Here is a 57,671-nt window from a genome sequence, read left to right as displayed (position 1 = left end):
TACATGGATAAAAGAGCTGAAAAAAATCAAACTCTATTAGTATTAATGCAAGGCTCTGACTGTAACAGCATTAAAAATAATGTGTTTATCCAAGAAACCTTTGGTCACTGGCTACCAAATAGTGATGTTTTAATGGTGGAAAAATACGGTATTACCGCTCAATTACCTTATTCGCAATATGATGGTGAGCGTATTGATTGCCCTAAAAGCTATCAACGTCATGATAATCCTAAGCAACGAATCGAAGATTATGAGGCAGTGTTAGATAAATTATCTTCACAGTATCCAAATATTATTTTACTTGGTGGAAGTGAAGGCGCGACGATAGTGCATTTGATGGTAACTAAACGCAATGATATTAAAGCCGCTATCGCGCTAAATGGCGGAGGACGTTTTTTTCTTGATGATGTTCTTTATAATATCCGTCATACCACACCCAAAGAGCATGTTGAAGATGCTATAAATAGCTTCCAGCAATTTGCTGACGCAATAAAAAACAATCAAATAGATGATGAACAATTTATAAGCGAGCACAGTAAAATATGGTGGCAACAATTTTTTACTATCGATTTACTTAAAGTCATTAAAAGTAATCAGCACACCCCAGTATTAATTATTCAGACGCTTAATGACACTAATGTAAATGTTAATGCATTTTATCAACTAAGCCGAGATATTAACCAGCCTAATGTGAAGTTTATTAAATATGAGAAATTAGATCATGGGTTTTATAATGAACAAGGTGAGCGTTTAACGAATAAAATAATTAATGATATACAACAATGGTATACGCAATACACGAAATAAATTTATCTTTTATGTTGGCTTACATTCCCATTCTCCTATACTGAAAGAGTAATAGAACTGCTTACTAACTGATTTAAAGCAGGATCTTTATATCGTTAATTCTATATAATGATAATTATTTTCTTTTTTAAGTTTGGGATAAGAATGGAAAGTACGACTTCACTTTTACGTCTTGATAAAGTAAGTTATCGAATTGATAACAAAACTATCCTCGACAATATCAATTTTGAACTTCAACCTTCTGAATTTAAACTTATCACAGGCCCCTCAGGTTGTGGTAAAAGTACCTTACTCAAGATTGTCGCTTCACTACTATCACCCACAAGTGGTTCAATTTTCTTTGAAAATAAAGACTATTTAACGTTGTCCCCCGAAGAATATCGCCAACAGGTTTCTTATTGTACCCAAACCCCCATGTTATTTGGTGAGACTGTTTACGATAACCTTAAATTTCCTTATTTCTTACGAAAACTCCCAGTGGATGATAAGAAATTGGCACATGATTTGGATTATTTTTGTTTACCTGAATCGATTATGAAAAAAGGAATTAATGAACTTTCAGGGGGTGAAAAACAACGTATTTCACTGATAAGAAATCTACAATTTATGCCAAAAATCTTATTACTTGATGAGATCACAAGTGCATTAGATGAAAACAATAAAACAAAAGTGAATAATATTATTCACCACTACGTTAAAGATCAAAATCTCGCCGTGTTATGGGTCACGCACGATCAAAATGAAATAAAACATGCTGATGATGTGATCTCATTATCTTCTCACAATGATGCCTGATTTTTTATTTCTTTATCAGCCACCCTTTTGTTATGAGCGAACATAATATTATGAACGAACATACGATAAGCAATGAATCTCTGATTTTCTCGCTTTTATTAGTTCTCGTGGCTATTTTTATTAGTCGCAAAGAAAAACTAGCTTTAGAAAAAGACATTATTTGGAGTACAGCAAGAGCCATTATTCAACTCTTAATTGTTGGCTATGTCTTGACCTATATTTTCCATGTCGACCATTTTATACTCACCTTCTTAATGGTGTTATTTATCTGCTATAACGCAGCTTATAATGCCAAAAAGCGAAGTAAATACGTTAAAGATATTTTTCTGATCTCTTTTACTGCTATTACAACTGGGGCATTATTAACTTTAGCGATTTTATTACTCACCAGTTCAATTGCTTTTACGCCAATTCAAATTATTCCTATTACAGGGATGATTGCCGGTAATGCCATGATAGCAACAGGGCTCTGTTATAATAATTTGGGTCAACGTTTTCAAAATCAACAACAGCAATTGCAAGAAATGTTAAGCCTTGGTGCTACACCTAAACTAGCCTCAATGAGTATTATTCGAGATAGCATTAAATCTTCATTAATTCCGACCGTTGATGCGGCGAAAACTGTGGGTATTGTAAGTTTACCAGGCATGATGTCAGGACTTATTTTTGCTGGTGTTGATCCATTACAAGCCGTTAAATATCAAATTATGGTGACTTTTATGTTGATGGCAACAGCCAGTATTTCAACCATTATTGCTTGCTATTTAACCTATAAGAAGTTTTTTAATCAGCGCCACCAGCTTATTAACTTTGAGAGCCGCTCACTATAGTTATTAACTATATTGAAAAAGGTCACCCCATTGAGTGACCTTTTTCATAAAAATAAGAAATTAACCACGTCCTTTCGGGCGATTAAGAATATGATCTTCCCAATCTTCAACTTCGGTTTCTGGCACCGCAATATATCTTACTGAAATGTTGTCTTGGTGCATTCTTGCTTTATTACCAGCAATTAAAGGATGCCAACTTTGTAACGCTTTGCCCTCAGCTAACAGACGATACGCACAAGTCATTGGTAACCACTCAAATGTTGGTAAATTATACCGCGTAAGCTTTATACAATCTGGCTCATAACGGAAACGATCTTCGTAATTACTACATTGGCAAGTTTTAATATTTAGCTGATTACAAGCGACATTGGTAAAGTATATCTCGTCAGTATCATCATCCATTAACTTGTGTAAACAGCATTGTCCACACCCGTCACAGAGCGATTCCCACTCATCATCACTCATTTCATCTAATGTTTTAGTCTGCCAAAAAGCCTGTGTCATCTCTACGTTATTACCTTATTGCTCATCTAATACGAATTAAATAACCCGTGTTGTCAGCTGATGTTCATTAACGCTTAATACCAACATATCACCTGATTCAAGAGGACCCACACCTTCTGGTGTCCCCGTTAAAATCACATCACCAGGACGTAAGGTGAAAAAGCGCGACATATAGCTGATAAGGGGTAAAACCGGCGTTAGCATATCACGACTGTTACCCTGCTGACGAATCTCGCCATTAACACGTAACATTAAGTCTGCATTTTGCGGATCGCCAAATGAATTGACAGGGATAAAACCAGATAAAGGTGCTGAGCCATCAAACGCTTTACTTTTTTCCCACGGTTGCCCTGCTTTTTTCAATTTACCTTGTAAATCACGTAATGTCAGGTCAAGACCAATACCGAAACCCGCAATTGCACGATCAACTCTATCTTCATTAGCTTGCTTAAGTGGCTGACCAATAAGTACTGCTAATTCAATTTCGTGATGAACCGCTCCCATATCTCTTGGGATAGCAATAGGTTGGCGAATATCACACATAGCTGTTTCTGGTTTGATAAAAATCACAGGCTCTTCTGAACGAACCGAACCCATCTCTTTAATGTGATTTGCATAATTACTGCCAACGCAAATTACTTTATTAACAGGAAAATCAAGTAACGCACCTTCCCAATCACGATGTTGATACATATTGTGTTCCTTTTAGGTAAATTGCTGTGTTTTATTTCACGGCAAAACGCAATTAACTCGCGTGAGGCAATGAATTTATTTTATTAGCAACGCCATCAGCCATTGTGACAATGCTAAGGGCAAAAAAGTAAGAGCTATTCCAATGCATTATCGTACGAAAGTTCTGTGTCACTAAATAGCTTCTATGTAAATCATCATCAGGAATAATTAACCATACAGACATAGCATCGTTTAATTGGCTATTTACAGGTAATTGAACACCCAATGCTTTCCATTGTGCGACCGTTTTTTTCTGTTCAGTCTTAATGCCTTCAAGCTGTTGGTTGAAACCTACCGATAAAGTAACCTGTTCTCCCCAAGGGAGTCCACTTTCCCAACCTTCAGTCGCTAAATAATTAGCAGCCGAAGCAAATGCATCTTCTTGAGTATTCCATATATCGATTTTTCCATCACCATTGCCATCTGCAGCATAAGTTAGGAAGGATGATGGCATAAACTGAGTTTGTCCCATTGCTCCTGCCCATGAGCCTTTGAGACGTTGTCCTTGAGGGATATGTCCTTCTTCAATAATCTCTAATGCAGCCATCAATTGACGAGTAAACAGCGCTTCTCGACGGCCTTCAAATGCCAGCGTTGCAAGTGCAGAAACAACATCCTCTTTACCTTGCACTTTACCGAAACCACTCTCAAGCCCCCATAACGCAACAATATAGTTAGCAGGCACACCATATTTTTTACTGATTTGCTCTAAGGTATCTTGATGCTCTTGATAAAGCTTAGCCCCTTGGCTTAAACGTCCATTGGTGACAATACGTGGTAAATAAACATCGAGTGTAATTCTCTTTTCCGGTTGATTACGATCTGATTTAATCACTCGTTCAATAAAATGTGCTTCTGAAAAAGCAAAATCTATTGTTTCTGGTTTATATCCCAACTGAGCTGCTTTCAATTTTAACGCGTCAACATAAGCAGGAAATTGTGCAGAAGTACGAGTTTCTTTAGGAAACGCTTGTTCTAACGATGCAACATCCACTTGTTTCCATCGAGGTGTTTTTTTGTGCTTCAACTGCCGTTGCCTCTGGTGAGATAATTTGTCTTTCAGCCAACTTTTGTTGGCTATTTGTACACGCAGATAACATTAAACCGGAAACAATCACAGCGATGAATGAATATTTGAACATTTATGCTCCTTTTATCTCGATGATTTATTCAGTTTTTTCTGATTTTTTTAATTCATCTAAATAAGCATTTAACATACTTTCGACAGGTGGTGGAACTTGTAAGTAAAAACCCTGCTCAACTAATGCCTTTTTGACCTTTTCAATGTCAGCATGCGCTAAACGCTGTCTATCCGCGAGATTAAGCAACATTGAAAACTGCGGCTCGCCAAAACTTTGTAATAATTCGTCCGGAATTCGAGAGAAATCATCCTTTTTTTCGATGTATAAATAAGTTTGATCACGTTTGGTACTACGGTAAATTGCACAAATCATTTTCATTAAACTCTAATTATTAAAATAAGCGACTTGCCTGAATATTTTAGTAAATATAACATGCTTATATACTTTCGTAATATCGTCTCTGGTTTTTTGTGCCAGATTATAAAAAATTTACTGAGTCAGATAGATGTCAAACACGCCCATTGAGTTAAAAGGCAGTAATTTTACCCTTTCAGTACTCCATTTAAACGATGGAACACCGAAAGTTATTCGTCAGGCTATTTCAGAAAAAATTGCACAAGCGCCTCAATTTCTGAAAAACGCACCTGTAGTTATCAATGTTTCTGCTTTAGCAGATGAAAATATTGATTTTAAAAAACTGAGGCGAATTGTAGAAGATGCTGGCTTACGAGTCGTGGGAATTAGTGGTAGTTCAGACGCCCAACAGAAAGAAGCGATAATTGCCGCACAGTTACCTATCTTAAATGAAGGTAAAATAGTAAAGCCAAGCACTCAGGCAAATAACGATAAAACGAATGAAGCACCGACAGCTGTTCGTCAAAAAACAAAAATCATCCATACTCCTGTTCGTTCAGGTCAGCGTATTTATGCTCAAAATAGCGATTTAGTCGTTATTAGTAATGTGAGTGCAGGCGCTGAATTAATTGCTGATGGTAATGTTCATGTCTACGGCGTATTGCGTGGACGTGTCCTTGCAGGCGCATCGGGTGATAATGAGAGCCATATTTTTTGTACACATCTGTCTGCTGAACTTGTTTCTATTGCTGGTCAATATTGGCTAAGCGACCAAATTCCTACAGACTTTGTTGGTAAATCAGTACAACTGAGTCTGCAAGAGAATGAATTAACAATCGAGAACTTAATTTAGAGCATCGACAAGGAATCACTCCATGGCACGCATTATTGTTGTTACGTCAGGTAAAGGTGGGGTTGGTAAAACAACTTCCAGCGCGGCCATTTCTACCGGCCTCGCTCAAAAAGGTCATAAGACGGTTGTTATCGACTTTGATATTGGGTTACGTAATTTAGACCTTATCATGGGTTGTGAACGTAGAGTTGTTTATGATTTTGTTAATGTTATTCAGGGTGATGCATCTTTAAATCAAGCTTTGATTAAAGATAAGCGTACAGAAAATCTGTTTATTCTCCCTGCTTCACAAACAAGAGATAAAGACGCTCTCACCCGTGATGGTGTCGAACAAGTATTAGATGAACTCGATGAGATGGGTTTTGATTTTATTATTTGTGATTCTCCTGCGGGCATTGAAAGTGGTGCATTAATGGCCCTTTACTTCGCAGATGAAGCGATTATCACAACAAACCCAGAAGTATCATCTGTACGTGACTCCGACCGTATTTTAGGCATTCTTGCCTCTAAATCACGTCGTGCTGAACGAGGTGAAGATCCAATTAAAGAACATCTGCTATTAACTCGTTATAATCCTGGTCGTGTTAGCCGCGGTGATATGTTAAGTATGGAAGATGTCCTTGAAATTCTATGCATTCCACTATTGGGTGTTATTCCAGAAGATCAATCTGTTTTGCGTTCATCTAACCAAGGTGAACCTGTTATTTTAGATGGCGAATCTGACGCAGGTAAAGCCTATTCAGATACAGTAAATCGTTTGTTAGGGGAAGAACATCCATTCCGTTTTATTGAAGAAGAGAAAAAAGGCTTTCTGAAACGCCTTTTTGGGGGGTAAAAGATGGCTTTACTAGATTTTTTCCTGTCGCGTAAAAAGTCGACAGCTAATATTGCCAAGGAGCGTCTACAAATTATCGTAGCAGAACGTCGCCGTGGTGATAGCGAGCCAGCTTATTTACCTGATATGAAAAGAGATTTATTAGGTGTCATCTGTAAATATGTACAGATAGATCCAGATATGCTTTCAGTTCAATTTGAACAAAAAGGCGATGATATCTCTGTATTAGAGCTCAATGTGACTTTACCTGAGAGTGAAGAACCTACAAAGTAAATCATATTTTACGCTTTATATAAGTCATTATTCACAGAGCCAACCATGAACTATAATTAATTTGATTGGCTCTGTGTTTAATTATATACAATTTGAATTCACCCGAACGCGAAAATAGCGCTATATCTCGCTACTATTTTCATCATTGGTGATAAGTCAAAGGAGGCAAGTTATCTCGCAATAACATCTCTTCTATTTACGCATAATTTATTTAACCTGTTTAGTGCCTTCACTTTTTCTAGGTGTTTTTTCGTGTACAAAAAATAAGAGCCTCAAAAGAGACTCCTATTTATTATTGTTTATTTATTGAACTAGCAACCCTATATTATTTAGGATATTAGGGATTAGAAAATAAACAATGAGTGAGACTATGGATATTGCGCGAGAATTTCTGTCACTTTCTCTTCTAATAAGGCTTTACGCCAGCGTGAGATCAACTCAGGTTGCCCTTCTTTTATTTTCCAGTGAATGCTCAATAATTGGTTAATCTGTCTTCTTGACGCTAACAGCTCAGGGTTGTAACGTTTATCTTCACTAATTTCTTGAATAACTGCTTTAATCGCTTTAAACGCTTTTTTGTAGTTTGGTTGTTCGATTAAATTGCCAATAGGCTCTGGACAATCTTCATCTTTAATTTCTTTAGCTTTAACAACAAAATCTAATAAACGACGACCATGGCAACGGATCTCTTGACCTGAAAGCGACAATGCATCTAGCTCTGCTAATGATGAAGGAAGATAACGAGCAACAGACCATAAATGCTCTTCTCTTACAACGAAGTTTAATGCCATATCACGAGATTTAGCTTGATTTAAACGCCACTGGGCAAGCATTTGTAAACATGCTAGCTGTTGACCTTTTAATTGCCATGCATTGCTTATATCACGGTAGGCAAGTTCAGGTACTACAGTTTCTTGTCGACGTTCTGCAATCATTTCGCATTCATCTGCAATAGCATCCATATAGCCTGCTTCTTCAGCTTCTTTAATTAATTTTTCAGCTAAAGGTAGCAAATAGAAAACATCACCACTGGCATATTGACACTGTTTTTCAGTTAAAGGGCGCGCTAACCAATCTGTGCGGGATTCACTTTTATCTAGTGCAACATTTTCATATTTCTCAACTAATGTCGCAAAACCACAAGAAATGGGATGACCTAAAAATGCAGCAACCACTTGAGTGTCTATCATCGGTGTTGGAACACAGCCAAACTGGTGAGAAAAGACTTCAAGATCTTCACTTCCAGCATGGAGAAACTTCATAATACCCTGGTTTGTTAATAGCTCAACGAAAGGAGTCCAATCCTTAATTGCTAATGGATCAATAAGAGAGATCTGTTTACCGTCATACATCTGGATCAAACCAAGATGTGGGTAATAGGTACGTATGCGGACAAACTCTGTATCTAAAGCAATTTGTGAAGCCTCTGAAGCGGCTTTACAGGCGGTATCTAGTGCTGTGTCTGTCGTAATCAATTGATAATTCAAAACAGGTTTCTCTTATTTTTATGTCTAATGACTTTTTATTTAATCGCAAAAACGCCGGTATAAACCGGCGAAATTGAAAAAGGTTATTGAGTGTTGTATCAAGATTCAGTTGAGGTTTTCAACTCTTTTTCTTCATTTCTTAACTCTCTGCGTAAAATTTTACCAACATTTGATTTTGGTAATTCATCACGAAACTCAATAATTTTAGGTACTTTGTAACCTGTTAGGTAACGACGACAATGTGTTTTTATCTCATCTTCTGTTAATGATGGATCTTTTTTCACAATGAAAACTTTAACTGTTTCACCCGAGTTTTTACTTGGTACACCAATCGCAGCCGATTCTAAAACCTTAGGATGGGCAGAGACAACCTCTTCCACTTCATTAGGATATACATTAAAACCAGAAACTAAGATCATATCTTTTTTACGATCAATGATGCGGATAAAGCCTTCATCATCCATTGTAGCGATATCACCAGTCGCAACCCACCCATCATGTAAAACTTCATCAGTTGCATCAGGACGGTTCCAATAACCTTTCATGACCTGAGGACCACGAACCCACATTTCACCGCCTACGGTGCGGTCAACTTCGTTACCTTCATCATCAATAAACTTAACGTCTGTTGAAGGTACCGGTAATCCAATGCTACCACTATATTTTTTCAGATTATAAGGGTTACCAGTGACTAACGGAGAGCATTCAGTCAAACCATAACCTTCTAACAAATGTTTACCTGTTAACTCTTCCCACTCTTTGGCAACATTACTTTGTACAGGCATACCACCGCCAACAGAGAGGTTTAGTTTGGAGAAATCAAGCTGACGGAATTCTGGGTTGTGTAACCAAGCATTAAATAAAGTATTTACACCCGTAATTGCCGTGACAGGGTAACGCCCTAATTCTTTAACAGTACCTTTCACATCACGCGGATTGGTAATAAGTAAATTTTTACCACCAATTTCAATAAAGAGTAGGCAGTTTACGGTTAAAGCAAAAACGTGATACAGCGGTAACGCTGTAACCACCAGCTCTTTTCCTATATTTAGTGCTGGGACATAAGCCGCTTTTGCTTGCTCAAGGTTTGCCAACATATTGCGATGCGTTAACATCGCACCTTTAGCTATTCCCGTTGTTCCACCTGTGTATTGTAAGAAGGCTAAATCTTCTCCTGTAATTTCAGGTTTAATATATTGCATACGATAGCCAAAATGCATTGCTCTACGAAATGAAATGGCATCAGGCAAATTATATTTAGGTACTAATCGTTTGATGTACTTAACAACAAAATCAACGAGTGTTGCTTTCGGGCGAGATAATTGATCACCCATTCGGGTCAAAATAACGTGTTTAATATTGGTATTAAATACGATTTTTTCGAGCGTATGTGCAAAGTTAGAAACGATTACAATAGCACTTGCACCGCTGTCATTTAACTGATGTTCAAGTTCTCTTGGCGTGTAAAGTGGATTTACGTTTACGACAACCATGCCTGCACGAAGAATACCGAAAAGTGCGATAGGATATTGCAATAAATTAGGCATCATTAAGGCAACACGATCACCTTTTTTTAATCCTAAGCCGTTTTGCAGATATGCTGCAAATGCACGGCTACGCTCTTCAAGTTTGCGATAAGTCATGACCTCGCCCATATTGATAAAGGCGGGTTGATCTGCGTAATTTGCGACAGCGTTTTCAAGCATCTCAGCAAGGGATGCAAAACGGTCCGGGTCAATTTCAGCCGGAACATCTGCCGGATAACGTTTAAGCCAGACTTTTTCCAAAGTAGTACTCCTGATTAATCGCACTTCTTGGGTTAATATTATGTTTCTTTTTAACAAAGTATTAACTCATCCTACCAGCACAAACAATTTTCTGTTGTGAAGATGCGAAGTGTGTCACTAAATATTTTATTTTTAGATTAACAAAAAAAGAAGGCGGTCAAAACCGCCCTCTCTTTTATTTTTATTCAACTTTAATAACGCTATTAGATAGTTACCTAATATATTATAGATGTTGATTATACACCGTTTCACGCGAATAGAGATAAAATATTATATCGTCATATTACCTGATACCCTATTTTTATTCTAAAACGGGCACAACCTGACCAGCTCCATATGGATATCCACCATAACCGCCATATCCATTGTGATAACCCCACCAATATGGACCATCTCCATAATATCCCCATGTCATAACAGGTGCTGGCATAATGACTTGCTGTGTCAGTGTCCAACGTTTCATACCCGTCACATCTATACGTAAAAATGGATAAGTGGCCTCACCTACTTTGCCTGATTCAACACCTTTGATAGTACCAACAACTGTTACATACTGATTTTTATAATCGGTAGGATCTAAGAAATGCATAACATTAGCATAGAGGCGCCCAATAGAAGGCTGTCGCAATTCGGGTGCTGCATCATATTGAGAAAGAGGCATAACAGCAATCTCTAGCTGTGTTGATGATTGAAGATTTTTAACATCAATCACACGTCCGCCAAAACGCCCTTCTTGACCAATATAAAGCTCAGGTGCAACAAAAACTCTATTTAAATCAGTAACAGGCGTTGCTGATGTACCTTTTATTGATTCAGGTATAGAGACGCATCCCGCCAGAAACAAAGCACCAGATAGAAATAGCGCTTTGCTTACCAAACGGTAGTTTAATTGTCTGTTCATAAACCACCTCATTGCAAGTCAATATTAACGTTACTCTATAATAATATTATAGCTTAGCTTTACTTTTAGGCGTCTAATAGATACTCATAAATTTATTCACGGCCAGGCAGTTTTTTCCACGTCACTTCATTACGTAAATAAACAGGTTCAGCGTCTTCAACTTTCGTTGCTTTACCTTTATGCCAAGCGTTTACAGCAAGGGGTAACATATCTTGTGCAGCAGGAAGCGTAATTTCAGTTTCAACAACAGTAAAAGGCAGCGTCTCTTTTAAATCAGGGTAAGCTTGCCAGCCTGTACCTGCCATTGCCCATGTTCCCATCGTTGATTGTAATGTTTCAATAAACTGTTCAGGTTTCATCACCGCTTCAGTGTCTTCTCCCACCCAAACACCTGCATCATTACGCTGATATCGAGCGCAATAAATTTCACCCATACGCGCATCTATTGCTACGAGAACTTGTTTAATACCCGTTGCTCTAAAGACACCTTCAGCCATTGTGGCAAGTGATGAAATGCCAATCATTGGCAATTCAGCACCTAACGCAATACCTTGTGCAACCCCCACCCCAATACGAACGCCAGTAAAACTTCCTGGACCTCGACCAAAAGCAAGTGCATCTAATGATTGTAATGTGATGTTTGCTTCTTCTAAGGCGCTTTTCACCATAGGTAAAATCTTTTGTGTATGTTCACGAGGAGAAATCTCAAAACGTGAAGCAACAACGCCTTCATTCCAAACTGCAACTGAACAAGATTCTGTCGCAGTATCAATTGCTAAAATTCGCAGTGACACGCCATAACTCCGGCAAATTCGATAATTAAAAGAGAAAGAATAATATCATAATAGTGTTCAACAGAATAAACACACATTCTGTGCGATCGCTATTATGAATCCGATATTTCTTGTATTTCATTCTGCTGTGCGCGTTGGCTCAAAAATTTCATTGTTTTTTCGAGTGAGCGTGTGCGTGGTGATGAAGGCAAACTGCTTAAAAAAATCTCGCCATATGCACGAGAAACCAATCTATCATCACATACTATAATTGCGCCATAATCGTGCACATCACGAATTAATCGTCCAACACCTTGTTTTAAACTAATGACTGCATCAGGAATTTGGACATCTCTAAAAGCATCTCCGCCCCGCAACTCACAATCTTCAATACGAGCCCTTAATAAAGGATCATCAGGTGCAGTAAAGGGTAATTTATCAATAATCACACAAGACAGTGTATCGCCACGTACATCAACACCTTCCCAAAAACTTTGGGTCGCAACTAAAAGCGCATTTCCTGATGAGACAAATTTTTGCAGTAATTGTGTTTTGCTCATCTCACCTTGCATCAATACGGGTAATGGCAAACTGGCTTTAAACTCTTCAGCAAGTCCACGCATCATGACATGCGAAGTACAGAGAAAAAAACAGCGACCTTGGTTTTTTAAAATAACAGGCGTTAGCATAGTAGCTAAACGTTTCGCCGTATACGGTTGATTTAATGGTGGCAAATAACGTGGTACACAGAGTAATGTTTGATGTTGATAATCAAACGGGCTGTTTAAAATTAGTGTTGTCGCATTTTCTAAGCCCAATCTATCTGTGTAATAAGACATTTGCTCATTCACAGAGAGTGTTGCCGAGGTAAATACCCAACTGCTTTTATGTGATTTAATTAATTCACGAAATTTATCAGCGACAGAAAGTGGCGTAATAGCCAGTAAGAAATGGCGACCGTAACTTTCAAACCAGTAGCTATAACCCGGAATTGAGGTATCAATCAGACGTTTTAAGCGATTGCGATAAACGGTGGCGCGTTCAAAAGCACTATCGAGTAATTGGCTTCGCCCTAACGAAAGTTTCATTACGTCATAACTCAGTTCTAAAGCATCATCCAGTAACGTAAGAAAACGTTTTGTTTCACCACCTTGTAGCAGTTCACGTAAATTCCCTCGATAACCTGTTTCACCTAATACTAAACGAAAATCCATTACCATTTGAGTTAATCGATCGGCACTTTTTTGCAACTGAGCTTGATCACGGACTTCTGTACGGTAAGCCACGGTCATATCTCTGGCGAGATCAAGAAGCTGTCTACTGGTAAGCTGTTGTCCAAAATAGTGGCTAGCAATATCTGGAATTTGATGAGCTTCATCAAAAATCATAATTTCAGCTTCCGGAATTAGCTCACCAAAACCGGTATCTTTAACGACCGTATCCGCCATAAATAAATGGTGATTAACGACGACAATATCTGCATCCATTGCTTTTTTACGTGCGCTCAGAACATAGCACTCTTTATAGCGAGGACAATCACTTCCTAAACAGTTATCGTTAGTGCTCGTGACTAAGGGCCAAACTCGGCTATCTTCCGCAACACTATGACAACGGCTAACATCACCATCTTCGGTCTGTGTTGACCATTGTCGTACATACATGACATCAGACAAAACTTCGGCTTCAAGATCACCACCACTAAGCATTTGCTGATCAAGTCGTTCTAGACAGAGATAGTTAGAGCGCCCTTTTAATAACGCGGTGTTACCATCATAATTAATCGCTTCAATGATTGTGGGTAAATCTCGACTATATAATTGATCTTGTAAGGCTTTAGAACCTGTTGAGATAATGGTTTTTTTACCCGAACGCAACGCAGGCACAAGATAAGCATATGTTTTTCCTGTACCTGTACCCGCTTCAACGATAAGTACACCTTGCTTATCAATAACTTCCGTTATTGATTTCGCCATTTGTCGTTGAGCTTCACGGGGATGAAATCCAGGAATAGTTCGGGTTAAAATCCCGTTTTCTGCAAAATCGTCTGACACAGGCATACTCTTTTTATAAAATAAGACGTAAATTATGCCAGTGGATAGCCTAAAGTACCACCTACGCCGTTAATACAAAGGAGAAATCATAATGACAATTAAGCGTATCGACCCTGAAGATCGCTGGTCCGAAGCGGTAATTCATAACGACACAATTTATTACACTGCAGTGCCAGAAAATTTATCAGACGATATAATTGAACAAACAGCAGACACATTAGCGGCAATTGACGTTTTGTTACAGCGTGTAGGTTCTGATAAAACTAAAATTCTTGATGCGACAATCTTTTTAGCTGATAAAGCCGATTTTGAAGGTATGAATCAAGCATGGGATGCTTGGGTTGCTAAAGGTAGTGCGCCTGTACGTTGTACTGTGCAAGCACAATTAATGCACCCTGAGTATAAAGTCGAAATTAAAATTATTGCAGCACTATAACCACACTATACTTAGCACCCAATTTTATGGGTGCTTATTTTTTTGAATTAAACTTATTGGCTAAATCAAGATAGTAGTCTGATAAATGATCATCACCATACACTTCACCAATATGACTCGTACCCATAAATGTTAAGAAAAACTCAAAAGGCCCATAAAATTTTTGAGAAGTAACATGGCGCAATATAAAAATAGTCATCTTTCTTAATGCATCAGGCAAATGGATGATCTTTATTTTTTTATTTAATGCTACACCTGCCAGTTCAGCAATTTGATTTAATGATAAAATATCAGGTCCACCGACGGAAATTTCTTTTGTATTATGTCCAATCATTTTAATGATAAATTGTGCTAAATCTTTTCCAGAAATAGGATTAATTTGCTGTTCACCAGAGCCAAATAAATAAACTCGATTTGAAGTCGCCATATGTAAAAAGTCACCCATATCACTAAAATAGCCATTAGGTCGAATAACACAATAAGATAATGTAGATTGTTTTAATTTATCAACAAACCGTTCTTTAGCTTCAAAAATCTTTAACTGCCGATATTTATCACCATCGATCGCTGAAATATAAATAAACTGTTTAACTTGTGATTTTATTGCTTCATCTAACAGATTTACATTGGCTTGATAATCCACATCCATATAGGTTAACCCCTCTTTTTGTCGAGTGATCCCTACTGTTGAAATAACACAATCAATATCTTTTGTACTGTTTTTTAATTGTTCAGGCTTTGTTATCTCACCAATAAAAATATCATCAACATCAGTAAATAGCGTTGTTTGAGAGTGATTTCTGACTAGAATACGCACCCAATAACCTTGAGTTTTTAATGCTTGTACAAGAAATCGCCCTAAATAACCCGTTGCACCTGCAACTAATATCCGTTTCATCTCTATTTCTATCTTTTTAATTTTATCAGTAAAAAATAACACCAATAATAAAATAATAGCAATAGAGTTTTTCCATGAAAAATTTTCTGCTCATTTATTATTATTTAAGATAGAAAAACTATTTTATTTTAAAAATTCAATATTTATTATGGCTGAGAAATAACAAATATTTTAACTATCAGTTTTAATTATTTTAAAAAAGTGGAACAAAAAAAGCTGAATTCATAAGAACTCAGCTTTTTAATGTCACTTATTTTGCTGTGATAATTAGATTTTTTATTTTATCAATATCTCACTCATTAAGTTAGTTAGATTTAGGCAAATTTAATCATTACCATCCCAACCAGTAATAATATAATTCCACCCCATCCTTTATAATTGAGTCGTTGATTAAATAAAATCCAACCGGCAGCGATAGTTGCAATAATTCCGAATGCCCCCCAAAGTGCATAAGCAACTGAAAGCTCTATCCCTTTAACAGCCATTGCCAGCGCACTAAAGGCACCTAACACACAAACCAGTGATAATATTCCTAATCCCATTCGGCTAAAGCCGTTAGACATTTTTAAGAATATATTCGCAACAATCTCAAGCACTACGGCAAGTATTAGGAATGCACCATGCCACCATTCAAATTGAGCTAACATAATTAAGCCTCCTTGATATTAGCTGGAATTGGCTTATTTGCTCCTTTTACAGCACTGGCAACGTGCTTAGCTTTACCGGCGATACTTTTTACCGAATCAGTTGTTTTCTTAGCAACAGTCAATTTTTTAGTACCTGATTTGATAAGCGTGATCCCTGCAATTAACATCGCTAGACCACCTAATTTTAATGGTGACAGCGATTCACCAAACCACAGAACGCTGAATGTTGTAATAATGACAATTCCAATACCTTCCCATAGTGCATATGCTACACCTAATGCCACTTTCTTAACGGCTATGGCTAAAAAGATATAGGAAGTGGCAATCATTAACCACATCACTATCATACCGGTGTAACCACCGCTTACACTGGCGTACTTCATTGATAAAGTACCGATAACTTCACAAACGATAGCTAATGCTAAAAATATCCAATAAATCATTTTTCATCTCTCATACACATTTGAAATACGCCGAAACGTTTCTTGCGCAGGAAGATAGAGAATATGTAGATAGTCTTTCTGGCGGCATTAAAAGCCGAACGTTAAGGCAACGTCATTTCCTGATTGCGTCAGGAATTAAGATGAGAGATTTCTATAATGCGCCACACCAGTAGTGTTCGCTGGATAAAATAGCAGAAAGGAATAACTTATAGGTAGAACGTTTAACTTTGACGCTTTTGGCGCTAGTCATGATTATTTATTCTTTCATCGCACAGACCATCCGCACGATATACTCCGAACCCTCATATAAGATGGTTAAATGTTACATCATATTTCTATCATGCCGAATTATTTAAAGCAATGCCTTTTCGCAAAATATTTTTGTTAATTGATTGGTTTTATTTAAGTTTTAGTTTCTAGCCAAAATCAGATTGCATAGTTAATCAACAGTTTTACGCTCCTTCAGTAGTTTTATTCATCTAAATTGCTGGAATTATGCTTAAAGGTGTTTAGCTGATACAAAAACACCCAGCATAACTGGGTGTTTTCTCTTGAGAATGGACAATTAAAACCAATTATTCAATTTCATTCCATGAACGACCATCACGAGTGATCATTGCTACAGATGCAACAGGTCCCCATGTACCCGCTTGGTAAGGCTTAGGTAGCTCATTATCGCATTCCCATGCATTGATAATTGAATCAACCCATTTCCATGCTTCTTCTACTTCATCACGACGCACGAACAACGCTTGAATGCCACGCATGGCTTCTAACAATAAACGCTCGTAAGCATCTGCTAAATGCGTTTGATTGAATGTTTCCGAGAAACTCAAGTCAAGCTTAGTTGTTTGTAAACGGTGTTTATGATCGAGTCCTGGCGCTTTATTTAGCACTTCGATATCGATCCCTTCATCTGGCTGTAAACGTATAGTAAGCTTATTTTGTGGTAACTCTTGATAAGTCTCACTGAAAATATTCAGCGCAGGCTTTTTAAAATAAACCACAACTTCTGAACATTTACTTGGTAGACGCTTACCTGTTCTTAAATAGAACGGAACACCAGCCCAACGCCAATTATCGATATCAGCACGAATTGCCACAAATGTTTCTGTATTGCTGGTTTTATTGGCACCTTCTTCATCAAGATAACCGGGTACTTTTTTACCCTGTACAAAGCCACCAGTATATTGTCCACGAACCGTTTTTTCGCGAATATTTGTGTTATCAATACGGCGTAATGAGCGTAAAACTTTCACTTTTTCTTGACGAATACTGTCAGCAGTTAAATCAGCTGGTGGAGACATCGCAATCATAGTTAGGATTTGTAATAGGTGATTTTGCACCATATCACGCATTTGACCTGCTTGATCAAAATATCCCCAACGCCCTTCAATACCCACTTCTTCTGCAACTGTAATTTGGACATGATCAATCGTTTTATTGTCCCAGTTGTTAACAAAAAGGGAATTGGCAAAACGAAGAGCTAGAAGGTTTAATACCGTTTCTTTACCTAAATAGTGGTCAATACGATAAATTTGGCTCTCTTTAAAGTATTTTGCCACACTATCATTAATAGAAACTGAAGAGGCTAAATCTGTCCCTAATGGTTTTTCCATTACGACGCGGTTTGGCTCTTTATTTAATTTTGCATGACCTAATCCCTGACACATTGCACTAAAGGTACTAGGTGGCATCGCAAAATAGTAGATAGCAGGTAACTTATCTTGTTTTAGGTGTTTTGATAATTCAATAAAATGGTCTGTTTCATTGACATCAAGATTACAAAAATCGAGACGATCACTTAAACGTTGCCAAATTTCAGGATTAATTTCTTCTTTTAAAAAGGTTTTTAACGCTTCATGAGCGACATTTTTATATGCCTCAACATCCCAATCAGCACGGCCGACACCAATAATACGAGAGTCAGGGTGAATATATCCTGCTTTTTCCAATTGATATAATGATGGAATGAGCTTACGGCGTGCTAGATCCCCTTTCGTACCGAAGATAACCAGATCACAAGCCTGAGCAGTCGATATCGCTGCCATAGAACGTCTCCTCATGATGAGATTTTGTAATTTTGTTACAGAATTTTGTATTAATGTACTCTTTTGGATGTATTCAGTAAATACACTTGCACATTTTAGTCTCTAACTTACCACACATATTGTAATGCTTCATTTTATGACCCATGTTTTTATCTTTTCTTGTAACTTTACTACAGTTTTGTTTCTTGTTTTCAGTATTGAAAGTTAGACACACGTCATACTTTAACGAAAAAAGCTCTGTTTACCGATGGTTTACACTGCAAGCCTTGTTCTTTGCGTAGTATATTTTCATAAAACCGTTATAGATTTCTCCTTTTATTGAAATTGGCAAAGCCAAGGATCTGTATATTTAATGAATATATTGGAAAGGGTTCAGTCTAATCTGGACATCTTGAGTAAATCAGAAAAAAAAGTCGCAGAGGCTGTTTTAACTGCGCCACAAACAGTTATCCATTCAAGTATTGCCTTAATGGCTAAAACAGCTGATGTCAGTGAACCGACTGTTAATCGTTTTTGCCGACGCATGGCAACAAAAGGATTTCCTGATTTCAAATTACAATTAGCACAAAGCATTGCTAACGGCACGCCTTATGTAAATCGTAATATTGATGATTCCGATACGGTCTCTTCTTATACCAATAAAATTTTTGAATCTGCAATGGCGGGACTTGAGGACGTTAAAAATAATATTGATATCGCCGCAATCAATCGTGCAGTTGATATTTTGACGCAAGCTAAGAAAATCTCTTTTTTTGGCTTAGGCGCATCAGCAGCGGTAGCTCACGATGCCATGAATAAGTTTTCTCGTTTTAATATTCCTGTCACTTACTTTGATGACGTTGTTATGCAACGTATGAGTTGCATAAATAGTACTGATGGTGATGTGGTCGTTGTTATTTCCCATACAGGACGCACTAAAAATCTCATTGAAATAGCTAAAATTGCGCGTGAAAACGATGCCGCAGTAATTGCTATTACGACACCTGGCTCACTTTTAGCCTCTGAAGCCACCCTCCCTATTTTACTTGATGTGCCTGAAGATACTGATATCTACATGCCAATGATCTCTCGCCTTGCACAACTCACTATTATTGATGTTCTCGCAACAGGATTTATTTTACGCCGAGGACCAAAATTCAGAGATAACTTGAAGCGCGTCAAAGAAGCTTTACGTGATTCACGGTTTGATAAGTAACCGTTTTTAATTATTCTGTTAGTATTGTCACACTTACGATTGTGCCCCTGACTAGATAACTTTTTGAAAAATGGTAGCATATCTGCGAGCTAACTCTCGCATATACTGAAAACAGTAGTGTATGTTGCAATTAGCTTGAAGCGTTTCACTTAACATATTGGGCAAAACACAGTCTGATTTCTGTTTTATCCAATTGCCAACACCTTTCGTTCAAGGTCAACGGAGTAATACATGTCCAGACGGCTCAGAAGAACAAAAATTGTTACCACCTTAGGCCCAGCAACAGATCGTGATAATAACCTAGAAAAAATTATTATTGCTGGTGCGAATGTTGTTCGATTAAATTTCTCTCATGGTTCTGCGGAAGATCATCTTGCTCGCGCAAATCGTACGCGTGAAATTGCTGCAAGATTAGGTCGCCATGTTGCTATTCTTGGGGATTTACAAGGCCCTAAAATCCGTGTATCTACCTTTAAAGATGGAAAAGTTTTCCTGAATGTCGGTGATAAATTCTTACTTGATGCAGCGCTCGAAAAAGGCGAAGGTAATCAAAATCAAGTGGGTATTGATTATAAAGGCTTACCAGCCGATGTAGTTCCAGGTGATATTTTACTTCTTGATGATGGTCGAGTTCAGTTAAAAGTCCTCAAAGTAGATGGTTTAAAAGTCTTTACTGAAGTGACTGTCGGAGGCCCATTATCTAACAATAAAGGCATTAATAAGCTCGGTGGAGGCCTCTCTGCCGATGCATTAACAGAAAAAGATAAGCAAGATATTATCACCGCTGCAAAAATCGGTGTTGATTACCTTGCTGTTTCATTCCCAAGAACGGGCGAAGATCTTAACCTTGCCCGCCGTTTAGCTCGTGATGCAGGCTGTGAATGCCAAATAGTTTCAAAAGTAGAGCGCGCTGAAGCAGTTGCTAATGATGAAATCATTGATGAAATCATCCTTGCTTCGGATGTAGTTATGGTTGCGCGTGGCGATTTAGGCGTTGAAATAGGTGATCCTGAGTTAGTTGGCGTACAGAAAAAATTAATTCGTCGTGCTCGTCAGCTTAATCGGGTCGTTATCACTGCCACTCAAATGATGGAGTCAATGATAACAAATCCAATGCCAACCCGTGCCGAAGTAATGGATGTTGCTAACGCCGTATTAGATGGTACTGATGCCGTTATGCTTTCAGCAGAAACTGCAGCAGGACAATATCCAGCAGAAACAGTCGCTTCGATGGCACAGGTCTGCTTAGGCGCTGAAAAAATGCCAGCAGCTAATGTTTCTAAGCATCGCTTAGATATGGTGTTTGATACCGTGGAAGAAGCCATTGCGATGTCTACCATGTATGCAGCTAACCATATGAAAGGCGTTAATGCCATTATTGCGATGACAGAATCTGGTCGTACTGCACGCATGATGTCTCGTATTAGTACTGGTTTACCTATTTTCTCAATGTCTCGCCATGAGAAAACATTAAACCAAACGGCACTTTATCGTGGCGTGACCCCTGTCTATTGTAGTACGCATACTGATGGTATTGCTGCGGCTAATGAAGCAATAGGTCGTTTACGTGATAAGGGTTTCTTAGTCTCAGGTGATTTAGTGTTAGTCACTCAAGGTGACCAAATGGGTACAATCGGCAGCACTAATACATGCCGTATTTTGACTGTTGAATAATACCGAGTTGTCAATCTTAATAGCAAAACGGGCACTTAATTAAGTGCCCGTTTTTATATTGACTTATTAGCTGACTAATCCAATATATTTTCACGAGCGTAAGGCTCTATTTCGCCCTCTTTACGTGTCTTCAGTAATTTTAAGATCCACGTATATTGCTCTGGTGTCGGTGTCACGAGTGCTTCTAACTCTTCATTCATTCTGCGTGCAATGTACGTATCATCTTTATCTTCAATATCATCCATTGGTTCACGAATAATAATGTGAAGCTGATGTGTTTTATGACAATACACTGGAAACAACGGTACAATAGCTGCTCGGCATACTTTCATTAACCGCCCAATCGCAGGTAATGTCGCTTTATAGGTGCCGAAAAAATCCACAAATTGACTATGCTCTGCGCCATGATCTTGATCTGGCAAATAATAGCCCCAGTAACCTTGTCGCACAGAAGAAATAAAAGGCTTAATACCTGCTTCGCGAGAATGTAATCGACCGTCAAAATGATGACGGGCTTTATTCCATAAATAATCAGCCACGGGATCTTTTTGGTGGTGAAACATCGCCGCCATTTGCTGGCCTTTAGCGGCTAATAACATGGCAGGAATATCTACTGCCCAGCCATGAGGCACCATAAAAATAACATTACGGCCTTGCTCTTTAAAACGTTCGATGATCTCTAAGCCCTGCCAGCTTGTTCGTTTTAATATGTGCTCAGGCCCTCTTAAACAAAGCTCTGCCAACATCACAAAGGATTGAGGTGCAGTTTCAAACATGCTGTCGAGTACATTTTCACGCTGCGTTTTATTCCATGTTGGAAAACAGTATCTCAAGTTGATATCTGCACGACGTCTTGCGCTTTTCGCTTTACGTCCAACAAAACGACCAATAGCAGCAAGAAATGGATCACGCCACTTTACTGGCATATAAGCTAAAACACTTAATACACCTGCACCTAACCATGTTCCCCAATGACGAGGATGCAAATAAGCACAGTGAAAAGTGGGTACATAACCCGCTTTGCTATCTGTATCTTTTTCTTTATTCATCAGATAACTCTCTGAATTGATACCCTAAATAGGCGTAAAAAACATTAAAACAAAAACGGATGATATCAATCATCCGCTTTTATGTCTTTAAAATCATGTTTATTGTCAATCAGCTAGCACTAATTGAGGTTTAATCTCTTTTACTTTAGCAAGATATTCTTGTTTATCTTTACCCGTTAAACCATCAGCTCGAGGCAACGTTGCCGTTAGTGGATTGACTGCTTGTTGGTTGATCCACAGCTCATAGTGCAAATGAGGCCCAGTAGAACGACCGGTATTCCCTGATAAGGCAATTCTATCGCCACGTTTAACACGTTGCCCAGGTTTTACTAATAATTGACGTAAATGCATATAACGTGTCGTGTATTGGCTGCCATGACGAATAGCGATAAAGTTACCCGCAGCACCACTGTATTTCGCAACAATAACTTCACCATCCCCTGTTGCTAATACGGGGGTTCCTACTGGCATAGCAAAATCGACACCTTTATGGGCAGCTAAACGTCCCGTAACAGGATTAATACGACGAGGATTAAATTGAGAGGAAACTCTAAACTGCTTCACTGTTGGGAAGCGCATAAATCCACGCTCTAATCCACCAGCTTGGCTATCGTAAAAACGACCATCTTCAGCAAGGAATGCATAATAATCTTTACCAGCACTACGTAAACGCACACCAATAAGTTCACTTTGCTCTGTACGACCATCAAGCACTTCACGAGAAAAAAGTGCAGCAAATTGATCGCCACTTTGTAGTTTTTTAAAGTCTACTTGCCATTGCAATGCTTTAGTCACTGCACGAGCTTCTGAATTAGTTAAACCTGCATTTGTTGCGCTAACAGAGAAACTACCACGAATAACACCGCTGGTAACGCTGTTTTTCCATTCCCCTTTTTGAAACTCTTTTGTTTCTTTGAATCCTGTTTCTGTTCGGGTATAAACGCGAGTTTCACGACGAGAAACACCCCAGTTTAATTCTTGAAGCAACCCATTATCATCAAGTTCCCAGCTAATTGATTGTCCAATCTTGAGATTTCTGAGATCTTTATTTTGATTAGAAATAGTTGCGATATCAGAAGAATCAATACCAAACTGAGTCAATATTGAACTTAGTGAATCACCACTAGAGACAATATAAGTATGAGGGACTTGTGCAACTGCAGTGCTTGTATCTGTACCATCTTCCGCACCAACCAACCCTTCATCAGTAAGTTGATCACTACTATCAGTGATAATGTCATCTGTATTTTCACTTTGTACTGCGGAAGGCATTTGAATACTGACAGGAACTTCTCGGTTTTGCTCATTTTGAAGAACCACTGGTCGCCAAATTGCGACGGCCAGTGTTGCTGCAGTTAATGAACCAAGCATGATTTTATGTGGGAGTGGTAAACTTAAATATACCTGTGCAATGGATTTCTTCTGCTGCACGTTATTAATTCCTTATTGTGTTTCATTCAGGCAGCTCGCATATTGGTTAGCTAGTTGGGTAAGGAATTTTATATAGCTCTCTTGAGTCAGAGCAATCCCACTTCCTAGGGGATCTAATACACCCATTTTAACCCCAGTGCCTTTCGCCACTGTTTCTATTACCGTCGGCCTAAATTGTGGCTCAGCAAAAATGCAGGTTGCTTTTTGCTCAACCAACTGTGTTCGTATTTGATGTAATTTCTGTGCACCCGGCTGTATTTCAGGGTTGATAGTAAAATGACCTAACGGCTTTAAATTATAATGTTTTTCGAAGTAGCCATAAGCATCATGAAAGACAAAATAACCCTTATTTCTCACAGGCGACAGAATATTAACAAGATTCTTATCAGTTTGCTTGAGTTGTTCGCTGAATTTACCTAGGTTTACGTCCAGAAGTTCTTTTTTATCTGGATAGAGTGTAATTAACCTTTCGTGGATCTGTTTTGCAGACGACAACGCAATTTCTGGTGATAACCAGATGTGCATATTATAATCACCGTGAGAATGATGTTCGTGATTTTCCTCATGTTTATGCACATTGTCACCTTCATCTTTCAATAAAAGCGACTTTATTTCTTTAGTTTCCGTTAAAGCCAACTTATGATTGTCAGTAAGCCTATTTAATGGCTTATCTAAAAACACTTCCATATCAGGCCCCACCCATACCATCAGGTCTGCGGAGGTGATTTTTTTCAAATCAGAAGGTTTTAATGCATAATCGTGTGGAGATGCCCCATCTGGCAATAAAACTTCTGTTGGTGTTACCCCATCAGCGATAGCTGCCGCAATAAATCCTAATGGCCTAATGGAAACGACGACATCAGCCTGCACTGAAGCACTGAATGAGCTTATCATCGCTGTCGTTAAAAATGATTTCAATAAAAAACGATGCGCAAATTTGTTGTTTTTATGTAACATAGGAAGAATTCTCGTGAATCATCATTGGGAATGTTATATTATAACGTTTCAATGATTCTGCAAGTGCTAATTTTATGTCTGACTTGATTTGTTTAAAATCGGTTTGTGTTTCTTTTGGTGAAAGAGAAATTTTAAAAGATATCTCTTTTAATCTAAAAGCAGGCCGTATTCTTACTTTACTTGGCCCTAATGGTGCCGGTAAATCTACAGTTATCCGTTTAGTTCTTGGTTTATTAAATCCAACCTCAGGAAAAGTTGAGCGTCTAAACGCGCTACGAGTAGGTTATGTGCCACAAAAACTTTATCTTGAGCCAACCATGCCACTCACCGTTAAACGTTTTATGACACTAAAACCGGGTGTCCATAATAAAGATATTCTCCCCGCTTTAGAACGAGTTAATGCGGCTAAATTAATTGATCAACCAATGCAGAAACTTTCTGGTGGTGAGTCTCAACGTGTATTGTTAGCAAGAGCATTACTTAATCAACCTCAACTTTTAGTTTTAGATGAACCCACCCAAGGTGTTGATGTTAATGGTCAATTAGCACTTTATGATTTAATTAATCAGCTCCGTCATGAATTAGGTTGTGCCATCTTGATGGTTTCTCATGATCTTCATCTTGTGATGGCAAAAACAGACGAAGTGCTCTGTTTAAATGGTCATATTTGCTGTTCGGGCACACCTGACGTTGTTTCTTCACACCCTGAATTTATTGCCATGTTTGGAAGTCGTGGTGCTGAGCAACTTGGTATTTATCGTCATCATCATCAGCATAGTAAGGAGTGTCGTCATGATTGAGTTGCTGTTACCGGGTTGGATTGCCGGTATGCTCTTAGCAATGGCGGCAGGCCCTTTGGGCTCTTTTGTCGTTTGGCGCCGTATGTCTTATTTTGGTGATACACTAGCACACGCCTCACTACTTGGTGTTGCTTTTGGTTTGCTGTTTAATATCGAGCCTTTTTATGCTGTTATTGCCGTCACACTTCTTCTTGCTATTTTATTAGTGTGGTTAGAATTAAAACCTCAACTTTCTGTTGATACTCTTTTAGGGATCATGGCACACAGTGCGCTTTCTTTAGGGCTTGTGGTTGTGAGTTTAATGTCCAATGTGCGCGTTGATTTAATGGCATACCTATTTGGTGATTTGCTCTCAGTTAACTATCAAGATGTCATTAGTATTTTTATTGGCGTTGTAATTGTTTTATGTGTGATTATCCGTTCATGGCGTCCATTGCTTTCCATGACAATTAATCAAGATATGGCATTTGTTGATGGTGTAAATATTCAGCGAGAACGCTTAAAACTAATGATGATCACTGCACTAACCATTGGTTTAGCCATGAAATTTGTTGGAGCATTAATTATCACCTCACTGCTCATTATTCCTGCCGCAACGGCACGTCGTTTTGCGCGCTCACCAGAACAAATGGCTCTGATTGCAATCGCTGTTGGTATGCTGGCAATTACTGGCGGTTTAACCTTCTCTGCTTTCTATGACACTCCAGCAGGCCCTTCTGTGGTTTTAGCGGCGAGTTGTCTATTTATCTTAAGTTTATTTGCACCAACTAAACAGTAATATTTCCAGCCTGTTAGATAAATAAACCCCAACAACGCTATGTTATTGGGGTTTATTTTTATCTTTTTTCATTAATTATCTGAAAACTAATATTTCTATTTTTTACTTAATTCTGTTTCATCTATAGGAGCATAAATTAGCACACTAACATCCGTTAAGGGTTCCATTAAAAGATTGCCTCGAGTCAGTTCTATCATTTAAATCACCTTCAACCTCATACAGATATAAATATTAAGGCTCTTCTACAATACGATTAAAATGGCGATAGGCGTGATTAGTAGCAACTCGGCCTCGTGGTGTGCGCTGAATAAAACCTTGCTGAATTAAATAAGGCTCTAATACGTCTTCTATGGTTTCACGCTCTTCACCAATAGCAGCCGCAAGGTTATCTAATCCTACTGGGCCACCCATAAATTTATCAATAATGGCGAAAAGGAGTTTACGATCTAAATAATCAAAACCTGCCGCATCCACATTCAACATATCAAGCGCTTTAGAAGCAATCTCTTCATCAATAGCACCATTGCCTTTTACTTGGGCAAAGTCTCTCACACGGCGTAACAATCGGTTAGTAATGCGCGGAGTGCCTCGTGAACGCATAGCAATTTGACGAGCCCCCTCATCTGTCATCTCTAGTCCCATAAAACTAGCACTACGAGAAACAATGTGTTGAAGATCGTCAACATGATAAAACTCGAGACGTTGAACAATACCAAAACGGTCACGCAATGGCGATGTTAAAGAACCCGCTCTTGTAGTTGCGCCTACTAAGGTAAATGGAGGTAAGTCAATTTTAATTGAACGAGCCGCAGGCCCCTCACCAATCATGATATCAAGTTGATAATCTTCCATTGCTGGGTAAAGAATTTCTTCGACAACAGGTGAAAGACGATGAATTTCATCAATAAATAATACGTCGTGAGGCTCAAGGTTAGTTAGCATAGCCGCGAGATCACCCGCTTTTTCAAGTACAGGGCCTGATGTCGTACGTAAATTAACCCCCATTTCATTAGCAATAATATTCGCCAATGTGGTTTTACCTAATCCGGGAGGTCCGAAGATTAGCAAATGATCGAGTGCATCATGACGCAATTTAGCCGCCTGAATAAAAATCTCCATTTGTTCTCGAACTTGCGGTTGCCCAACATATTCGGCAAGAGATTTAGGGCGAATAGCCCTATCAATAATTTCTTCTTCAGGTTGTTGAATTTCTGCTGAAATCAGGCGATCTGCTTCAATCACAATGTGTTACTCCTAAATAGCCGCGCGTAACGCTTCTCTGATAAGCGTCTCACTATCTGTACCCAGTTTTGCCACTTTGCTGATCATTTTTGCAGCTTCTTGTGGTTTATAGCCTAACGCGATTAATGCAGCAGAGGCTTCGGCTTCAATATCAGCCGCTTTTGGTGCTTTAGATGGAGTGCTTTCTGGTAACTCGATATCACTATTTTCGAATAAATCACCATTAAGGCCTTTAAAACGATCTTTCATTTCAACCACTAAACGCTCGGCTGTTTTCTTACCGACACCCGGTAATTTTACTAATGAAGAGATAGATTCATTTTCAATCGCGGTCACAAATTGACGAGCCGACATCCCCGATAAAATAGCGAGTGCCAGTTTTGGGCCGACGCCATTGACTTTAATTAATTCACGAAAGAGTGCACGCTCTTTTTTTTGGTTAAAGCCATAAAGTAATTGAGCATCTTCACGTACGATAAATTGCGTATAGATAATGGCTTCTTGGCCAATATCAGGCAGTTCATAAAAACAGGTCATTGGCATATTGATTTCATAACCCACACCATTACCCGCCTCGATTAGCACCACTGGTGGCTGTTTTTCAAGAATAATTCCTCTGATACGACCTATCACCCTAACGCCTCCGCAAAAATAATTACGTCAAGTTTATAACATAAAAAAAGCTGGACGTATATCCAGCTTGTGAAAAACCAAAGACATTTACCAAGATAACAACTTATCTTAACCGACCTCGCGTTAAAACCAGACGCGGATCACCCACACGTAATAAATTTTGGTTAAAGTGACAATGTGTAATTGCAATCGCCAACGCATCGGCAGCATCTGATTGTGGTGCGGCAGATAATTTTAATATTGAACGCACCATATGCTGTACTTGGCTTTTTTCGGCTGCACCCGTACCCACAACGGTCTGTTTGACTTGACGAGCGGCATATTCAAAAACAGGAAGATCGTTATTAACGGCAGCAAGTATTGCTACACCACGCGCTTGCCCAAGTTTAAGTGCAGAATCGGCATTTTTAGCCATAAATACTTGTTCAACCGCAAACACATCTGGCGAAAATTGAGTAATGATTTCGCTGACACCAGCATAAATACGTTTAAGTCGATTAGGAAGGTCGGGAACTTGTGTGCGAATACAACCACTTCCCAAATAGATAAGTTGTCGCCCTTGCTGTCGAATTACGCCATAGCCTGTAACACGTGAACCGGGGTCTATACCTAGAATGATAGCCATATCAATTCCTGTTGCCGATATGGTCGATGGCGAGAGAAAAGAGCAAAAAAGTCTGCTCTGCTCTTCTCTTCGCACTTTTAACAACAGCGTTAAACACCGTTATTTTCGATAATCGTTAGAACGATTACAGGATATCTTCCAGTTGTTTTGCAACTTCATCTGAGATATCACCGTTGTGATACACTTCTTGTACATCATCACTGTCTTCTAACATATCAATAAGACGCATTAATTTTGGTGCAGTTTCAATATCTAATTCTGCTTTAGTCGATGGGATCATTGAAACTTCGGCTGACTCAGCAACAAAACCTGCTGCATCCATCGCATCTTTTACTTCACCAAAAGATTCTGGTGTGGTGTATACATCAATAGCGCCATCATCATAAGTTTCAACGTCATCCGCACCTGCTTCTAACGCCGCTTCCATAACAGCATCTTCATCAACACCCGGTGCGTAAGAAATAACACCTTTTTTGGTGAAAAGATAAGAAACTGAACCATCCGTTCCTAAGTTACCACCTGTTTTGGTAAATGCATGGCGAACATCGGAAACAGTACGGTTACGATTATCACTTAAGCATTCAACCATCACAGCAGTACCCGCAGGGCCATAGCCTTCATAGATGATAGTTTCCATATTATCATTTTCATCATTACCCACACCGCGTGCAATCGCACGGTTTAAGGTGTCACGAGTCATGTTGTTTGATAATGCTTTATCAACTGCCGCACGTAAACGCGGGTTAGTTGCAGGATCACCACCACCTAAACGTGCTGCTGTAACTAATTCACGGATGATTTTAGTGAAAATTTTACCGCGTTTCGCATCTTGCGCTGCTTTACGGTGTTTTGTATTGGCCCATTTACTATGACCTGCCATGAAATATCTCCAAACGTGGTCTAATCATTAAATAACAAATTCTTCAATCGCTTGCTGATTACTGGCGGATTTTGTTAGTTTTGCCGCCAGTGGCGCGTCTAGCCATTGGTATTGAGAATGCTCAGTTAGCACAATATCTCGCTCTGCGGGCAGTGCTAACGTAAACCAATGCTCCTGACAATGAGTAACATCGGGTGCATAACGATGCCGAAAATGTGCAAAAATTTCAAAAATAATTGAGCGATGGCAATCCACCAACTCAAGATTTTCTTTTATGATATCAATTCCAACCTCTTCTTGCACTTCACGCAACGCCGTTTGAAAAGGGGTTTCGCCCTCTTCTAAACTGCCAGTCACAGATTGCCAGAAATCAGGATCATCTCGACGCTTTAGCATAAGCACCCGTTTACTTTCTTTTGCATAAATAACAACTAAAACGGATATCGGGCGCTTATATTTCATCATTTACTCTTTATCTTCGCTAACTTCTTTTTGAGTTACTGCAATCGCTAACTCTTTTAAAGCATCTTCATTAGCAAAGCTTGGTGCATTAGTCATTAAACACGCGGCAGCTGTTGTTTTAGGGAATGCAATAACATCACGAATGTTATCAGTACCCGTTAACAACATCACTAAACGGTCTAAACCAAAGGCTAAACCTGCATGTGGTGGCGTACCAAATTTAAGAGCCTCTAATAAGAAACCAAATTTCTCTTGTTGCTCATTCGGTGTAATACCTAAAATACCAAATACCGCTTGTTGCATTTCATTACGGTGAATACGTACTGAACCGCCACCTACCTCATAACCATTAATAACCATATCATACGCATTTGCCACAGCACCGACTGGGTGTGCAGTCAATTCAGCTGGTGATAAGTCTTTTGGTGAAGTAAATGGATGGTGCATTGCACTTAAACTACCGGTTTCTTCATCTTCTTCAAACATTGGGAAATCGATAACCCATAATGGTTTCCATGCATTTAAGTCAGTCAGTTCAAGATCACGACCCACTTTCAAACGCAGAGCCCCCATTGCATCACTCATAGTGCCTTTACGTCCCGCACCAAAGAAGATTAAATCGCCATCCGTTGCACCCGTTGTTTCTAAAATAGCGTTAACAACATCATTAGTCAGGAATTTGGCAATTGGGCTTTGTACCCCTTCAATGCCTTTAGCACTTTCGTTGACTTTCATCCACGCAAGGCCTTTAGCGCCGTAAATGCTAACAAATTGGGTATATTCATCGATATTTTTACGGGTTAATGATGCACCACCTGGTACACGCAATGCAATAACACGGCATTTTTCATCGTTGGCTGCTTGTGCAAACACACTGAACTCAACATCTTTGACTAAATCAGCAATATCTTTGAGTTCCATTGGGTTACGTAAATCAGGTTTGTCTGAACCATAACGGCGCATTGCTTCAGCAAAGGTCATGACAGGGAACGCACCTAAATCGACATTAAGAATATCCAACCATAATGCGTGGATCATACGCTCCATCACTTCGCGCACTTGATCTGCACTCATGAAAGAGGTTTCAACATCGATTTGTGTAAATTCAGGCTGACGGTCGGCACGTAAGTCTTCATCGCGGAAGCATTTTACGATTTGATAGTAACGATCAAAGCCAGACATCATTAACAGCTGTTTAAAAAGCTGTGGTGATTGTGGTAATGCGTAGAATTTACCTTTGTGTACACGACTTGGTACTAAATAGTCACGCGCACCTTCTGGTGTCGCTTTTGTCAGCATAGGGGTTTCAACATCAAGGAAACCTTCACCATCCATAAAACGGCGAACAAAGCTTGTGATTTTAGCTCGGGTTTTTAAGCGATCTGACATTTCTGGGCGACGCAGGTCTAAATAACGATAAGTTAAACGACGCTCTTCAGTATTTGTTTGATTGCTATCTAACGGTAATGGCTCTGAACGGTTAAAAATAGACAGAGATTCTGCCGCTAACTCAATTTCACCTGTTGCCATATTTTTATTAACTTGGCTATCAGGGCGAGCGCGTACTGTTCCTGTGACTTGAATACAAAATTCATTACGCAGTTCTGAAGCCTGAGAAAATGCCTCTTTCTGCTCTGGGTCAAAGAAGACTTGAACAATACCTTCGCGATCTCGCATATCAATAAAGATAAGCCCACCTAAATCACGGCGACGGTTAACCCAACCACAAAGAGTCACTTTTTGGCCCACATGGGCGCTATTCAACTGCCCACAATAATTAGTACGCATACAATATCCTTTTACTCAGCTTGTTGTGCTTTCTGCTGCGGAAATTTTGGCAATAGTCTTTTTCGAGTAGTGTCAAAAAAAAGGCAGACATTATAACGAAAATTCTTTCCGGAGATAAGAGTATAGACCTAGTTTATATGATACATCTTTTCAAGGATTTGCTAATCCCCAAACAATTAATTAATAATAATTATTTATAGCGACAGAAGTCGCTTTGAGGTTTATCATTAATTCGCCGTTTTTTGGCTTTGGCAATGGAGAAAAGATGGTTAGCTCGCTTTATATCATACTGGGCGCACTGTTATTGATTAAATTGTCCCTCAATGTCGTAAAACTCAGAACACAATATCGGGTTGCTTATGGCGATGGTGGCTTTTATGAATTACAAACAGCCATCCGTGTTCACGGCAATGCAGTAGAATATATCCCCATTTCCATGATCTTATTGCTGGTGATGGAAATGAATGGTGCTTTTGTTTGGATGGTACACATCTGTGGCTCAATTTTAATCGTAGGTCGCTTTTTACACTCTTATGGATTAAAACATCGTGAACTTAGCTGGCGTCGTTCAGGAATGGCAGCCACTTACTTATCAATGATATTGATGATCATTGCTAATATTTATTTCCTTCCTTGGATACAAATCTTTTCCTTTTATTACTAAGTCCTCGTGGGAATAACATGATCATCCATGATCAAAACTGACATCCTTGCTGTTGTGTCTAATAACGGCAAGGTATCAAAAAGGTTTATTTATTTTTCCCAATTTCTTTCTAAATAATGCAACTTTGTGAGCACCGTCGCTTCTGGTAGAATGCGTGCTTCTTTTATTCCTTAAATCTATTTCAGTTATGTCGAATTCAAAATCATCACAACAAGACAGCTTATTTGCGACACCTATTGCTAACCTTGGTGACTGGCGCTTTGATGAAAAAGTCGCCGAAGTGTTTCCGGATATGATAAAACGCTCAGTACCCGGTTACTCAAATATCATCTCCATGATTGGTATGCTTGCCGGCCGCTTTGTTACGCCCAATAGTCAAGTCTATGATTTAGGCTGTTCTTTAGGTGCAGCAACCCTTTCTATGCGTCGTAATATTGATGTAACAGGCTGCAAAATTATTGGTGTTGATAATTCACCGGCTATGATAGAACGTTGTCAACGCCATATTGATGCCTATAAAGCAGATACCCCCGTCGATATTATTGAGGGGGATATTCTTGACATTGAGATCAATAATGCTTCAATGGTCGTGCTTAACTTTACCTTACAATTCTTAGCACCAAGTGATCGCCAAATATTATTAAACCGCATTTACCAAGGCCTTAACCCTGGTGGTGTGTTAGTACTTTCTGAAAAATTCAGTTTTGAAGATAAAGAAATTGGTGAATTGTTGTTTAATATGCACCATGATTTCAAACGTGCTAACGGTTACAGCGAATTAGAAATTAGCCAAAAACGTAGCATGTTAGAAAATGTTATGCTGACAGACTCTGTTGAAACCCATAAAACTCGCTTGCATAATGCTGGCTTCCCTCATGCAGAAGTTTGGTTCCAATGTTTTAATTTCGGCTCTCTTTTAGCGATTAAAGGCAATAACTAATGATTAATTTTGGCTCGTTCTATCAACTTATTGCGCAAGATGAGCGCTTATTTCATTGGTTAGATACTTTACCTGCTCAATTATCAGAATGGCGCTCAAATGCGTTACACGGTCACTTTTCTTCATGGGAAAGAATGCTCGATGGTTTGCCCGAAATAACCCCTACAGAACTTGATTTAAAAAATGGAGTGATTGCCAATAAAACACCTTCATTAAGTGCTGGCGAACAACTGGGTTTAAATAATATTCTGAAATCCTTAATGCCATGGCGAAAAGGCCCATTCTCTCTTTATGGGGTCGATATTGATACAGAGTGGCGTTCAGATTGGAAATGGGATCGTGTTTTACCTCACCTTTCTCCTCTTGAAGGCCGTTTAGTATTAGATGTCGGTTGTGGCAGTGGCTATCACATGTGGCGAATGCTAGGTGAAGGTGCTCAGTTTGTTGTGGGAATCGATCCTACTCAACTTTTTTTATGCCAATTTGAAGCCGTCAGAAAATTATTAGGGAATGATCAACGTGCACATTTAATTCCTGTTGGTATTGAACAAATGCCGGAATTAAAAGCCTTTGATACCGTATTTTCAATGGGTGTACTTTATCATCGTCGTTCACCACTTGATCATTTATGGCAATTAAAAAATCAATTAGTTTCGGGCGGTGAGTTAATATTAGAAAGCCTCGTTGTGGATGGTGATGAATTCCAATGCCTGATCCCTGGTGAACGTTATGCGCAAATGCGTAATGTGTATTTTATTCCATCGGCAAAAATGCTAAAAGTTTGGCTAGAGAAATGTGGCTTTAAAGATGTGCGTATTGTCGATGAAAACACAACTTCTCTGGATGAACAACGTAAAACAGATTGGATGGTAACGGATTCATTAGAGGCATTCTTAGATGCTGATGATAAAACAAAAACAGTTGAAGGTTATCCCGCCCCTAAACGTGCGATATTAATTGCCACTAAGCCTTAATTTTTTATTGAGATCTAAAGGGATATCAAGTTATTCAATATCCCTTTCTTTCATAATATTCATCTTGTTTTTTTATTAAAGACACCTTATACGCCCTCTTATTTTGCAGATGAACGATTAAAGAAATCTATGGCAAAGACACCAAAGAGCAAAGTTGCTACTCAAAAAGAAATAACACAAAAAAAACAACACGCTCTTTTACAAAAGAATAAGCGTCAGAAATATAATGATCCTATCTTTTCGTCCTTTGTCGAAACCACATCAGCAAAACGCCTTCCATTAACGCCATTACAACGAGGTGTTCAACTCTTTTTTTCATTATTTGACTATGCCACACAACTTTTATATATCGTGTTTATTATTACCGTTTGGTGGTTTCCTGAACATTTCTCAGTTCAAACAATTTATAATCTAACCGTTCTATTTTTATTTGAGTTTATTCTCGTGCATTCTGGTGTTTTTATGGCTGCATTTGCTCGTACTAAACTTGTTTTTGCTCTTATTCCCTTTTATGGAATATTTGCTCTTATCATAAATAGTATGATTATGGGTGATGAAAACCTGATTATTTGGCTTTATGCTGTAATTGTTGCTAATCGAATTATCAGTGGTTATCAAGTAAAAACTAAAGAAGAAATGGGAAAGAATTTATTCTATTCTGCACTATTAGTTTTAAATTTTATGCTATGCCTTTTTTCTGTCATGATTTTTAAGTTCTTAGTCCCTTATGGTGGGTTAACGCCCCAATATTTAAATGAAATTAACTATCTTTATTTAATTCCACAGCATAGCGATTATTTTAATATTCCACATGTTGGTATGGCTTACGGCACATTATTCTACGGTATTCCTTTAGCTTGCATTACCTATATTAATATGTCATCGATATATAAACGCATAATATTCAGAATAAAAGCTCGTAAAATAAGAGCCACACATAGATAACCTTATTCTGAGCTTGTTGTTCATCTTTATTCATGCTTAAATGCATGCGTAATCTCTTCAATTATTTCTCTTTTTAAGAAGGCACTTCCCTACGATGAACTAAATTCTGCCAGAAAATTTTTCATATACCTTTTTGGGTATTCATTTTCTGTTACTGGCAGACAATAATTTATTTCGTCGCATCTAGAAAAAGATCTCGGCTGTCTGCCACCTATTTCGCTTAGGAGGTATTACTATGACAATAGCCTGTCACTTCTCACAACTTACTATCGAGTTTAATCAAGCACGTCTTTTTCCGCCATTAACTCGCTCATTGGCTTGTCAGCAAAATGCATTAATCGGCCATAACGGTAAAGGGAAATCCATACTACTAAGATTATTAGCACAAAAAATAACGCCTTCAGCAGGGCAAGTTAATTGGAATATGCCTTTTGTTCACGTTGATCAATTAACACGATTACAAGGTAATACACTTGCTCAAGCGTTAGATATTCATGAAATTTATCAAGCATTCCAACGCGTTGATGCAGGCATTGCTACATTAGAAGATATTGAGTTGCTTGATGGCAAATGGCAACTTCCTGTTACGTGGGAGAATTTATTAGATTCAGCACAACTTCCTGTCGCATTAGATACCCCTATTGCGCATTTAAGTGGCGGAGAACAAACACGTTTAGCACTTTGCCGTGTATTTTTACAAACAGAGAGTTTTCTTCTTTTGGATGAGCCAGATAATCACCTTGATTATCAAGGTCAACAATGGCTAGTAAAACAGTTGGCTCAGCACAAAGCTGGCTCTCTTATTGTTAGTCACAATCGAAACTTGCTTTCATATGCTGATACCATTCTTGAATTAAGTGAGAAAGGTTTATTTGAATATGGTGGAAATTATACTTTATATGAGACACAAAAACGTGCAGAAATAGCATCGTTGGAAGCAGCAAGTGATCGACTAAATAGCCAAATTAAAAATGAAAAACGCCAACAACAAGCCACCTTGCAAAAAACAACGCAACGAAAACGACAAGGCGAGTCAATTAGGAAAAGTGGCTCTCAGTGCTTACTTTTATTAGATATGCAAAAAAATCGAGCAGAACAACGCCAATCAGCCGTAGCAAAACGGCATCTGCGTGTAATAGAAGATATGCAATCTAAAAAACAAGGTGTCGATGAAGAAAAAATGCATGTTCATCAGCAGAAAATAGTCTTGAATTATCAAAGCGATGGACATCGCTTAAATATATTTGTGGATAATCTTCAGCTTCCGTATGGTTATCAACACCCTATTTCATTTTCAGCTTATGGAAACGAACATTGGCATATTAAAGGTAAAAATGGATGTGGCAAATCAACGTTATTAAAATGTTTGATCGAGCAGTGCGCACCACTTGCTGGTGAATTTCGTCTCAACAAAGATTTTTGTTATCTTGATCAACATATTGCTTTACTTGATAAAACATTACCCGTTGCACAAGCACTACACCAATATCAACCCGCTATTTCTATCGAGCAATGGAGAACACGGCTGGGTATGTTAAGGATCAGAGGTGATAAATCATTACTCCCTCTAGAAAAACTAAGTGGTGGCGAACAATTAAAAGCAACATTATTGGCTTTAACACATAGCCCCAAGCCACCTGCAGTATTATTATTTGATGAGCCAGATAATCACCTTGATATCGAATCTAAACAACTATTGGAAAATCTACTCGTTGAATATCAAGGCACATTATTACTGGTTTCCCATGATGAAACCTTTGTTGAACATTGTGGTATAACACATACTTTAGTATTAGATGAAACTGCATAAAAAAACTGCGCAATAAAAGGCGCAGTTTTAAAATCGGCCACTAAAGTTAATTAAAACTAAGAGGCTAATGGCGCATAAATACTCATAATATCTTTCATCGCTTCAACGGTATCTTCATCCACACAATAATGGGTAAACTCATCAACTTCACTGTCTGAGCTCATTGTGACACCGGCTTTACGATAAATCATGGTTGAAGGTGCCACTTTTCCTGCTGAGCTATGTATTTCCTTTAATCCTGTATCTAGGAATTTTTGGATATTGCTAAGCCTTACACCAGCACCCGCCATAATTATAGGGCCTTGTGTTTTTTCATTTAACGTTCGTAATAATGGCAGACCGAGTTCTGCATTCGGTTGCTGTCCTGACGTTAAAATACGAGAAACCCCCAGCTGAGTCAGTTGTTCTAACGCTAATAATGGATTAATACACATATCAAAAGCCCGATGAAAAGTAATGGCCAATGGACCTGCAAGTTCCATTAAAATTTCCATTTTAGGCAAATCAATATGCCCTTCTTCATTTAAAAGACCAACAACTGCCCCTGAAAATCCCATATCACGGATCAGACTAATATCATTTTTCATTGCTGAAAAATCAGCTTGTGTGTAACAAAAATCTCCCCCTCGAGGGCGAATAATAGGATGAACGGGAATACGAACCAGATCTCTGACTTGTCTTAGCATTCCAAAGCTTGGCGTAATACCTCCTTCTGCCGGACTTGTGCACAGCTCTATTCTGTCTGCACCTGCTCGTTCTGCTACCAACGCACATTCAGCGCCAAAACAACAAATCTCCAATGTAGCCATATCATCCCTCTCCATCCTTAATAAAGAAAGTAATCAGAAAATAAATATCATTTCTCAGCGATTACTAACAATAGTTGTCGAATATCGTGATTCATTCAATTCCACTATCAGAATTTTGTGCTGACACAAGCAAACTATTTTCTGAAAGTGTCGTTCAACACTCACTTTCTACGATTTCAAGTAACGAATAAGGATGATACTTCACAGTGACTTTTCCATTAGAAATAGCCACCGTTGGATTAGGTAAACGCTCTTTCTCACCTTTAGGTTCACTGATTTTTAAGCTCACATTCTCCGGTAACATTTGGGGTAAAAAAGACATGACTCTACTTACTAACTCGCTTGGTTCGACGGAGATCACTTGCTCAATATGCTCCCAACCTTGATATTCATATTTTTTATTTGTGGGAAAAGGCAGTTCAACAATTGAAACTGATTGATTTAAAATCGTTAATGGCGTCTCTAATTGAAATAGATATATTGGGCGCCCATTAATCACATTATCAGAAATACACTTTCCACACTGACTTAATCCTATTCGCCACTGCTCTGCCAATGCCAATTCGTGACAACGTAACGACACATGATCAGTGGGATAAATAGCTAAATCCATACCTAAACTATCGGCCAATAGTGTCATATTTTCTTCAAACAAAGAAAGCTCACGAGTTAAATCATTTAATTGAGAAATTGAAGAAAATAACGCCATTTTGAATAACCTTAATGAAAAAACAGAGAAAAAACCTTAAAGATAAGGTCGAGATGGTAGCATGTTCTAGCCGGAATATGTTATAAATTCAAGGTTAATCCTAATTCTTTATAAGAAACCTGTCAGACTCTTGTCGTCAGGTTTTATTTTCTCAATAATTTAAGGTAACCCGGTGAATATTCAGGCTTTTCTTTCAGAAAAAATCAGTGTGGCAATGTGTGCTGCTGGCGCACCCGCTGATAGCGAACCTCTTGTCCGTCAGTCAGCCAAAGTACAATTTGGTGACTATCAGGCAAATGGTGTCATGGGAGCTGCAAAAAAAATGGGGATCCCACCCCGACAACTCGCAGAAAAGATCTTAGAAAAGCTTGATATTACGGATATTGCAGATAAAGTTGAAATCGCAGGCCCAGGTTTTATCAATATCTTTTTATCTCCACAATGGGTTGCAAAGCAAGCTGAAGACGCATTGGTAGATGAACACCTAAACGTAACCCCCGTTGAACCTCAAACTATTGTTATCGACTATTCATCCCCAAATGTTGCGAAACAGATGCACGTTGGCCACTTACGCTCGACCATTATTGGTGATGCAAGTGCACGTACTTTATCTTTCTTGGGTCATAATGTTGTTCGTGCTAATCACCTTGGTGATTGGGGTACGCAATTTGGTATGTTGATTGCGTATTTAGAGAAAAAGCAGAATGAAAATGCCGCTGATATGGCATTATCTGATCTCGAAGAGTTCTATCGTGAAGCGAAAAAACACTATGATGAAGATGAAGTATTCGCAGAACGTGCCCGTAATTATGTTGTGAAATTGCAAAGTGGTGATGAATACTGCCGTACAATGTGGCGCAAACTTGTTGATATCACAATGCAACAAAACCAAGCAACTTATCAGCGTCTTAACGTCACGTTAACCGAAGATGACATTATGGGTGAAAGTCTTTATAACCCAATGTTACCTGGTATTGTTGCTGACCTAAAAGCAAAAGGCCTTGCTGTAGAAAGTGAAGGTGCAACGGTTGTTTTCCTTGATGAATATAAAAATAAGGAAGGCGAACCTATGGGTGTTATCGTTCAGAAAAAAGATGGCGGCTATCTATATACAACGACAGATATTGCTTGTGCAAAATACCGTCATGAAACATTACATGCTGATCGCGTACTTTATTACATCGACTCTCGTCAGCACCAGCATTTAATGCAAGCTTGGACGATTGTTCGTAAAGCAGGCTATATCCCTGATTCAATGTCACTTGAACACCATATGTTCGGTATGATGTTAGGTAAAGATGGTCGTCCGTTTAAAACTCGTTCCGGTGGCACTATTCGTTTAACCGACTTACTCGATGAAGCCCAAGAAAGAGCTCGCGCATTAATCGCTGAAAAAAATCCAGATATGGATAAAGACGAATTAAATAACGTTGCTCGTGTTGTGGGTATCGGCGCAGTTAAATATGCGGATTTATCTAAAAATCGTACAACAGATTACATCTTTGATTGGGATCTGATGTTAAGTTTCGAGGGTAACACAGCACCTTATATGCAATATGCTTATACTCGTGTTGCTTCAATTTTCAAACGTGCAGACATTGATGAAAATGCACTAACGCAACCTATCGTACTAACACAATCTCATGAAAGACAGCTTGCATTGCGTTTAGTCCAATTTGATGAGACGATTATGCAAGTTTCTCGTGAAGGAACACCTCACGTTATGTGTGCTTATCTTTACGATTTGGCACAAGCTTTCTCTGGCTTTTATGAAAACTGCCCTATCTTATCAGCTGAAGATGAAAACACTCGCCAAAGCCGTCTAAAACTAGCTCGTTTAACCGCGAAAACCTTAAAACAAGGTTTAGATACTTTAGGTATTGAAACAGTAGATAGAATGTAATCATCACTGTTTTTAATAATAGTGATAAAAAAACCGGTGGTTAATTCATAATACCATCGGTTTTTTATGCGTTAAATTTTAATTCAAGATAGCTAAAAAATACGTCAAACAATGGCTCAAACAAATTTCCAATACGCCTTAATTATTAATCTTCGTTAGCTGTAATAACATCTTGGCACAATAATCCTGAGATATCTTTACTTTCAATCCAACCATCAACACTATCAATAGGTTTATCGGGACTATATAAGCGCTGGTCAACGTCTTTCGCTGTAAAGCTTACTCTCTCATTCGTTTTATCAAAAACGCCGACACAATTCACTGGCGTCAATCTTGATGTTTTAATTTTTCCATCAGCAGTACAGCCAGCAAGAAATAATGTAGCTAATGATACAGAAATGATAATTGCTTTTTTCATAGTAGCTCCTTGACTCTCTTATTGTTATTTTTACCAAAATCACTGAGTGATTATTTAGTAGTCTTAAACTAAAAATACCTGATGATTATAACTGTTTTGAGTATAACGAATAAATGGAGAAATATTTGAGTTATTGAGCTATGAATAAGAAATATTGAGAAGGGATAGAAAAGAGAGGGAAAAACAGAAAACAATGGCGGACAAATGAAAGCAGTAATTAGTGTACCATACTGAATTTTCAGTAATCTAATTATCTATTAACAATAGATTTAGCATTAATTTCATTATTCACACGACTTATTGTTTACTGCTTATCCCCAGCAATCGTGTTACCTATTTGAAGCGCAGACAAAATAGATATGATCACTTTCAGTAGTACTGAACGATAACAAGCAAATAACTTTACAGTCACGGTTAATCTACCTGAATAAAGAAATAATAATATGTCTTAAATCAAAAAAATCAAATGTTTTAAAATATACTGCAATATTTTGAAATATTCGTAATATCTCATCATTAAGTAAGAAATATTTAACAGATGTGTCAATTTTTAAACCTACACAGCACAAGAGAGTTTATCTAAAAAAAGATAATTCGTCAAACCGTAAGTACCTAGAATATAGCGTCTATTTTTTTACTTTATGTAGAATATCACGGCTAGTAAACAAATTGTCTAAAGATATTCGATATGATTAATGTTTAGATAAATTTATCAATATTGATTAAAAAACACATTCCAACACCGAAAAACTGTATAAATCATTTAGAAATTGGAAAAAAAATTTAATAAAAAAATAGAGAGAAAAAAGATTTTTGCATTTTCCTTACTTTTTCTTTTTTAAAGGATGGAGCAAATCTACATAACTAAATGTTAGAAGTGTGATCAATGTGGCATTAAAAATAGTCTAAAAATAGAGAAAGGTTCTAAATAAGGAGAGTTGCATTGTTTGAAAGATTGTTAATTTTGCAACTCCTCGCTTTTATACAAAAGCGAGGGTTCAGTGTTATCAGTTATAACGCACGTAGTGAGAAATGGCGAGGTCTAAATCCTAACGCATATAACGCAACAAAATAGCTTCCTGCTCCGACTACTACAACTAGTAGCAAGCGCAAGATACGCATTAGCATGTTGCCGACATCCCAACTTGGCATGATCCACAACATTCCAACTAATACAGCCGCCATTACGGCAAGCGCGATAATAAGTTTTAATAAGAATACAGGCCAACCAGCTAAAGGCTGATAAATATCTTTTTTACGGATCTGCCAAAACAACATAGAGGCATTAAAACAAGCAGCAATACCGATTGAGAGCGCAAGACCTACATGTTTTAAACTACCAATAAACGCAAGATTCATTAATTGTGTGAGTATCAATGTAGCAATTGCAATTTTTACTGGTGTTTTAATATCCTGACGTGAATAAAAACCTGGCGCTAATATTTTTATGATGATCAGCCCCATTAACCCAACACAGTAAGCGATTAATGCCTGTTGTGTCATTAGTGCATCATGGGCATTAAAATTACCATACTGAAATAAGGACGCAGTTAAAGGCCCAGATAATATCGCTAAACCAATAGTACAAGGCAATGCTAGTAAGAAACACAGTCTTAATCCCCAATCCATCAATTTTCTATATTCTTCAGTATTACCACTGGCAAAACTTTTAGATAATGAAGGAAGTAAGATTGTACCTAATGCAACACCCAATACCCCTGTCGGTAATTCCATTAAACGGTCTGCATAATACATCCAAGAAACTGAGCCAGACACTAAAAAAGAAGCAAAAATAGTATTGATAATTAACGATATTTGGCTAACCGACACCCCCAAAATAGCCGGTCCCATCAGTCTCATTACACGCCAAACACCGCTATTTTTAAATGATACACGCGGTAAAACAAGCATACCGATTTTTTTCAAATGTGGTAATTGATAACCTAGCTGCAATATTCCCCCAGCAACAACCGCCCACGCCAATGCCATAACAGGAGGATTACAATAAGGGGCGACCACTAAAGCGAAAAAGATCATACTGACATTGAGTAGTGTTGGAGCAAAAGCGGGTACTGAAAAACGATTCCAAGTATTTAAAATAGAGCCTGTCAATGAAGCTAATGAAATAAGGAAAATATAAGGAAAGGTGATCCGTAATAAATCTGTCGTTAATTGAAACTTATCGGGTGAACTACTAAAACCTGGTGCTGTAACATAAATCACCCAAGGCGCGGCAATAATACCAATTACGGTAACCACAGCGAGAATAAGTGTCAGCATACCCGAAACATAAGCAATAAAGGTACGCGTTGCTTCCTCGCCTTGCTGACTTTTATATTCTGCCAAGATCGGAACAAATGCTTGAGAAAATGCGCCTTCCGCAAAAATACGACGTAATAAGTTTGGCAGTTTAAACGCAACAAAAAAGGCATCGGTTGCCATACCTGCGCCAAAAATACGCGCAATAATTGCATCACGAATAAATCCTAGCACCCGTGAAAATAAGGTCATAGAACTCACTGCAGCAAGTGATTTAAGTAAATTCATAAAGTCATTCAGGTTTTTGTTAAATAGAATAAAAAGAAAGGGACTATACTCCGTCTCTAACATCGAAAAATCAATCTTCAATTGGCTAAGAATATGCTGATCCAGCCTATCTTGGACTAATCAAAGCGATTAAAAAATAGTTATTTATGGTTTCGTGAGTATTTTTCTCAACATTACTTCCACCATAGCGTGTATCTCACCCTCAATAATCGAGTTTTTATTCGGAAAGTAATGATTAACGTTTAAAATAAGCTCGCGTTGTTAATGCCGTCAGTACGTGATCTCGCCACTCTTGATTAATTTGTAGATAATTTTTGGCGTATCCTTCACGCTCAAAACCATGTTTAGCTAATAGGTTTCCACTGCGTAAATTATGAGGCATATAATTCGCCATAATACGATGCATCCCTTGTTGTCTTTGCATATAGCGAAGTGTTTCCGTTAACGCTTCCGACATATAGCCATGACCTTGCCATTTTTCACCGACTGAATATCCCAAAAAACAGGCATTAAAAGCGCCACGCATAACATTGCTATAATTAGCAACGCCAATAATTTCATCCTCTTTTTGTGTTAATAGCAGAAAATGAAAAGCACTTTCTTGTCGGTGTAATTCATTCATAAATTGTAAACGGTGTTCCCAACCAGAAGGTAAATAATGTGTTTTATCTCTTACGGGTTCCCATGGAATTAAAAAACGACGGTTTAATGTATAATAATTGGCCAATCTTTCAGCATCTCGCTCGTATGCTAAACGAATGACCATTCTTTGTGTTTCAAAACGAATTTTAGGAATTCCGCCACGATAACCAAACATTACAATCTCATTATCCTTTGATATAAATAAGTCTAATTCTGAAGCAACTCTTCTTATTCTGCCACTAACCTTAATAAAAAAATATCATCTTTAATTTACTAGGAATTATGCACATTTAGAGACAGAATAGTCGAAGAAATAAATTATTTCATTCCTCCCTTATTTTATTTAAATTATTTGCTTATTGATGGTGAGTAATGGCGCTGGTAACACAAGCCCGTACTTTGGGTAAATACTTTCTCCTAATTGACAATATGTTAGTTGTCTTAGGTTTTTTCGTCGTTTTTCCACTGATTTCTATTCGTTTCGTCGAACAATTAGGATGGGCTGGTGTTATTGTCGGCTTTGCATTAGGGCTTAGACAATTAGTACAACAAGGCCTCGGCATTTTTGGTGGTGCTATTGCAGACCGTTTTGGTGCAAAACCAATGATAATAACAGGCATGTTATTACGAGCTTTAGGTTTTGCTTTAATGGCAATCGCAGATCAACCTTGGATACTTTGGTTATCTTGCATTTTATCTGCATTAGGTGGAACGTTATTTGATCCTCCTCGCACAGCGCTAGTTATCAAATTAACCCGTCCTTATGAGCGCGGTCGTTTTTACTCTTTATTATTGATGCAAGATAGCGCCGGCGCCGTGATTGGTGCACTCATCGGTAGCTGGTTATTACAATATGATTTTCATTTAGTTTGCTGGGTCGGTGCTGGTGTTTTTGTTATCGCAGCCTTATTTAATGCTTGGTTATTACCCGCTTATCGTATATCCACAACCCGAACACCAATTAAAGAAGGGTTAAAACGAGTATTTCTTGATAAGCGTTTTGTCAGTTATGTCTTAACACTGACAGGCTATTTTGTATTATCCGTTCAAGTCATGTTGATGTTTCCTATCATCGTCAACGATATTGCGGGTACACCAACAGCAGTAAAATGGATGTATGCCATTGAAGCCCTGCTTTCTTTAACATTACTTTATCCGATTGCTCGCTGGAGTGAGAAACGTTTCCGATTAGAACAGCGTTTAATGGCCGGCTTATTTTTAATGAGCATCAGCATGTTCCCTGTTGGTATGATCCATTCATTACAAAGTATTTTCTTGATTATTGGCCTATTTTATCTTGGTACTATTACAGCAGAGCCTGCACGCGAAACATTAAGTGCCTCACTTGCCGATCCTCGAGCTCGTGGTAGTTATATGGGATTTAGCCGGTTAGGCTTAGCGTTTGGTGGTGCAATTGGATATACAGGTGGTGGATGGATGTATGACTTAGGCAATCAATTTGATATGCCTGAATTGCCTTGGTTCTTACTAGGAACCGTGGGTTTAATAACACTTTATGCATTACATCGCCAATTTAATCGTAAAAAAATAGAAACAGCCATGCTTACTCCTTAAAGATCGAGTAAACTTTTAGTTATCAATGATCAAGGAGTGTTTATGAAAGCAATTTTTCTAACCGCTATATTCGTATTAACAAGCTTAGTCACAGGGTGTGATCAGCTCAAGCAATTTGATGTGAGTGAAAACCTTATTAATGACTACATCCGTCAAAAAATAAATCTCCAGAAACATATTGGTGAAGATGAAGTTGTATCCGCAGATATTAAATTAAGCAATCTTTCCATTCAAATTGGCCGCACTGAGCCGGGTAAAATTAGTCTTTCCGGTACAACCGACCTGATGATTAATTCATTTTTTGGCAAGACAAGCGCTAAAGTTGAGCTTACGTTATCAGGCCAACCTTCTTATCAAGCTGATAAAGGAGCGATATACATAAAATCAATGGTTATTGATAGCTACAAAGTCTCTCCAGAAAAAATGGATGCCGTGGTTATCGCACTAAAACCTTATTTAGATACCACAATCACGACTTACTTTGATAATCATCCTGTATATGTTCTTAATCCAGAAAAAAACAGTGCTGAAGCTGCCGCATTTAAACTAGCTAAAGGAATTGAAGTTAAACCGGGTAAATTCGTGATCCAACTCTAATTGTTACGCGAGTTGATTAAAAATATTTATCGTCATTAATGAGAAAGGCAAACCTAATGGTTTGCCTTTTTTATGAATAATAAAATACTTTTACAAAGAAATAGTTATATTACTCTACTTCTGGATCTTCTGCCTTATCACTCTCTTGATCATCAGAGAGTTCTTCGCGCAATGCTGATAATGCACCACGTGAAATACCTGCTAGTGTACGATAGAAACCACTTGTTGCATGAGCTTCAACTTTTCCTAAAAATGTTCCAGCCCAAGGTAGCAAATATTCATCAAATAATTGTATTTGTGCTAATATTTCATCTTCCGCAGAATTATCTTCAAGCCATGAAGCAGCAAGTAATAAAGCACCAAAACTGTCTGTTGCATTATCAGTAACAGGCATCCCTCTTGTGACTAAGAATTGGCGGATATCATCTTCTTTGATTTCTTCATAATCATGGGCGTAAACTGACACAGCTGGCGCTTCACCAGCAAAAAGAGATTGATAATCAGCTTCAACGATAGCCAAATCTTTGACGCTACTTTTTAATGTATTAAATAGCTCATCTTGCTCTAATGGCCATAACTGACTAAGTTTCCCTTCAGCAATCATTTTAATAATTGGTGATAAAATAGGATCTTTGGGATCACGCTGAAATAATGTGCCTAAAAGTCGGCAAACTATTGAAAATTCATTCATTGTATTTTTATCCTAAAAAGTTTCGCGTTATTGTGCTTTTAATGGTAAGAAAATCAACTTTTTTCGTCATATCTCTTTTATTGTCAATATTAAGCTTACTCTCTTTAATCGCTTAAAACAGAAAAAGCGCGCTCTTATTATTAAGTCTTTTACTTAATATAAGAAACGCGCCTAATCCCATGCTACTTATCTTCTAAAGCAGTTTTATAAAAATATTAAAACAACTTTATGACAACAGCATTCTAATGCTTTTTAACTGGCTATATCGAGAAAGTTATCTCTTACACCATTTACACGAAACCACCCTGCAATACTGATTCTCTCTTTATAAGTAGGGAGTACTTCATGAGGGAATTGTTCTGAAAGGAAAACGACCAAACGCCCACCTTTAGGAGCGACTGTTGCAAGTTCATTATCTTCCAAATCATAAATAACTAACTCACCTCCATCTTCTTTTTTCCAATCCTCATTAAGATACAATACTGTCGTTAAACGTCGAGTAACATTCTGTTTAAATGCATCCAGATGTTTTTTATAAAAAGCGCCTTTTTCATAGCAAGCAAAATGCGCTTCATATTCAAAAAGTCCAAGAAAAAATTCACGATTCACAGCACGTTGAATAGACTCCATTTGCATTAAATAATGCTGAACGGGTGTTCCCATTTCGGGTTCTAGCCAACGAATTTTATCACTCCGTATCGCTATCTCTGCCTGTCGATTTTCATGACGCCCAATACGAGCTTGTTGTGCATCGCCATTAAAACAAGCACGTAATTGTTGAACAGCTTCTGGTGTAAGGAAATTATCCCATACACACCATCCTTTCTCCGCTATTTGCTCAAGAAGTTTTGCTATATTCATTAGGTATATTGCCTGATAAACATGGGAAACTACTTTATATCACCAAGTTAAACAAAATTACAATTTAATAAACTTATCTTTTCGATTACGTCAATTAATTAGCAATAAATACCATAAAAATTAAAAATAACAGATTAAACAAAATTTAACACCACTCATCTTTTTAAACCCCTTGTTCACCTAAGAATGATTTTATAAGTTACATCACGTTAACTATAAGCAAAACAAATGATTACATTAGAAATAATAACTAGTTGATATTTTTTCGATTGTCTCTTCATCCCCATTAAAAATATAATTAATATTCCCTTTAACTTGAGTATGCGTAATCGCTTTTTCACTGTTTGGTCGTATAAATATTGTTGGTAATGTTTTCTTTTTGTATGAATATTCACTAATAGACATAATATCTGTAGATTCAATTTGATATTTAACATTAGTAAACTGCTGTTTATATTCAGTATATAAATCATCCAGCTTTGTTTTGATTATATTTAAATCAATTTTTTTATTACTTCTACACTCTTCAATTAGATGATTTATTTCTTTTTTTAAATCATAACGAATTGAGCACCCTTGTTTATTCAACTGATAATTAGATATAAAATAAGGCTTAAATTTTTCATTCATGTTATTTTTTTTCTGAGAAGACAAAGTCTCTTTTCTTTCCTTTAATGAGGCTAAAAAAAGGCGAATATTATATTGTCTATTTTCCTTTGTTATTTGATTCTGAAAATTATCTTCTTTACTTTGAGGTGGGACAGTAATAATATTTTCATCAGTAATAACATTTTCATCAACATTATCTTTTAATTCATTAATCGGATTTTTATCTGATGATAAATTTAAATAGACTTTATTTAATTTATTAATATTATTAGAAAGTTGATATTTTTCTGGATAACTTTCTAATAACTTATTTAACTTTAATACTCTTTTATAAATTCCTTTTATATTTTTATTATCTTTCTCCAGAGTTTCTGCTTCTATTAATTTTTCACTTTTAAAAAGTGTAAAATTCAATAAGCTATTTATTCTTTTTTTCACCATTAATTCGAAATCTTTTACGGATATTAATGGATACCATTGAACAGAATAATCAGAAGTCGTTGTAGAAGGCATAATTCTCAAATCACGATAAAAATCAAAACCAAGCTCGATTAAACTGAGATCAAGCCTTTTTGTTTTTTTTGTGACATCTGTTTCACCAATATCAATTAATTCATTAATATTTAAATTTAGTTTTAATAAATTGAGAATAAAATTTACACCAATAGCATTTCTTGGTATAGTTAATTCCATATCGGGATTAGCAACTACATCAACATCAAAACTCACTTCATTTCTTAGTTCAGTTCCCACAGAAACACTCATATTTTTATCCATTTCAAGGATAGTATTAGTGATTAATTCATTTTCATTTAAATTAAGCCCTTGATTAATAAAATTTTTGACCTCGCTAATATCAATACTAAATGAGAAATTAGATTTTTTAGCATAAGTGGCATTTAATATAGCGCTTGCCATGACAGGAGTAACAAAACCATAATTTACACTTTTTGTACCCCATCTTTTTTCATATCCACCAATACCCGCGGACAACCCCGTAGATAAAAGTCTCGTCTTATTATTAATAAAAGAAAAAGTGATTTTATTATCTTCACTTTTTGATAATGTAATTGAGTGCGATTTTGCATAAGAAGCTAATATAAAAGCGTTAACTCCTATATTATAGGGTAAACTAAATGCATTAAAACCAAAGAAAGCTAAAAGCTCATTATGGTGTCCGATTGTAATACTTTCTTTATTTTTTAGATCATTAACCAATAAATGAATTACCTCACCTTGTGTTAAACCATTTTTTACACCTTTCACAATACGATTTAACACATCATAGCCTTTCCTTATATTTTCTTTAATACCATGTAATGCCATTGGCTTACTTCTATATATAGTGTTCGAAGAATTAATAAGTCGTTTTATATTACAAACGGTTCCTATAAATCCAGGATCAATAGCTTTAGCAATATTTATCAACATTGATCGATATTTTTTTAATGCATATTGTTCTTTAGCCTTACTAACATTTACTCTAATATTATCAATAAGAGATGATAAAAAAGGGATATTTCGGCTACTAAAATTTCCGATTGTCTGAGTCGAAAATGGTTGTCCTGAATGATAATTTTTATAATTATTTTCACCAACCATTGAGTAAAAAGATAAAGGAGGCTCCTGTTTTAAACGAGTAACCTCATACTGATAATCTTTAATCGCAAAAATATTGAAAGGATCTAGATAATATATTTTTATTTTATTACCTTTATCAACAATAATTTGAATCTGATTTAATATTGGCTTAATAGCTAATATTTTATCAGTTTTCTTCAATGGAAGTTTTATTCTATGCTTTTCAAGTTCAATATTACCATCAGTTTTAGCATAGTCAAACTGATCATATTCCGACTCTAATATTGCAGGTAATCCAGTTGTAAAAAGCTGGTTATCTTTAACTTCAACTGTAATGTTTAGACCTTCTCTATTTATTTTTATAATATTATTTTCTTCTAATTCAACAACATTATTAATATTTGATAAATCTTGTTTTTGATTATCATTAACTATATATTCTTCATACTCAACAATAAAGTTACCATCAATATTATTTGATGAAAAATCATTTAAATCATATTCTTTTTCAATTTTATTAAACTTAATTTTATATAACTCATTCTTGGTTTCTTCTATACTATTAGATTTATTTTCACCTCTCTTACTTCCAATTAAAAAACCATTATAATCAACATAAAGTTCTTTAAACTTCATGCTATCAACTTTTTGAGACTCTATATTAAAAACATTATATTTAAATCCTCCATTAAAATGTTTTTGATATACTCCTGTAAATAAATCATATGTTTTTCCTTTAATTAAGATCAAAGAACCATCATCTGCAAGCGTGATCCCCATATTATTAAGTAAAGGTGTATTGGTTGAGCCTAAATATACATAGTTATTAATGTTATTTAAGCTAAATTGTTTTTCTTCTTTTTGCTTATCACACGTTTTAGTATAGATACTATCGCTATTCTTTATATCTCTTACCAAGTCTCCTTCTTTACGTCCATGAAAAGTGCCCATAGGTGTTAATTTACTGTCTATCTTTTTTATTCCATTAACCATAATATACCTCATCATTTTAAAATAATGAGGAAATAATCAACAAGATAATTTGCAAAGGATATCTTTTTACAACTAGATTTTTATGACATTATATGGAATTTAAGAAAAGTATTTTTTTTGAAAGCTGACATAAAAAAAATAGACAGTAAACTAAATTTTACCGTCTATTATCTAAAATTAAAAATAAATAAAATAGACTTAGTACCCACTCTTCATATCAACCACACCCAAAGGTACATCGCCTTTTTCAATTCGATGAATATTTTCAACAATTGTATCCATTGCAATATTAGGAATGGTAAAAGCAGCAATATGTGGCGTAATAGAAATGCGAGGATGCGTCCAAAATGGATGCATTCCTGCTAAAGGTTCTTGAGAGAAAACATCAAGAGTCGCGTCAGAAATATATCCTTGATCTATCGCTTCGAGTAAATCTTGATCAACTAAATGCGCACCACGGGCAAGATTAATTAAATAAGAAGAAGGCTTGAGTTGTTCAAATAGAGAAAAATTTAAAATACCGTGAGTTTCAGACGTATAAGGTAATAAATTGATCAGTAGATTACACTCTTTGAGGAAATCACTGAGTTGATCTTTACCATAAAAGCTTTCAACATTTTTAATTTGTTTTTCACTGCGACTCCAACAGCGAACTTTAAAACCAAGTTCGGCAAGTTTAGTCGCAACACACCCACCTAAAGCTCCTGCGCCTAAAACGCCGATCACAAAATTATCATAAGAATGCGCAGGAAGCTGTTTCCATAAACGTTGTGATTGTTGGCGTTTATAATCATCCATACGACGAAAATAATACATCACTTTCGCAATCGCATATTCTTGCATTTGAAGCCCCATTCCTGTGTCTTCCAAACGCATAACCGGAACACCTGTAGGTAATGTGCCAGGCTTTTGTTGTTCTTGCTTTAAAATAGCATCAACGCCTGCCCCTAATGCAAAAATACCTTTAAGCTGATTACGACTGGCAAGCATTTCATAAGGAGGAAGCCAAACCATAGCATAATCAGCAGGTTGATTATCGCCAGGTTCCCAAATACGTATATTGGCATTTGGCAAACGCGCCTTCATGCCATTGATCCATGTTTCTGCGTCAAAAAAAGGATGATAAAAAATAATATTCATTTTGCCTTCCTCCAGCATTTTTATCATAGGGTGCGAGGGTTACGTTCTGATTTCAAGTCTCTTTGAATAAGTTGTTAATAAAAATGTTGAGAATGTTAACCAGTTAACGAAATTCTCAATTCTTTTTTCAATACGCTAACCTATTGCATGAATTGGTTTACTGCATAATTTGTCTAGCATTTGTGCATATTGTTTTTTATTTGACTGCTTGATACAAAAGTTAAAGGAAAAATGCATTTAGCTGTTGACGCCTATGAACCTTTTCCATATAGTAGCGCCCCGTTGAGAGATGTTAAGTACATATCCAACAACAACACGGTGAGATGTCCGAGAGGCTGAAGGAGCACGCCTGGAAAGTGTGTATACGGCAACGTATCGAGGGTTCGAATCCCTCTCTCACCGCCATATTCTAAAATAGAGCCTAGCTTTTTTAGCTAGGCTCTATTTTTTGGTATTAAAAATATACACTTCTAGTCTCGTTTCTCTTCACTAAGTTATTTATATCCACTATTCTTCATTTTTTGATGGTATTATTGTTAGCATACAACACATTTTTTATTTTATTTTTGCTTAATTATTTTATTTAATAATCTGTTATCACTTAACAATCTCTGATAATTAATTTTAATGAGTTGAAAAAACTTATGTAGTTGTTATTTATATCTATCCTATTTTTATGGCATAAAAAGATTTTATTATCCTATTTATAAACGACATTTATTCTAAAACAAAACACTTTTTATAATTTTAATATAAATTTAAACTTTATTCTCATGCAAGCAACAGAATAAACACAATAAGATACATTACATTATCTATTTAGGTTAACTTATTAGTTTAATTGATTTTATTTCTACTAAGCTTTAAGATATGCATTAATAATTTGATGTATCACATTATTATCAGCGAATAAAAGCGATATCCTCTCTTTTCCTTATCGCCGTTATTCGGCATCTGACTTCTTATTTTGGTTTAATCCTAAATGAAAACTCATAAAGTTAACCGGGTTCGCCCCTTTAGTGCATTTATTGATGCATGTGTAAAAGAGCCTTACTCTTTTGCGCGTTTATTAAAAGATATTATTGCAGGGATCACCGTCGGAATTATCGCGATACCTTTAGCCATGGCACTGGCAATTGGTAGCGGTGTTCCTCCGCAATACGGTCTTTATACCGCAGCTATTGCCGGTATAGTCATTGCTGTTTCTGGTGGCTCTCGCTACAGTGTTTCAGGCCCCACAGCGGCTTTCGTTGTGATACTTTATCCTGTATCTCAGCAATTCGGTTTAAGTGGCTTATTGATTGCCACATTAATGTCTGGCGTTATTTTAGTTGTTATGGGATTAGCCCGCTTTGGTAAACTCATTGAGTATATTCCTGTTTCTGTAACACTTGGATTTACCTCAGGGATTGCAATCACCATTGCGACCATGCAAATAAAAGACTTTTTTGGTCTTGAGATGGCGCATGTACCAGAAACTTATATCGATAAAATTATTGCCTTAGGTTCTGCATTACCAACCATTCACCTTGGTGATACGCTTATCGGCTTAACAACACTGTTTGTTTTAATCTACTGGCCAAAATTAAATTTACGCCTACCAGGGCATTTACCCGCTTTAATCGCGGGTACTGCAGTAATGGGTATTGTGAATATGTTTGGCCATGAAGTTGCAACGATTGGCTCACAGTTTAGTTATCTACTTCCAGATGGATCAGCTGGGCAAGGTATTCCACCTATTTTGCCTCAGTTTGTTTTACCTTGGAATTTACCAAGTACTGGAGCATCTCTTGAATTAAATTGGAGCACAGTTTCTGCTTTATTACCCGCAGCTTTTTCAATGGCAATGCTAGGCGCTATCGAATCGTTACTGTGTGCCGTTGTACTTGATGGCATGACAGGCAAAAAACATCACTCTAATGGTGAATTACTAGGACAAGGGGTTGGTAATATTGTCGCACCTTTCTTTGGTGGTATAACAGCAACTGCAGCGATTGCACGTTCAGCTGCTAACGTGCGTGCGGGTGCAACATCACCAGTTTCTGCCATTGTTCACTCATTGTTGGTATTACTAACTTTGCTAGTATTAGCCCCATTTCTTTCATATTTACCTTTAGCCGCAATGTCAGCACTACTGCTAATTGTTGCATGGAATATGAGTGAAGCGCGTAAAGTTATTGATCTTATTCGTCACGCCCCTAAAGATGATATTATTGTCTTAGTGTTATGTTTATCACTCACCGTTCTCTTTGATATGGTCATTGCCATTACTATCGGTATTGTATTAGCTTCACTGTTATTTATGCGTCGTATTGCCAATATGACCAAAATAACTGAATCCCCTTATACTGATGATGATAAGCAGTTATTAGTTGTGCGTGTTAATGGTCCATTATTCTTTGCAGCAGCTGAACGTATTTTTAATGAGTTACGCGAACGCAGTAAAGGTTATAAAACCATTATTATGCAATGGGATGCGGTTCCTGTATTAGATGCAGGGGGCTTACATGCGTTCCAACATTTCGTTACTGATGTAAAACATGATACCCATGTGATTGTGTGTGATATTCCTTTCCAGCCATTAAAAACGTTGGCAAGAGCAAGAGTCACGCCTATTGAAGGAGAACTTAATTTTTATCCTTCATTACAAAAAGCACTGGATGACTTGGAATTAATTCAGTAGTTATTTAGATTTTTAAGATAAAAAATTAACGCCTTTAATCAATATTAAATAAAGATTGAAGGCGTTTTTAATTATGAGTAATTCACTTAATAAGGAATAAATGCTTTGCCAATCCCACTACCTTGCACACCTTTTTTTAATAAATCTTGATAAAGTGCGTTCATTCCTAACCAGTGATTTTCACACCATTCAGGAGCTAATAACGTAGGTTTTCTAGCACTAGCGCAAACACGATGATAAATAATTTCAGGAGGAGTATGGCGGATCATCTCACCCGCTGTATAAACATATTGTTCTTGCGTCAATGCATTAATACGCCCTGCTTTCCATGCCTTAGCTATCGTACTGCCTTCAACAATATGCAAAGGGTGCAATTTAAGCCCATCAGTACCCGTTTCAACCACTCGTTCTAATGTCTGCATATTAAGCAGATGATCTTCTCGTGGTAACCCGACAATAAGGTGCGTACACACTTTTAAACCACGCTGGCGAGCTTCACGAGTCGTCGCTTGGTAACATTGAAAATCATGCCCACGATTAATGTACTTCAATGTTTTATCATGAGCTGTTTGTAAACCGAGTTCTAACCACACTTCATAACCTTGATCACGATAACCTTGCAATAAATCTAACACACTAATTGGCACACAATCTGGCCGGGTTCCTACACATAACCCTACCATATCGGCTTGTAATAGCGCGGTTTCATATAAAGTACGTAAGTATTCTACTTCGGCATAAGTGCTGGTATAGGCTTGAAAATAAGCAAGATAACGATGTGCACGGTTAATATTTTTAGCTTGTAATGCAATCTGTTCTTCAATTGAGTGATATTGTGTTTGCTCATCAGCAAAAGAAGAGACATTACAGAAAGTGCAACCTCCCCGCCCCAATGTACCATCTCGATTAGGACAGTTGAAACCGCCATGAAGGGTGATTTTATGAATTTTTTCGTGATAACGGCGCTGAAGATCAGCGCCGAACATATTAACAACCGTGTGTAGTTGCATAACACATTTTATTTGCTGGTATCTAACTCTGGGAAATTTTTTACCACTTCATCAATCGCTTTAATTTGAGCTAAGAAAGGCTCTAATTTTGCAAGCGGTAATGCTGATGGGCCATCACAAAGCGCATTATCCGGATCTGGATGAGCTTCAAGAAATAGTCCAGCAAGACCAACAGCCATACCTGCACGTGCTAACTCTGCAACTTGTGCACGACGTCCACCCGATGCAGCACCAAATGGGTCACGACATTGTAGTGAATGTGTCACGTCAAAAATAACTGGTGCGCCTTGAGACGCTTGCATCATGACATGAAAACCTAACATATCAACAACTAAGTTATCGTAGCCAAAATTACTGCCGCGATCACACAGAATAACTTGGTCGTTACCGCCTTCTTTAAATTTATCAACGATATTCCCCATTTGCCCAGGGCTGACAAACTGCGGTTTTTTCACGTTGATCACTGCACCTGTTTTTGCCATCGCTTCAACAAGATCAGTTTGACGTGCTAAAAATGCCGGTAATTGGATAACATCCACAACTTCTGATACAGGTTGAGCTTGTGCAGCTTCATGAACGTCAGTAATAATTTTAACGCCAAAAGTTTCTTTTAACTCTTGGAAAATTTTCAGTCCTTCTTCTAAGCCTGGACCACGATAAGAGTGGATAGAAGAACGGTTTGCTTTATCAAAAGAAGCTTTGAATACATAAGGAATATTCAGTTTTTGAGTTACAGTGACGTAATGCTCACAAATACGCATGGCTAAATCGCGCGATTCTAATACATTCATGCCACCAAAAAGCACAAATGGCAGGTTGTTTGCTACCTTGATATCACCAATATTCACCACTTTATGTTGCATATTTATCCCTATACTGTTTGTCATGTACTGTATTAATCAAGTACGTTTCTTAAATTTTTAATGTAGAACAATAGGATTTTGTTCTATCGAATGAATTTGGATTTTGATCATCTCTGAAATAGGATCTTCAGGACATTGCTCAACAAAATAGTTTAAGTCAGAAATCGCCACATGGTTACACTCTAACTGAGCAAAAATAAGTCCGCGATCACGTATCTCGTAAGGATCTTCAGGATCAAACATTAATACCGTTTCACTCGCTTTTAATGCTTGCTCCATATTCTTTTCTTCCATTAAAGAAACTTTTAATGTATCCAAAAGTTTACGAATAATGGAACTGTATTCTGACTCTTCTAAATCTGCCTCTAATAGCACCGAATTATTTCCTACATTCCCTTTTAACCAAACTTCTAGGGTATGTTGTGATAGATATTCGCCATTTATTGGATTTAAAAATAACGGTTGTTCGTTAGGAATATCTATTCTGATAATAAGTTGTGTAGGAAAAATAACAGGCGCTAACGGTAAATTTAACAATTGTGCGATATAAATAAGAATCGAACCCAGAGAAACAGGAGAACCTACATGAGTCGCTAATACTTTATCTAACCACAAAGTATCAGAAAGACAATATTTACCACTTGCACCACTAAA

Annotated in this window: 53 protein-coding genes, 1 tRNA gene and 1 pseudogene (2 of these 55 cut by a window edge); 21 read left to right on the top strand and 34 right to left on the bottom strand. The window is 37.4% G+C overall.

What is annotated here, in order from left to right; all coding sequences use genetic code 11:
• From CUB63_RS02855 to fetB, 3 genes are all read left to right on the top strand, one after another.
• Positions 1 to 807, top strand: partial view of an acyl-CoA thioester hydrolase/BAAT C-terminal domain-containing protein gene (locus CUB63_RS02855; protein ID WP_109847402.1) — the 3' portion only. It extends 114 nt beyond the left edge of the window; 807 of the gene's 921 nt are visible here — the last part of the coding sequence; its start codon lies off the left edge, out of view; the stop codon is at positions 805 to 807.
• Positions 808 to 951: 144 nt separating this feature from the next.
• A complete protein-coding gene (gene fetA / locus CUB63_RS02850) occupies positions 952 to 1,602 on the top strand; it encodes an iron efflux ABC transporter ATP-binding subunit FetA (protein ID WP_006536637.1) in 651 nt (216 codons plus the stop codon).
• Positions 1,603 to 1,652: 50 nt separating this feature from the next.
• Entirely contained in the window at positions 1,653 to 2,432 is a 780-nt protein-coding gene (gene fetB / locus CUB63_RS02845; RefSeq protein ID WP_109847401.1) for an iron efflux ABC transporter permease subunit FetB, read from the top strand.
• Between the two features lie 60 nt (positions 2,433 to 2,492).
• Here fetB and CUB63_RS02840 read toward each other — a convergent pair whose 3' ends face one another.
• From CUB63_RS02840 to CUB63_RS02825, 4 genes and pseudogenes are all read right to left on the bottom strand, one after another.
• Complete coding sequence (locus CUB63_RS02840) at positions 2,493 to 2,936, bottom strand: YcgN family cysteine cluster protein (RefSeq protein ID WP_072064002.1); 444 nt, start codon at positions 2,934 to 2,936, stop codon at positions 2,493 to 2,495.
• A gap of 36 nt (positions 2,937 to 2,972) precedes the next feature.
• Positions 2,973 to 3,629, bottom strand: coding sequence for a fumarylacetoacetate hydrolase family protein (locus tag CUB63_RS02835; protein WP_006536634.1), 657 nt, complete (start codon positions 3,627 to 3,629; stop codon positions 2,973 to 2,975).
• Positions 3,630 to 3,681: 52 nt separating this feature from the next.
• A pseudogene (locus CUB63_RS02830) lies at positions 3,682 to 4,810 on the bottom strand (lytic murein transglycosylase).
• A gap of 24 nt (positions 4,811 to 4,834) precedes the next feature.
• Entirely contained in the window at positions 4,835 to 5,122 is a 288-nt protein-coding gene (locus tag CUB63_RS02825) for a YcgL domain-containing protein (RefSeq protein WP_069369136.1), read from the bottom strand.
• A gap of 133 nt (positions 5,123 to 5,255) precedes the next feature.
• Here CUB63_RS02825 and minC point away from each other — a divergent pair, with 133 nt between their 5' ends.
• The 3 genes from minC to minE are packed head-to-tail and all read left to right on the top strand — an operon-like array spanning position 5,256 to position 7,065.
• On the top strand, positions 5,256 to 5,957 hold the full coding sequence (minC, locus tag CUB63_RS02820; protein ID WP_072064004.1) for a septum site-determining protein MinC: 702 nt from the start codon (positions 5,256 to 5,258) through the stop codon (positions 5,955 to 5,957).
• A gap of 22 nt (positions 5,958 to 5,979) precedes the next feature.
• The gene (minD, locus tag CUB63_RS02815) at positions 5,980 to 6,792 is read left to right on the top strand and encodes a septum site-determining protein MinD (protein WP_006536629.1); all 813 of its coding nucleotides are present in this window, start codon (positions 5,980 to 5,982) and stop codon (positions 6,790 to 6,792) included.
• Between the two features lie 3 nt (positions 6,793 to 6,795).
• Complete coding sequence (minE, locus tag CUB63_RS02810) at positions 6,796 to 7,065, top strand: cell division topological specificity factor MinE (RefSeq protein WP_006536628.1); 270 nt, start codon at positions 6,796 to 6,798, stop codon at positions 7,063 to 7,065.
• A 368-nt stretch (positions 7,066 to 7,433) separates the two neighbouring features.
• Here minE and rnd read toward each other — a convergent pair whose 3' ends face one another.
• From rnd to CUB63_RS02785, 5 genes are all read right to left on the bottom strand, one after another.
• Entirely contained in the window at positions 7,434 to 8,552 is a 1,119-nt protein-coding gene (rnd, locus tag CUB63_RS02805) for a ribonuclease D (protein ID WP_006536627.1), read from the bottom strand.
• A gap of 98 nt (positions 8,553 to 8,650) precedes the next feature.
• Positions 8,651 to 10,339, bottom strand: coding sequence for a long-chain-fatty-acid--CoA ligase FadD (fadD, locus tag CUB63_RS02800; RefSeq protein WP_072064006.1), 1,689 nt, complete (start codon positions 10,337 to 10,339; stop codon positions 8,651 to 8,653).
• Between the two features lie 301 nt (positions 10,340 to 10,640).
• On the bottom strand, positions 10,641 to 11,240 hold the full coding sequence (locus CUB63_RS02795; protein ID WP_072064007.1) for a Slp family lipoprotein: 600 nt from the start codon (positions 11,238 to 11,240) through the stop codon (positions 10,641 to 10,643).
• A gap of 92 nt (positions 11,241 to 11,332) precedes the next feature.
• Positions 11,333 to 12,034 (bottom strand): tRNA (adenosine(37)-N6)-threonylcarbamoyltransferase complex dimerization subunit type 1 TsaB, encoded by a 702-nt coding sequence (tsaB, locus tag CUB63_RS02790; RefSeq protein WP_109847400.1) that lies wholly within the window; start codon positions 12,032 to 12,034, stop codon positions 11,333 to 11,335.
• A gap of 92 nt (positions 12,035 to 12,126) precedes the next feature.
• The gene (locus CUB63_RS02785) at positions 12,127 to 14,070 is read right to left on the bottom strand and encodes a DNA repair helicase YoaA (protein WP_082147365.1); all 1,944 of its coding nucleotides are present in this window, start codon (positions 14,068 to 14,070) and stop codon (positions 12,127 to 12,129) included.
• A gap of 85 nt (positions 14,071 to 14,155) precedes the next feature.
• Between CUB63_RS02785 and CUB63_RS02780 the strand changes: the two genes are divergently transcribed.
• Positions 14,156 to 14,500 (top strand): RidA family protein, encoded by a 345-nt coding sequence (locus CUB63_RS02780; protein ID WP_006536617.1) that lies wholly within the window; start codon positions 14,156 to 14,158, stop codon positions 14,498 to 14,500.
• Positions 14,501 to 14,534: 34 nt separating this feature from the next.
• Here the strand turns inward: CUB63_RS02780 and CUB63_RS02775 are convergent, their stop codons facing one another.
• From CUB63_RS02775 to zwf, 4 genes are all read right to left on the bottom strand, one after another.
• Positions 14,535 to 15,398, bottom strand: a complete 864-nt coding sequence (locus CUB63_RS02775; RefSeq protein ID WP_197939074.1) for an SDR family oxidoreductase — start codon at positions 15,396 to 15,398, stop codon at positions 14,535 to 14,537.
• Positions 15,399 to 15,712: 314 nt separating this feature from the next.
• Positions 15,713 to 16,045 carry a multidrug/spermidine efflux SMR transporter subunit MdtI gene (mdtI, locus tag CUB63_RS02770; protein ID WP_006536614.1) on the bottom strand — a complete coding sequence of 111 codons (333 nt, stop codon included), beginning with the start codon at positions 16,043 to 16,045 and terminating at the stop codon, positions 15,713 to 15,715.
• Positions 16,046 to 16,047: 2 nt separating this feature from the next.
• On the bottom strand, positions 16,048 to 16,488 hold the full coding sequence (mdtJ, locus tag CUB63_RS02765; RefSeq protein WP_109847399.1) for a multidrug/spermidine efflux SMR transporter subunit MdtJ: 441 nt from the start codon (positions 16,486 to 16,488) through the stop codon (positions 16,048 to 16,050).
• Positions 16,489 to 17,063: 575 nt separating this feature from the next.
• Positions 17,064 to 18,539 carry a glucose-6-phosphate dehydrogenase gene (gene zwf / locus CUB63_RS02760; protein WP_109397573.1) on the bottom strand — a complete coding sequence of 492 codons (1,476 nt, stop codon included), beginning with the start codon at positions 18,537 to 18,539 and terminating at the stop codon, positions 17,064 to 17,066.
• A gap of 352 nt (positions 18,540 to 18,891) precedes the next feature.
• Between zwf and CUB63_RS02755 the strand changes: the two genes are divergently transcribed.
• Both CUB63_RS02755 and pyk read left to right on the top strand, forming a co-directional pair.
• Positions 18,892 to 19,734 carry a MurR/RpiR family transcriptional regulator gene (locus CUB63_RS02755; RefSeq protein WP_006536609.1) on the top strand — a complete coding sequence of 281 codons (843 nt, stop codon included), beginning with the start codon at positions 18,892 to 18,894 and terminating at the stop codon, positions 19,732 to 19,734.
• Positions 19,735 to 19,965: 231 nt separating this feature from the next.
• On the top strand, positions 19,966 to 21,408 hold the full coding sequence (pyk, locus tag CUB63_RS02750; RefSeq protein ID WP_072064013.1) for a pyruvate kinase: 1,443 nt from the start codon (positions 19,966 to 19,968) through the stop codon (positions 21,406 to 21,408).
• Positions 21,409 to 21,482: 74 nt separating this feature from the next.
• Here pyk and lpxM read toward each other — a convergent pair whose 3' ends face one another.
• From lpxM to znuA, 3 genes are all read right to left on the bottom strand, one after another.
• Positions 21,483 to 22,457, bottom strand: coding sequence for a lauroyl-Kdo(2)-lipid IV(A) myristoyltransferase (lpxM, locus tag CUB63_RS02745; protein WP_006536607.1), 975 nt, complete (start codon positions 22,455 to 22,457; stop codon positions 21,483 to 21,485).
• Positions 22,458 to 22,562: 105 nt separating this feature from the next.
• Entirely contained in the window at positions 22,563 to 23,888 is a 1,326-nt protein-coding gene (gene mepM, locus CUB63_RS02740; protein ID WP_006536606.1) for a murein DD-endopeptidase MepM, read from the bottom strand.
• Between the two features lie 12 nt (positions 23,889 to 23,900).
• Positions 23,901 to 24,845, bottom strand: coding sequence for a zinc ABC transporter substrate-binding protein ZnuA (gene znuA, locus CUB63_RS02735; protein ID WP_006536605.1), 945 nt, complete (start codon positions 24,843 to 24,845; stop codon positions 23,901 to 23,903).
• Positions 24,846 to 24,919: 74 nt separating this feature from the next.
• Here znuA and znuC point away from each other — a divergent pair, with 74 nt between their 5' ends.
• Positions 24,920 to 25,645, top strand: coding sequence for a zinc ABC transporter ATP-binding protein ZnuC (znuC, locus tag CUB63_RS02730; protein WP_006536604.1), 726 nt, complete (start codon positions 24,920 to 24,922; stop codon positions 25,643 to 25,645).
• The gene (gene znuB / locus CUB63_RS02725; protein WP_109847398.1) at positions 25,638 to 26,423 is read left to right on the top strand and encodes a zinc ABC transporter permease subunit ZnuB; all 786 of its coding nucleotides are present in this window, start codon (positions 25,638 to 25,640) and stop codon (positions 26,421 to 26,423) included. The genes znuC and znuB overlap by 8 nt, the downstream gene beginning before the upstream one ends.
• A 231-nt stretch (positions 26,424 to 26,654) precedes the next feature.
• Here the strand turns inward: znuB and ruvB are convergent, their stop codons facing one another.
• The 6 genes from ruvB to aspS all read right to left on the bottom strand — a co-directional run bounded on the left by ruvB (position 26,655) and on the right by aspS (position 32,053).
• The gene (gene ruvB, locus CUB63_RS02720; protein WP_006536601.1) at positions 26,655 to 27,665 is read right to left on the bottom strand and encodes a Holliday junction branch migration DNA helicase RuvB; all 1,011 of its coding nucleotides are present in this window, start codon (positions 27,663 to 27,665) and stop codon (positions 26,655 to 26,657) included.
• 12 nt (positions 27,666 to 27,677) lie between these two features.
• Entirely contained in the window at positions 27,678 to 28,298 is a 621-nt protein-coding gene (gene ruvA / locus CUB63_RS02715; RefSeq protein WP_109847397.1) for a Holliday junction branch migration protein RuvA, read from the bottom strand.
• Positions 28,299 to 28,401: 103 nt separating this feature from the next.
• Positions 28,402 to 28,923 (bottom strand): crossover junction endodeoxyribonuclease RuvC, encoded by a 522-nt coding sequence (ruvC, locus tag CUB63_RS02710; RefSeq protein WP_006536599.1) that lies wholly within the window; start codon positions 28,921 to 28,923, stop codon positions 28,402 to 28,404.
• Between the two features lie 124 nt (positions 28,924 to 29,047).
• A complete protein-coding gene (locus tag CUB63_RS02705; RefSeq protein ID WP_006536597.1) occupies positions 29,048 to 29,803 on the bottom strand; it encodes a YebC/PmpR family DNA-binding transcriptional regulator in 756 nt (251 codons plus the stop codon).
• Positions 29,804 to 29,830: 27 nt separating this feature from the next.
• Positions 29,831 to 30,265, bottom strand: a complete 435-nt coding sequence (gene nudB, locus CUB63_RS02700) for a dihydroneopterin triphosphate diphosphatase (RefSeq protein WP_109847396.1) — start codon at positions 30,263 to 30,265, stop codon at positions 29,831 to 29,833.
• Positions 30,266 to 30,268: 3 nt separating this feature from the next.
• Complete coding sequence (gene aspS, locus CUB63_RS02695; protein WP_006536595.1) at positions 30,269 to 32,053, bottom strand: aspartate--tRNA ligase; 1,785 nt, start codon at positions 32,051 to 32,053, stop codon at positions 30,269 to 30,271.
• Positions 32,054 to 32,318: 265 nt separating this feature from the next.
• Between aspS and CUB63_RS02690 the strand changes: the two genes are divergently transcribed.
• From CUB63_RS02690 to CUB63_RS02670, 5 genes are all read left to right on the top strand, one after another.
• On the top strand, positions 32,319 to 32,717 hold the full coding sequence (locus tag CUB63_RS02690) for an MAPEG family protein (protein WP_006536594.1): 399 nt from the start codon (positions 32,319 to 32,321) through the stop codon (positions 32,715 to 32,717).
• A gap of 187 nt (positions 32,718 to 32,904) precedes the next feature.
• The gene (cmoA, locus tag CUB63_RS02685; protein WP_072064240.1) at positions 32,905 to 33,657 is read left to right on the top strand and encodes a carboxy-S-adenosyl-L-methionine synthase CmoA; all 753 of its coding nucleotides are present in this window, start codon (positions 32,905 to 32,907) and stop codon (positions 33,655 to 33,657) included.
• Positions 33,657 to 34,631 (top strand): tRNA 5-methoxyuridine(34)/uridine 5-oxyacetic acid(34) synthase CmoB, encoded by a 975-nt coding sequence (cmoB, locus tag CUB63_RS02680; RefSeq protein ID WP_109847395.1) that lies wholly within the window; start codon positions 33,657 to 33,659, stop codon positions 34,629 to 34,631. The genes cmoA and cmoB overlap by 1 nt, the downstream gene beginning before the upstream one ends.
• 129 nt (positions 34,632 to 34,760) lie before the next feature.
• A complete protein-coding gene (locus CUB63_RS02675) occupies positions 34,761 to 35,576 on the top strand; it encodes a hypothetical protein (RefSeq protein WP_006536590.1) in 816 nt (271 codons plus the stop codon).
• Positions 35,577 to 35,811: 235 nt separating this feature from the next.
• A complete protein-coding gene (locus tag CUB63_RS02670; protein WP_109847394.1) occupies positions 35,812 to 37,386 on the top strand; it encodes an ATP-binding cassette domain-containing protein in 1,575 nt (524 codons plus the stop codon).
• A 56-nt stretch (positions 37,387 to 37,442) separates the two neighbouring features.
• Here CUB63_RS02670 and cutC read toward each other — a convergent pair whose 3' ends face one another.
• Both cutC and CUB63_RS02660 read right to left on the bottom strand, forming a co-directional pair.
• The gene (gene cutC / locus CUB63_RS02665) at positions 37,443 to 38,195 is read right to left on the bottom strand and encodes a copper homeostasis protein CutC (RefSeq protein WP_109400513.1); all 753 of its coding nucleotides are present in this window, start codon (positions 38,193 to 38,195) and stop codon (positions 37,443 to 37,445) included.
• 154 nt (positions 38,196 to 38,349) lie between these two features.
• Positions 38,350 to 38,904 carry a VOC family protein gene (locus CUB63_RS02660; protein WP_006536584.1) on the bottom strand — a complete coding sequence of 185 codons (555 nt, stop codon included), beginning with the start codon at positions 38,902 to 38,904 and terminating at the stop codon, positions 38,350 to 38,352.
• Between the two features lie 172 nt (positions 38,905 to 39,076).
• Here CUB63_RS02660 and argS point away from each other — a divergent pair, with 172 nt between their 5' ends.
• On the top strand, positions 39,077 to 40,807 hold the full coding sequence (gene argS, locus CUB63_RS02655; RefSeq protein WP_109847393.1) for an arginine--tRNA ligase: 1,731 nt from the start codon (positions 39,077 to 39,079) through the stop codon (positions 40,805 to 40,807).
• A 145-nt stretch (positions 40,808 to 40,952) separates the two neighbouring features.
• Here argS and CUB63_RS02650 read toward each other — a convergent pair whose 3' ends face one another.
• The 3 genes from CUB63_RS02650 to rimJ form a co-directional block, all read right to left on the bottom strand.
• The gene (locus CUB63_RS02650; RefSeq protein WP_006536582.1) at positions 40,953 to 41,225 is read right to left on the bottom strand and encodes a hypothetical protein; all 273 of its coding nucleotides are present in this window, start codon (positions 41,223 to 41,225) and stop codon (positions 40,953 to 40,955) included.
• A gap of 1,011 nt (positions 41,226 to 42,236) precedes the next feature.
• Complete coding sequence (gene murJ, locus CUB63_RS02645; RefSeq protein WP_072064024.1) at positions 42,237 to 43,772, bottom strand: murein biosynthesis integral membrane protein MurJ; 1,536 nt, start codon at positions 43,770 to 43,772, stop codon at positions 42,237 to 42,239.
• A 235-nt stretch (positions 43,773 to 44,007) separates the two neighbouring features.
• A complete protein-coding gene (rimJ, locus tag CUB63_RS02640; protein ID WP_072064025.1) occupies positions 44,008 to 44,589 on the bottom strand; it encodes a ribosomal protein S5-alanine N-acetyltransferase in 582 nt (193 codons plus the stop codon).
• Between the two features lie 197 nt (positions 44,590 to 44,786).
• Here rimJ and mdtH point away from each other — a divergent pair, with 197 nt between their 5' ends.
• Positions 44,787 to 45,989 carry a multidrug efflux MFS transporter MdtH gene (gene mdtH, locus CUB63_RS02635; RefSeq protein WP_072064026.1) on the top strand — a complete coding sequence of 401 codons (1,203 nt, stop codon included), beginning with the start codon at positions 44,787 to 44,789 and terminating at the stop codon, positions 45,987 to 45,989.
• Between the two features lie 42 nt (positions 45,990 to 46,031).
• The gene (locus CUB63_RS02630) at positions 46,032 to 46,586 is read left to right on the top strand and encodes a lipoprotein (RefSeq protein WP_072064027.1); all 555 of its coding nucleotides are present in this window, start codon (positions 46,032 to 46,034) and stop codon (positions 46,584 to 46,586) included.
• A 109-nt stretch (positions 46,587 to 46,695) separates the two neighbouring features.
• Here the strand turns inward: CUB63_RS02630 and CUB63_RS02625 are convergent, their stop codons facing one another.
• The 4 genes from CUB63_RS02625 to ghrA all read right to left on the bottom strand — a co-directional run bounded on the left by CUB63_RS02625 (position 46,696) and on the right by ghrA (position 52,461).
• Positions 46,696 to 47,277: a TorD/DmsD family molecular chaperone gene (locus CUB63_RS02625; RefSeq protein ID WP_109847392.1), complete on the bottom strand. Its 582-nt coding sequence runs from the start codon at positions 47,275 to 47,277 to the stop codon at positions 46,696 to 46,698.
• Between the two features lie 252 nt (positions 47,278 to 47,529).
• Positions 47,530 to 48,138: a 2OG-Fe(II) oxygenase gene (locus CUB63_RS02620; RefSeq protein ID WP_109847391.1), complete on the bottom strand. Its 609-nt coding sequence runs from the start codon at positions 48,136 to 48,138 to the stop codon at positions 47,530 to 47,532.
• Positions 48,139 to 48,375: 237 nt separating this feature from the next.
• The gene (locus CUB63_RS02615) at positions 48,376 to 51,321 is read right to left on the bottom strand and encodes a hypothetical protein (RefSeq protein ID WP_109847390.1); all 2,946 of its coding nucleotides are present in this window, start codon (positions 51,319 to 51,321) and stop codon (positions 48,376 to 48,378) included.
• Positions 51,322 to 51,519: 198 nt separating this feature from the next.
• Positions 51,520 to 52,461, bottom strand: coding sequence for a glyoxylate/hydroxypyruvate reductase GhrA (gene ghrA / locus CUB63_RS02610; protein WP_109847389.1), 942 nt, complete (start codon positions 52,459 to 52,461; stop codon positions 51,520 to 51,522).
• Positions 52,462 to 52,778: 317 nt separating this feature from the next.
• Here ghrA and CUB63_RS02605 point away from each other — a divergent pair.
• Both CUB63_RS02605 and dauA read left to right on the top strand, forming a co-directional pair.
• A tRNA-Ser gene (locus CUB63_RS02605) sits at positions 52,779 to 52,866 on the top strand.
• Positions 52,867 to 53,443: 577 nt separating this feature from the next.
• Positions 53,444 to 55,144 carry a C4-dicarboxylic acid transporter DauA gene (gene dauA, locus CUB63_RS02600; RefSeq protein ID WP_109847388.1) on the top strand — a complete coding sequence of 567 codons (1,701 nt, stop codon included), beginning with the start codon at positions 53,444 to 53,446 and terminating at the stop codon, positions 55,142 to 55,144.
• A gap of 86 nt (positions 55,145 to 55,230) precedes the next feature.
• On the opposite strand, the gene mnmL is transcribed toward dauA, so the two are convergent.
• The 3 genes in view from mnmL to sirB1 are tightly spaced (at most 57 nt apart) and all read right to left on the bottom strand, a layout consistent with a single transcriptional unit that may run on beyond the window.
• Complete coding sequence (gene mnmL / locus CUB63_RS02595; RefSeq protein WP_109847387.1) at positions 55,231 to 56,154, bottom strand: tRNA modification radical SAM protein MnmL/YtqA; 924 nt, start codon at positions 56,152 to 56,154, stop codon at positions 55,231 to 55,233.
• Positions 56,155 to 56,162: 8 nt separating this feature from the next.
• On the bottom strand, positions 56,163 to 57,017 hold the full coding sequence (gene kdsA / locus CUB63_RS02590; protein ID WP_109847386.1) for a 3-deoxy-8-phosphooctulonate synthase: 855 nt from the start codon (positions 57,015 to 57,017) through the stop codon (positions 56,163 to 56,165).
• Between the two features lie 57 nt (positions 57,018 to 57,074).
• Positions 57,075 to 57,671 carry the 3' portion of an invasion regulator SirB1 gene (gene sirB1 / locus CUB63_RS02585; protein WP_167426104.1) on the bottom strand. It continues 213 nt past the right edge of the window, so only the last 597 of its 810 coding nucleotides appear in the window; its start codon lies off the right edge, out of view — the gene reads right to left on this strand; its stop codon occupies positions 57,075 to 57,077.

This window comes from Proteus penneri (genome assembly GCF_003144535.1).
GTDB lineage: Bacteria > Pseudomonadota > Gammaproteobacteria > Enterobacterales > Enterobacteriaceae > Proteus > Proteus penneri.
Note: the sequence above shows the minus strand (reverse complement) of the source record. Positions and strands in the feature narration are given on the sequence as shown.

What these genes read in the sequence shown, in the direction of transcription:
- fetA (WP_006536637.1), top strand. Translation starts at nt 952, where the DNA reads ATGGAAAGTACGACTTCACTTTTACGTCTTGATAAAGTAAGTTATCGA.
- fetB (WP_109847401.1), top strand. Translation starts at nt 1,653, where the DNA reads ATGAACGAACATACGATAAGCAATGAATCTCTGATTTTCTCGCTTTTA.
- CUB63_RS02840 (WP_072064002.1), bottom strand. Translation starts at nt 2,936, where the DNA reads ATGACACAGGCTTTTTGGCAGACTAAAACATTAGATGAAATGAGTGAT.
- CUB63_RS02835 (WP_006536634.1), bottom strand. Translation starts at nt 3,629, where the DNA reads ATGTATCAACATCGTGATTGGGAAGGTGCGTTACTTGATTTTCCTGTT.
- CUB63_RS02825 (WP_069369136.1), bottom strand. Translation starts at nt 5,122, where the DNA reads ATGATTTGTGCAATTTACCGTAGTACCAAACGTGATCAAACTTATTTA.
- minC (WP_072064004.1), top strand. Translation starts at nt 5,256, where the DNA reads ATGTCAAACACGCCCATTGAGTTAAAAGGCAGTAATTTTACCCTTTCA.
- minD (WP_006536629.1), top strand. Translation starts at nt 5,980, where the DNA reads ATGGCACGCATTATTGTTGTTACGTCAGGTAAAGGTGGGGTTGGTAAA.
- minE (WP_006536628.1), top strand. Translation starts at nt 6,796, where the DNA reads ATGGCTTTACTAGATTTTTTCCTGTCGCGTAAAAAGTCGACAGCTAAT.
- CUB63_RS02795 (WP_072064007.1), bottom strand. Translation starts at nt 11,240, where the DNA reads ATGAACAGACAATTAAACTACCGTTTGGTAAGCAAAGCGCTATTTCTA.
- CUB63_RS02785 (WP_082147365.1), bottom strand. Translation starts at nt 14,070, where the DNA reads ATGCCTGTGTCAGACGATTTTGCAGAAAACGGGATTTTAACCCGAACT.
- CUB63_RS02780 (WP_006536617.1), top strand. Translation starts at nt 14,156, where the DNA reads ATGACAATTAAGCGTATCGACCCTGAAGATCGCTGGTCCGAAGCGGTA.
- CUB63_RS02775 (WP_197939074.1), bottom strand. Translation starts at nt 15,398, where the DNA reads ATGAAACGGATATTAGTTGCAGGTGCAACGGGTTATTTAGGGCGATTT.
- mdtI (WP_006536614.1), bottom strand. Translation starts at nt 16,045, where the DNA reads ATGTTAGCTCAATTTGAATGGTGGCATGGTGCATTCCTAATACTTGCC.
- mdtJ (WP_109847399.1), bottom strand. Translation starts at nt 16,488, where the DNA reads ATGATTTATTGGATATTTTTAGCATTAGCTATCGTTTGTGAAGTTATC.
- zwf (WP_109397573.1), bottom strand. Translation starts at nt 18,539, where the DNA reads ATGGCAGCGATATCGACTGCTCAGGCTTGTGATCTGGTTATCTTCGGT.
- CUB63_RS02755 (WP_006536609.1), top strand. Translation starts at nt 18,892, where the DNA reads ATGAATATATTGGAAAGGGTTCAGTCTAATCTGGACATCTTGAGTAAA.
- pyk (WP_072064013.1), top strand. Translation starts at nt 19,966, where the DNA reads ATGTCCAGACGGCTCAGAAGAACAAAAATTGTTACCACCTTAGGCCCA.
- lpxM (WP_006536607.1), bottom strand. Translation starts at nt 22,457, where the DNA reads ATGAATAAAGAAAAAGATACAGATAGCAAAGCGGGTTATGTACCCACT.
- znuA (WP_006536605.1), bottom strand. Translation starts at nt 24,845, where the DNA reads ATGTTACATAAAAACAACAAATTTGCGCATCGTTTTTTATTGAAATCA.
- znuC (WP_006536604.1), top strand. Translation starts at nt 24,920, where the DNA reads ATGTCTGACTTGATTTGTTTAAAATCGGTTTGTGTTTCTTTTGGTGAA.
- znuB (WP_109847398.1), top strand. Translation starts at nt 25,638, where the DNA reads ATGATTGAGTTGCTGTTACCGGGTTGGATTGCCGGTATGCTCTTAGCA.
- ruvC (WP_006536599.1), bottom strand. Translation starts at nt 28,923, where the DNA reads ATGGCTATCATTCTAGGTATAGACCCCGGTTCACGTGTTACAGGCTAT.
- CUB63_RS02705 (WP_006536597.1), bottom strand. Translation starts at nt 29,803, where the DNA reads ATGGCAGGTCATAGTAAATGGGCCAATACAAAACACCGTAAAGCAGCG.
- nudB (WP_109847396.1), bottom strand. Translation starts at nt 30,265, where the DNA reads ATGAAATATAAGCGCCCGATATCCGTTTTAGTTGTTATTTATGCAAAA.
- aspS (WP_006536595.1), bottom strand. Translation starts at nt 32,053, where the DNA reads ATGCGTACTAATTATTGTGGGCAGTTGAATAGCGCCCATGTGGGCCAA.
- CUB63_RS02690 (WP_006536594.1), top strand. Translation starts at nt 32,319, where the DNA reads ATGGTTAGCTCGCTTTATATCATACTGGGCGCACTGTTATTGATTAAA.
- cmoA (WP_072064240.1), top strand. Translation starts at nt 32,905, where the DNA reads ATGTCGAATTCAAAATCATCACAACAAGACAGCTTATTTGCGACACCT.
- cmoB (WP_109847395.1), top strand. Translation starts at nt 33,657, where the DNA reads ATGATTAATTTTGGCTCGTTCTATCAACTTATTGCGCAAGATGAGCGC.
- CUB63_RS02675 (WP_006536590.1), top strand. Translation starts at nt 34,761, where the DNA reads ATGGCAAAGACACCAAAGAGCAAAGTTGCTACTCAAAAAGAAATAACA.
- CUB63_RS02670 (WP_109847394.1), top strand. Translation starts at nt 35,812, where the DNA reads ATGACAATAGCCTGTCACTTCTCACAACTTACTATCGAGTTTAATCAA.
- cutC (WP_109400513.1), bottom strand. Translation starts at nt 38,195, where the DNA reads ATGGCTACATTGGAGATTTGTTGTTTTGGCGCTGAATGTGCGTTGGTA.
- CUB63_RS02660 (WP_006536584.1), bottom strand. Translation starts at nt 38,904, where the DNA reads ATGGCGTTATTTTCTTCAATTTCTCAATTAAATGATTTAACTCGTGAG.
- CUB63_RS02650 (WP_006536582.1), bottom strand. Translation starts at nt 41,225, where the DNA reads ATGAAAAAAGCAATTATCATTTCTGTATCATTAGCTACATTATTTCTT.
- murJ (WP_072064024.1), bottom strand. Translation starts at nt 43,772, where the DNA reads ATGAATTTACTTAAATCACTTGCTGCAGTGAGTTCTATGACCTTATTT.
- rimJ (WP_072064025.1), bottom strand. Translation starts at nt 44,589, where the DNA reads ATGTTTGGTTATCGTGGCGGAATTCCTAAAATTCGTTTTGAAACACAA.
- mdtH (WP_072064026.1), top strand. Translation starts at nt 44,787, where the DNA reads ATGGCGCTGGTAACACAAGCCCGTACTTTGGGTAAATACTTTCTCCTA.
- CUB63_RS02630 (WP_072064027.1), top strand. Translation starts at nt 46,032, where the DNA reads ATGAAAGCAATTTTTCTAACCGCTATATTCGTATTAACAAGCTTAGTC.
- CUB63_RS02625 (WP_109847392.1), bottom strand. Translation starts at nt 47,277, where the DNA reads ATGAATGAATTTTCAATAGTTTGCCGACTTTTAGGCACATTATTTCAG.
- CUB63_RS02620 (WP_109847391.1), bottom strand. Translation starts at nt 48,138, where the DNA reads ATGAATATAGCAAAACTTCTTGAGCAAATAGCGGAGAAAGGATGGTGT.
- CUB63_RS02615 (WP_109847390.1), bottom strand. Translation starts at nt 51,321, where the DNA reads ATGGTTAATGGAATAAAAAAGATAGACAGTAAATTAACACCTATGGGC.
- ghrA (WP_109847389.1), bottom strand. Translation starts at nt 52,461, where the DNA reads ATGAATATTATTTTTTATCATCCTTTTTTTGACGCAGAAACATGGATC.
- dauA (WP_109847388.1), top strand. Translation starts at nt 53,444, where the DNA reads ATGAAAACTCATAAAGTTAACCGGGTTCGCCCCTTTAGTGCATTTATT.
- mnmL (WP_109847387.1), bottom strand. Translation starts at nt 56,154, where the DNA reads ATGCAACTACACACGGTTGTTAATATGTTCGGCGCTGATCTTCAGCGC.
- kdsA (WP_109847386.1), bottom strand. Translation starts at nt 57,017, where the DNA reads ATGCAACATAAAGTGGTGAATATTGGTGATATCAAGGTAGCAAACAAC.